Origin of the sequence: Enterobacter cloacae complex sp. P15RS (assembly GCF_014895905.1) — a bacterium.
In the GTDB taxonomy this organism is placed as follows: Bacteria; Pseudomonadota; Gammaproteobacteria; order Enterobacterales; family Enterobacteriaceae; genus Enterobacter; species Enterobacter quasihormaechei.
Genome location: NZ_JADBQL010000027.1, coordinates 1 through 49352, shown reverse-complemented (window position 1 = coordinate 49352; position 49352 = coordinate 1). Strand labels below are relative to the sequence as shown.

The window sequence follows — 49352 nt, the reverse complement described above, 5'->3', positions numbered from 1 at the left end:
TGTGTTACCTATGTTCCCGGCCTGATCTGTCACCTATGTATCCGGTCATACAGCAGCGCCACCGGGCAAAAAACCCCACTACAGCGTATTCATCCGCGCCGGACACCGGTCCAGCAGTTCCACGCTGCCGTCTTCGTTCTGCTGCTCCAGCAATACGTCAAACCCCCACAGGCGATGCACGTGCTTCAGCACTTCCTTACGCCCTTTATCCAGCGGCGCGCGGTTGTGCGGGATATAGCGCAGCGTCAGAGAGCGGTCGCCGCGCAGATCCACGTTCCACACCTGAATGTTCGGTTCAAGGTTGCTCAGGTTGTACTGGGACGACAGACGCGAGCGGATCTCCCGATAGCCTTCCTCGTTATGGATCGCCGAGATCTCCAGGTAGTTGTTGCGGTCATCATCCAGTACCGTGAAGAAGCGGAAATCACGCATGATCTTCGGCGACATGAACTGGCTGATAAAGCTCTCATCCTTAAAATCACGCATCGCGAAGTGCAGCGTTTCCAGCCAGTCGGAGCCCGCAATATCCGGGAACCAGTATTTGTCCTCTTCGGTGGGCGACTGGCAGATACGCTTAATATCCTGGAACATGGCAAAGCCGAGCGCGTACGGGTTAATGCCGCTGTACCAAGGGCTGTTGTACGCCGGCTGGAACACCACGTTGGTGTGGCTGTGCAGGAACTCCATCATAAACCGTTCAGAGACTTTTCCCTCGTCATAGAGGTGGTTCAGAATGGTGTAGTGCCAGAAGGTCGCCCAGCCTTCGTTCATGACCTGGGTCTGCTTCTGCGGATAGAAATACTGGCTCACCTTGCGCACGATGCGCAGGATCTCACGCTGCCACGGCTCCAGCAGCGGGGCGTTTTTCTCCATAAAGTAGAGCAGGTTTTCCTGTGGCTCGGAAGGATAGCGACGCGCTTCGGCGACGGTTTTCTCCTCCTCACGTTTCGGCAGGGTACGCCACAGCATATTCACCTGGCTTTGCAGATACTCCTCGCGGCTCTTCTGCCGGGCTTTCTCCTCCTGCAACGAGATTTTCTGCGGGCGCTTATAGCGGTCAACGCCGTAGTTCATCAGCGCGTGGCAGGAGTCCAGCAGCTTCTCCACTTCGTCCACGCCGTAGCGCTCTTCGCAGTCGGTAATGTAGTTACGGGCGAAGATGAGGTAATCAACGATGGAGCTGGCGTCCGTCCAGCTGCGGAACAGATAGTTATTTTTGAAGAACGAGTTATGACCGTAGCAGGCGTGCGCCATCACCAGCGCCTGCATGGTAATGGTGTTCTCCTCCATCAGATAGGCGATACACGGGTTAGAGTTAATGACGATTTCATACGCCAGCCCCTGCTGCCCGTGCTTATACAGCCGCTCTGTCTCAATGAACTTTTTGCCAAACGACCAGTGGGGATAGTTAATCGGCATCCCGACGCTGGAGTAAGCGTCCATCATCTGTTCAGAGGTGATGACTTCAATCTGATGGGGGTAGGTATCCAGACGATAGAGTTTGGCAACCCGGTCGATCTCCGCCAGGTAGACATCCAGCAACTCGAAGGTCCAGTCGGGTCCATCGCTCAGACGGGTACTGTCCCTGGACATGGAATCTATTGTAGCCATTAGCGCGCCCTCGTTGTCGGTCGCTCTCTCTGACTGGAGAGCCTCCTTTCAAGCATAGATCACCCCATTCAAATACGCGGGGCGCAGAAATTTTTTCTTTGCGATTTCCCGTTTTCGATACGGCAAAAAAAGCGGCGTCCACAGAATTTTATACTGGTTAAAAATAACGCGCAGCAGGAGATCCCAAATAAGCGTTATCCCCTGATACAGCGGGATATGTGAGTTAAGTCACCATAAAAAAGTCATATGTTGAATAATATTTTCAACTAGGTTATCAATCTGTAATTAGATGATTGTTCTTTTGCTCATAATGGAGTGGCTATGCGTGTTGTCATACTGGGAAGTGGTGTCGTTGGCGTAACCAGCGCCTGGTATTTAAGTCAGGCAGGACATGAGGTTACCGTTATCGATCGCGAATCCGGTCCGGCTCTGGAAACCAGTGCGGCGAATGCGGGGCAAATTTCCCCGGGCTATGCTGCCCCGTGGGCGGCCCCCGGCGTGCCGCTGAAGGCGATTAAATGGATGTTCCAGCGACACGCGCCGCTGGCGATCAGCCTGGACGGTTCGCCCTTCCAGCTGAAGTGGATGTGGCAGATGCTGCGCAACTGTGACACCCGCCACTACATGGAAAACAAAGGACGGATGGTGCGCCTGGCGGAATACAGCCGCGACTGCCTGAAGGCGCTGCGCGCCTCGACGGGCATTGAATATGAAGGGCGTCAGGGCGGTACGCTTCAGCTCTTCCGCACCGAGCAACAGTATGAAAACGCTACCCGCGATATCGCCGTGCTGGAAGATGCGGGCGTACCGTATCAGCTGCTGGAAGCCAGCCAGCTGGCGCAGGTGGAGCCGGCGCTTGCCGAGGTAGCGCACAAGCTCACGGGCGGCCTGCGTTTACCGAACGATGAAACCGGCGACTGCCAGCTGTTCACCCAGCGTCTGGCGCGCATGTGCGAGCAGGCGGGAGTGACGTTCCGCTTCAACACCTCTGTCGACAAGCTGCTGTCAGAAGGGGAGAAGATTTACGGCGTGAAGAGTGGGGAAGAGGTGATCAAAGCCGATGCCTACGTGATGGCGTTTGGCTCCTACTCTACCGCGATGCTGAAAGGCATTCTGGATATCCCGGTTTATCCGCTGAAAGGCTACTCCCTGACCATCCCGGTGAAAGAGGACAGCGGCGCGCCGGTCTCTACCATTCTTGATGAAACCTACAAAATCGCCATCACCCGCTTCGATAACCGGATTCGCGTCGGCGGCATGGCGGAGATCGTGGGCTTCAATACCGAGCTGCTCAAACCGCGTCGTGAAACGCTGGAGATGGTCGTCGGGGATCTCTTCCCGCGCGGCGGTTTTATTGAGCAGGCGACGTTCTGGACGGGCCTGCGCCCGATGACCCCAGACGGCACGCCGATTGTTGGCCGTACGCCGTACAAAAATCTGTGGACTAACACCGGACACGGTACGCTTGGCTGGACCATGGCCTGCGGTTCGGGCCAGCTGCTAAGCGACCTGATCTCCGGTCGCACCCCGGCTATACCGTTTGACGATTTGAGCGCCGCACGCTATCAATCAGGGTTTACCCCCTCGCGCCCCCAGCACCTGCACGGCGCGCATAATTAAGGAGTTGTCATGTCCCGTCCAATTCTGGCCCAGCTGGATTTGCAGGCGCTGAAGGATAACCTGCAAATTGTTCGCCGTGCTGCGCCGGGTTCTCGTGTCTGGTCGGTGGTGAAGGCTAACGCCTACGGTCATGGTATCGATCGTATCTGGAGTGCGCTCGGTGCCACCGACGGTTTTGCTTTGCTCAACCTGGAAGAGGCCATCCTGCTGCGCGAGCGCGGCTGGAAAGGGCCGATTCTGCTGCTGGAAGGGTTCTTCCATGCGGAAGATCTGCCGCTGCTGGACAAGTACCGACTGACGACCAGCGTGCACAGTAACTGGCAGATCAAGGCCATTCAGGACGCGAAGCTGCACGCCCCGCTGGATATCTATCTCAAAGTGAACAGCGGCATGAACCGTCTGGGCTTCCAGCCCGAGCGGGTTCACACCGTCTGGCAGCAGCTGCGCGCGCTGAAAAACGTCGGTGAGATGACGCTGATGGCGCACTTCGCCGATGCGGAAAAGCCGGACGGCATTGCCGATGCCATGGTACGCATTGAACAGGCGGCAGAAGGGCTGGACTGCCCGCGTTCGCTGTCGAACTCAGCGGCTACGCTCTGGCATCCTGAGGCGCACTACAGCTGGGTGCGTCCGGGGATCGTTCTGTACGGCGCGTCCCCTTCCGGCCAGTGGCAGGATATCGCCAACAGCGGCCTGAAGCCGGTGATGACCCTGCGCAGTGAAATCATTGGCGTGCAGACGCTGAAAGCGGGCGATACGGTGGGCTATGGCAGCCGCTTCCGGGCGTCGGGCGAACAGCGTATTGGTATTGTGGCGGGTGGTTATGCGGACGGTTATCCGCGCATCGCCCCGAGCGGCACGCCGGTTTGGGTCGATGGCGTACGCACGGGCACGGTAGGTACCGTTTCAATGGATATGCTGGCCATTGATTTAACGCCGTGTCCCCAGGCGGGTATCGGCTCGCCGGTAGAGCTGTGGGGCAACGAGGTCAAAATTGACGACGTGGCCGCTGCGGCGGGCACCGTTGGGTATGAACTGATGTGCGCGCTGGCTCCAAGAGTGCCTGTTGTGACGGTGTAACGTGTTCGTGTGCCGGGTGGCGCTAACGCTTACCTGGCCTACGTTCGCGGGTTTTGTAGGCCGGGTAAGGCGAAGCCGCCACCCGGCAAAAAACAGCTACTCCGCATCCTCCTCCATCGGCCTTACGCCGACTTTGCGCACCGCGTTATCTTCTTTTTCGGCCACCGTCCAGATCATCCCGGCAAACTCCACCTGGTCACCCACAACCGGCGCAGCGCCTAATAGTCGCTGAATAATCTCGCCCAGCGTTTGCTGGTTATCGCGATTCTCAAGGCCATCTTCCAGGCCGTAAATCAGCGCCACGTCCGCAAAGCGGGCGCTGGCTTCCAGAATAAAATCGCCAAAGAAACGCTGATCCAGCGCCACCGGCGGCGACTGGCTGAACAGCTTGCCGAGGGCAGGCAGGTCGCGCTCGCGGCCAATCACGCAGAGGATATCGTTCTCATGCAGCCGCGTGCTGCCGGTCGGGTGGAGCAGGGCGTTGTCCCTGAACAGAGCGGCAATGCGCGTTTCAGCCGGCATGTGCAGATCGCGCAGGGAAGCGCCCACGCACCACTTATCGGCGCTCAGTTGATAGACAAACTGTTCCCACGGATTCTCAGGGTGAAGATCCAGCCCTACGCGGGAGACTGGCCAGCCGACGGGCGGCACCACCACTTTGGCCTTTTTCGCCGCCCAGCCCAGGGACGTCCCCTGGAACAGCAGCGACACCAGCACTACGAAAAAGGCGACGTTGAAGAACAGGCGGGCGTTATCCAGCCCGGCCATCATCGGGAATACCGCCAGAATAATCGGCACCGCGCCGCGCAGCCCCACCCAACTGATAAACACCCGCTCGCGCAGGTTAAACCCGCGGAACGGCAGCAGGCCGGCAAACACCGACAGCGGACGGGCGATGAAAATCATCCAGGCCGATAAAAGCAGCGCCGGTATGACGATGGGCAGCAGGTCGGAAGGCGTCACCAGCAGGCCCAGCACCAGGAACATGGCGATCTGCGCCAGCCAGGCCAGCCCGTCGAAGTTTTGCAAAATCGCATAACGGTTACGAATCGGCCGGTTGCCCAGCAGGAACCCGCAGAGGTAAACCGCCAGAATACCGCTGCCGTCCAGCGCGGTGGTGACGGCAAAAATCAGAATGCCGCCGCTCAGGGCGAGCAGCGGGTAAAGGCCGGAGGGGAGCGTAATACGGTTGATCGTATGCTGTAAGAGATAACCGCCGCCAAGACCAATGATAATGCCGAGGCCAAACTGCTGGAGGATGTGCCAGGCAAACATCCAGCTCAGGCCGGTTTCGTGCTGCTGGATCATCTCAATCAGGGTGATGGTCAGGAACACCGCCATCGGATCGTTACTGCCGGATTCAATCTCAAGCGTTGAGCCAACGCGTTCGTTCAGCCCTTTGCCGCCGAGCAGAGAGAAAACCGCTGCCGCATCGGTCGAGCCGACGATCGCGCCAATCAGCAGGCCTTCCATCATATCGAGGTTAAACAGCCAGGCCGCCATCATGCCGGTCAGCCCCGAGGTGATCAGCACCCCGACGGTCGCCAGAGACAGCGCCGGGCCTAAGGCCACGCGAAACGAACTTGCCTGGGTGCGCATGCCGCCGTCCAGCAGGATGACCGCCAGCGCGAGGTTACTCACCATATAGGCGAAAGGGTAGTTATCGAAGGGGATACCGCCGATCCCGTCGACTCCCGCCAGCATGCCGATAGCCAGGAAAATGACAAGAATAGGTATGCCAAGGCGCGATGAAAATGAACTTAATAAAATGCTGAAGGTTACCAGGATGGAACCGAGAATGAAAAGGCTGATTATCGCTGTGGCACCCAATGTCGTCTTACTCCCACCTCAATGTGAACGCTGTTATTAAAACCCTAACATATTAACAACGGTAACAGCGTTTTATTGAGGGGGAATAACGGCTTTTTTATGCCTTTAAGACCGGATGACCGCTGATTGTTAACCGACTGCCTGAATGATCGTGCGTCAGGCGCGCCCGGGCGCCCAGCGGCAGCGTGACGGTTTGCTGCTCATGGCCGAAGTCCAGCCCGGCAATCACCGGAACGTCCAGCCGGGAACGAATGAAATCAATCATCGTCTCGAGGGAGTAGCCCGCATCGTAATCGTTGGGGGCCGATCCGCTAAAACTACCCAGCACAATGGCCGACTGCCGATCCAGGATCCCGGCGTGATACAGCTGCAACAGCATGCGTTCGACGCGGAACGGGTGTTCGTTGATATCTTCCAGCACCAGTATGCCGTCCTCAATCTGCGGCAGCCACGGTGTGCCAATTAGCGACACCAGCATCGCGAGGTTTCCGCCCCACAGCTGTCCTTCACATTCCCAGTACGGTCCGTTGCCTTGCCACTCAACGGTAAAAGTCGGGTTTTGCAGGGCGCGCCAGAAATGTTCCTCGGTAAAAGCATCCAGCTCCGGCGCGCCAAAGTTACCGGCCAGCATCGGGCCGCTAAAGGTAATGACGTTATGCAGTGCCAGCAGGCCGAGCTGGATCGCCGTGAAATCGCTGTGGCCGCAGATCAGCAGCGGATCCTGCTGCTGGCGTGCTGCCAGCCCGGCCCAGTCGATACTCTCCAGCAGCCGGCTCGCACCATATCCGCCGCGCACGGCCAGCACAATGTTGTTTTCACCTTCCAGCGTCGCCAGGCTGTTGATATCGCTCAGTCTCTGCGCTTCCGTACCGGCAAAACGCTGCATGCGGCGGGGGATAATTGTCTGATTTTCTACCTGATGGCCCCTTTCCAGCAGGCGCTGAACGCCCCGCTGTGCCGCTTCCTGGTTGATGCAGTAGCCCGACGGTGCGATGAGATGAAACTGAGGCATGGCAATTCCTTGCTGAATGAGAAACTAATTGTCTATATCATGCCGCTTAAACGCCGCCTGCTTCAAGGGGCGACGTACCGCGATGACCGGCTATAAGGATAGATGACGTGAAATTGAGATGGTTTGCTTTTTTGATTGTGTTGCTCGCTGGCTGTAGTTCAAAACATGATTATCAAAATCCCCCCTGGAACCCTGACGTGCCGGTGAAGCGGGCCATGCAGTGGATGCCGATCAGCGAACAAGCCGGGAAGGCCTGGGGCGTGAGCCCGCGTCTGATCACGGCAATTATTGCGGTGGAATCCGGCGGCAACCCAACGCTGGTGAGTAAATCGAATGCGGTGGGGCTGATGCAGCTAAAAGCTTCGACGGCGGGAAGGGAGGTCTATCGCTATATGGGCTGGAAGGGACAACCCTCCACCAGCGAGCTGAAAAACCCGGAACGTAATATCTCTATGGGAACCGCCTACCTGAGCATTCTGGAGCACGGCATTCTGAAGGGAATTGAGGACCCGGAAGTGATGCAATACGCGCTGGTGGTGTCGTACGTTAACGGGGCCGGCGCGCTGCTGAGAACCTTCTCCTCCGATCGCAAAGAGGCGATAGAAGAGATTAACGATATGGATAAAGATGAATTCTTCGAACACGTTGTGAAGAACCATCCGTCAGCACAGGCGCCGCGCTATATCTGGAAAGTACAGAAAGCGATGGACGCTATGTAATCCCTTTGTCGGGCGGCTGCACGCTGCCCGACGCCTTTCAGAGCACTTTATTCGCGCGTTCACGCGCTTCACGCTCCAGTGAAAAGATGATGCGCTGGAGTTCGCGTTCGGCGCCTGGCCCGACATTCAGGAAGCGAAAGCTCAGGCGTGGCGTCGTAATGGTCTCGTTTTTGCCGTCCACCACCTTGCGCTCGCTGATGGCAATCAGCTGAGCATCAAACCAGAAGCGTCCCCATCCGCCCATATCCAGCTCGATCTGGCTAAAACGCATACCTTCCACCAGCCCTTCCGGCTTCGGCGTATCCATCAACGCGCCCATGCCGCCCAGCGATAAATCAAACAGGCGAAAGCGGATCTCTTTTTTGTCCGGCATTTTTGCCTTACAGAAGTAGGCCGGGTGAAGCGGGGCGCTGATGCGAAAAAACTCACGGCGCTGTACGAACCAGAGATTTTCAGGCAACGGCGCGATAAACGCTGGCAAACCCTGGTAGGCGATCGCGGTGAGGCGAGGCAGCACAAACTCAACTTTTGCTCCGTGCGTTTCGGCCATTACCGAAAGATTTTCTGCCTGTAGCGCGGCACGGTTTTCATCGCTCTGGCTACCCAGATCCACAATCAGGTGCTCTGCCGTCACGTCCAGGATCTTGCTGATAAACTGACGGGTTGTCCAGTTGATGCGCAGCGGCACCTCACCTTTTTTCAGGTCGCGTAACACCCCTAATACAGCCAGCGGATTTTGTTTCAGGAACTGCTCACTGTAGCTACTCACGCCAGATGGCTCCTCGATAGATGACAGACTGTCTCTGGGTTATCGGCAGGCTCGCATGAAACTTAAGACAAACGATCTGTTTTCTCCGCGCATATTGCTTTGCTAATGGAAATGATAATAATTGGCGTTCCCAATATCATCTAATAACAAGACGACACTATGCATACTTCACGTTTGGCGTTATGCGCGTTGGCAGGCGCCGTTACGCTGGCATTGCAGACACAGGCTTTCGCAGAAGAACCCACCATCGTGGTGACAGGAACAGAGCAGGGCGATGCGCTTCCCGGCTGGACCAACAGCGCCACGAAATCAGCCGTAGCGGAAAGTAAAACGCCGCAGGTGATCAACACTATCGCCGCTAAAGAGATCGAGCAGCGGCATGCCGGTTCGGTAAACGAGATCCTGCGCTATGCGCCGGGTGTTTCCACGGAGGTGCGCGGCAGCACTTCTTATATGAGCGAATATAAAATTCGCGGGTTCAACGTTGAGCAGGAGTTCTACAACGGCCTGCAACTTCCTTATAACGTCACGGGTAACACCAAAGCGCGAATCGATCCGCTGTTGATTGAGAGCGTCGATATCCTGAAAGGGCCATCATCCGTGCTTTATGGCGGCGGCTCCCCGGGCGGGCTGGTCAATATCCAGAGTAAAAAGCCGCAGAAAGCGGCGAAAACGGAGCTGGGCTTTAATACCGGCAACCGCAATCTGAAAGAGGGGTATCTGGACTCCACGGGGCAGATCGCGACCAGCGACTGGCACTATCGCCTGCTGGGCAAAGCGACGGAAAGTGACGAACAGGCGCATACCACGCGCTATGAAAACTATCTGGTTGCCCCCTCCGTGACCTGGCAGCCGGACAGCAAAACGCGCCTGACCATTGACGCGCTGGCGCAAAATACGCCGAGCCTGACGCCGTCTGACCCGATGCCGCTGAGCTATCTGCGTTCGAAATACGCCGATCGTCGTGATTACGCCGGCGATGAGTGGAGCGGCTTTAAGCAACGCCAGTGGATGCTGGGCTACAGCTTTGAGCATGAGTTTTACAGCGGCTGGGGCTTTAACCAGAAAGCGCGCTATTTTGATGTGGACACCCACCAGCGCAGCGTCTATTCCACCGGGACGGGCAGTGAGGTCTACCAGCTTAACCGCTTCGCCTACACCACGGATGAAGATTTGCAGAGCTTCAACATTGATAACCAGGTCACCCGCACCGTTGCGCTGGGAGACTGGAAGCATCATCTGCTGGCGGGCTTTGACTATCAGAAGCTGAACTCTCACTTCCACTATCGTTACGCCTCGTCCACGCCGGGTATTGATATGCGCAATCCGGATCGCGGGCAGATCGAAAGCAATGCGCTGGGGCTTTCTACCGCGCAGAAAAACCGGCTGAGCTATCAGCAGAACGGCTATTACGTGCAGGATCAGGTGGAGTTCGGCGGGCTGAACCTGCTGGCCAGCCTGCGCTATGACGACTACCGTTCGGTCACCACCAACTATCTGCAAAACGGTGACAAAGCCTGGGTATCGCAGGATCGCCTCACCAAACGACTGGGCGCGCTTTATGCCTTCGATAACGGGCTCTCGCCGTTTATCAGCTACTCGGAAGGGTTCGCCCCGGTATCGCCGCAGGGTACGCTGACCGCGAAAGACGTTAAGCCCACCACCAGTAAGCAGGTGGAGGGTGGGGTGAAATACTTGCTGGCGGAATACGCAACCACCTTCACCGCCTCGGTGTTTAACATTCGTCAGAAAAATGTGGTGACCAGCGATCCGGGCTTCCTGAACTACCGCCAGACCGGGGAAGTGGAATCTAAGGGCGCGGAGATCTCAGCCATCAGTCGTCCAACGGATAACCTGACGCTGATTGCCAACTACGCCTACACCCACGCCATTAACACCGAAGATGACAAATATCAGGGCAAACGGCCAACGCAGGTCCCTGAGAACGCCTTTAACCTTTGGGGGGATTACACCTTTGACAGCACGCCGCTGAGAGGGGTAACGCTGGGGGCCGGCGCGCGCTACACCGGGCCGATGGAAATCTCGCCGGCTAACGACGCAGGCAAGCTGGGCGGGACTACGCAGTACGATCTGGCGGCTTCTTACCGCATGGGCGAACTGGCGCCAGCGCTGGAGGGACTCACGCTGAAGGCGAGCGCGCAGAACGTCACGAACAAAGAAACGCTCACCTGCTATGACGTGATCAACTGCTGGATAGGCCGCGACCGGACGTTCCAGGTTGGGGCAAGCTACAGCTTCTGAAAAAAGCCCGGTCACGCTACCGGGCCACTTTATTGCACGGACCTTCCCCTCGCCCCTTTGGGGAGAGGGTTAGGGTGAGGGGCGCTACTGCGCCGCCTGTTTTGCAGGCGCGACATCATCGTTCGCCGCAGGCTGATTCTCCGGTACGCTGTCGCACGGCTTCTCTTTCGGGCAGACCATGTCCAGCATCCTGAGCGTCACGCCGTTACTCCAGCCGAAACCGTCCTGCAACGGATACTCGCCGCCGCCACCGCCGGTACCGGTCGAAGAGACGTCATACTTCTCAACCAGCTTCTTCTCGCGATCGTAGGTATGCTGAACGTTTTTCAGGAAACGCCAGGTTACGTCCATCGCCACTTTTTGCTGACCGTAGTTTTGTAACCCTTCCACCGCTACCCACTGCAACGGCGCCCAGCCGTTCGGCGCATCCCACTGCTGCCCGCTGTTGATGGTGGTGGTAGAGATACCGCCCGGTTTCAACAGGCGCGACGACGCGGCTGCGGCCACCTTATCGGCGCGCTCCTGTGACGCGGCCTTCACGTAAAGCGGGAAGAGGGCCGCAGCCGTAAGCTGATTACGGACTTTCTTCGTTTTCAGATCGTAATCCGCGTACCAGCCCTCTTTATCGTTCCACAGGTGGCTTTCCATCGCTTTCTGGCGCGCGGAGGCCAGCGCGTCGTATTTGCTTGCGCTGGCGCTATCGCCGTCTTCCTGGCTGGCGCGGGCCAGCAGTTTCTCCATCTTAAACATCAGCGCATTCAGATCCACCGGCACGATGCTGGTGGTGCGGATGGTATCCAGCTTCTGCGGATCGTCCATCCAGCGGGAGCTGAAATCCCAGCCCGAGGCGGCGGCAGAGCGTAGATCGCGGTAAATCTCCGTGGCCGGACGGTTAGGGTTGTTTTTGGCGGTCGTCACGTCATCCAGCCAGGATTCAGGTCGCGGCGTGTCCCGATCGTCCCAGTAGCGGTTGAGAAGGGCGCCGTCATCCAGCTTCACCACGCGTTTGTTCGCCTGGCCGGGCTGAAGTCCCTCTGCCCCCTCCATCCAGTAGGCATACTCTTTCTCCATCTGCGGACGGTATTTCTTTAACGCGTCGCTGTCATGCGTGGCGAGCAGTTCCACCATCAGCGAGAAGAACGGCGGCTGAGAGCGGCTCAGGTAGTAACTGCGGTTGCCGTTAGGGATATGGCCCCAGGTATCAAGCTCGTAAGCGAAGTTGTCCACCATGTCGCTGATTTTGTCCCAGTGCCCGCTCTCGGCCAGCCCCAGCATGGTGAAATAGCTGTCCCAGTAATAGACTTCGCGGAAGCGTCCTCCCGGCACGACATAGGGTTTTGGCAGGGGCAGGAGGGAGTCCCATTTGTTCGCTTTGTCTGTGGTGCGGGTCAGTACAGGCCACAGACAGTCGATGTGTTCGCGCAGGCTTTGACCTTCCGGGGGAACGTATTTCTCACCCTCCTTCGGCAGGATAAAGTTCATCTCCACGAAGTGGCGCAGGTCAAAACCGGACTGGGTATGCTGCATCCGGTAATCCGCCAGGATCATCAGCGGGTCGCTTTTGGGTACGGCATCCGCGAAGGTTTTCTGATCCGGGAACAGTTTGGCGCTCTGTACGTCATTAAAGAGAGGGCCAAGGAGAATATCCGGTGAGCGTTGCTGGCTCGTTGGCTGGTCTTCAGCATAACCAAATGTGGTAACACCGAGTAGTGCGCCTGCCAGCGCAAGGGGCAAAAAAGCGGGGCGTCGTGCGCGAGGTCTTATCATCGGTTCGTCTCCTGTCTTCACTGAGCAGCGTGACCGCTGTTGTCAATTACCTGAAAACCTTAGACGAATATCGTTAACTTAGCGTGTTGAACATCCCATTTTTCGCATAACCAGACAATTCGGGTGCGCTTTCACAGCACCGGGATCAGATCGATTCTGAGGCTTTGAGCATTAACGAAATGAAACGGTGACTGACAAGCCGGGTAAGCTTCAGGCCACCCGGCTTAAGCCTTACAACCCTTTCTTATCCATCAGCACCGCCAGATCCACCAGACGGTTCGAGAAGCCCCATTCGTTGTCGTACCACGACAGGATCTTCACCATATTCCCGCCAATCACCAGCGTTGATAGCCCGTCGATAATGGATGAGCGCGGGTCGCCCTGATAATCACTGGAGACCAGCGGTTCATCGCTGTAGCCCAGAATGCCTTTCAGCGGCCCGCTGGCGGCAGCCTGACGGAACGCGTCATTCACCTCTTCGGCGGTCACATTGCGGCTCAGCGTTACCGTCAAATCGACAATCGACACCACCGGAACCGGCACGCGCAGGGAATACCCGGTAAGCTTGCCGTCCAGCTCGGGGATCACTTTCCCGAGCGCTTTTGCCGCGCCGCTGGAGTAGGGCACAATCGATAATGCTGCCGCGCGCGCGCCGCGCAGATCTTTTTCCGGCTGGTCATGCAGCGCCTGGCTGTTGGTGTACGCATGGGTGGTGTTCATCAGCCCGTGCTCAATGCCGAACTGCTGGTGCAGCACCTGCGCCGCCGGTGCCAGCCCGTTAGTGGTGCAGCTCCCGTTACTGACCACGAAATGCTGAGCCGGATCGTACAGCGTGTGGTTCACGCCCATCACCACCGTGAGATCGTCATTTTTAGCCGGCGCGGAAATAATGACGCGTTTTGCGCCGCCGCTCGTGATATGCACCGCCGCTTTTTCACGTTCGGTAAAGAACCCGGTCGCTTCTATTACCACCTCAACGCCGGCGTTTTTCCACGGAATATTTGCCGGGTCGCGTTCACTGAATACGGTGATGCGTTGCCCGTCAACCTGTAGCGCGCCGTCCGCCGCTTCAACAGACACCGGCAGCGTGCCGAGCAGAGAGTCATATTTCAGCAGATGGGCGAGGGTTTTGCTGTCCGTCAGATCGTTTATGGCCACAATCTGGAGATCCGGGTTGCCCAGCGCCGCGCGCAGGACATTACGTCCGATACGGCCGAAACCGTTAATACCGACCTTAACCATGATGCACTCCTTATCTGTGTTGTCTGAAGTGACTGTAGGCCTCAGATCGGATGGCGTAAATGACAAAAAAGGATCAGATTACGCCATTTTGCGGCAGTGGAAGCGCTGGCGGTATTCGCCCGGCGTGAGATGAAGCTGCTTTTCAAACACCCGACGCAGGTTAATGCTGGAACCAAACCCGCTTTTTTCGGCAATGACCTCAAGCGGATGCTGGGTCTGCTCCAGAAGCTGGCGGGCGGCGGCCAGGCGCGCTTCAGTGACATAACGGGCCGGTGGTACACCGACGTCACGCGTGAACACGCGGGTAAAATTGCGCGGGCTCATCGCGACCCGTTCAGCCAGCTTTTCGACGCACAAATCTGCGGTAAGGTTTTGCAGGATCCAGCTTTGCAGCTCGCTTACGGGTCCGGTCGCGCCGGACTGCTCCAGATTATAGCGGCTGAACTGTAACTGGCCGCCGGGCCGACGCAGGTACATCACCATATCCTGCGCCACGTTGCGGGCGAGGGTGAAGCCGTAATCGTCTTCCACCAGCGCCAGCGTCAAGTCAAACCCGGAGCTGACGCCGCCGGACGTCCAGACGGGTCCATCCTGAACATAGAGCGGGCCACCCTCAACGTTAACCGCAGGATAGAGCGTTTTCAGCGTATCCAGCAGCCGCCAGTGGGTCGTTGCCCGGCGCCCATCAAGCAGTCCGGCCTGTGCCAGCAGCAACGCTCCGCCGCAAACAGAGGCAACGCGTCGCGCATGCGGCGCGGCAAGGTGCAGCCAGTCCACCACGGCGGTGCTCTCCTGCTCATTTATGCCGCGCCCGGTAATGATGATAGTGTCCAGCGGCTCGCGCGGATCCAGCTCCGGCAGGCGATAGTCCGCCAGCAGGTTTAAACCGGACTGGCCGTGGATCACCAGATGAGGCTGGGTGGTGGCAATAATGATGCGGTAGCGAGGCTGCGCAAGGCCGTCCGGGTGCAGCCGGTTGGCCTGCATCAGAATGTCGGCGATACCGGCGGCTTCAAACAGCATGCCGCCGTCAGGAACGATAATCAGGATCTTCTTCATGTCCTGAAAAGTACCTTTATCACAAAATAAGTCAAGCGGCGGGATGAATGGCCAGGAGGATGTTGGCAGGAAGTAAAAAAAATATGTAGCAATGGTAAAACTTTTAGCGACAGGTATACCGTCAATACCCCTGATTGTGGGGTTAAATGCTTCCTGTTGAACATTAAAAGAACAAAAAGATGTAGCGGGACTTAATTATCAAGGCACAAAAAATAACCCCGAAGGCTAAATTCTCAAAAGTTATTTCGGCACGCGAAATTAATATACTGGCGTTATTTCCCTCTGCCTTGGTTAATGCGGGCACTCGTTAAGAATAAAACTTATCTTTGAAATGCAACAATGTAAATATCCTAAATATATCCCACAGCGCACAGAAAAAATGAAATTCTACTAATTATGGTAGTGGCGATAATAGGTGGCTTACGTTAATGATAGTGGTTCTCTTTTGGGTATTTAATTATTAATTTTCAACTAGATATACGCATTCTCTGACTAAGAAAAAGCAGATTTAAGCTAAGTGCGCATTTTTAATGAGATTAATCCTATAATGCATTGGGCGGATCGTTAAACGCCATTAAGCAGGCGGGAAATATTGAATTGATGGCAAGCTCATGTAAACTTGTCTACCGTTTGTCAAAATATGTCAGGAACACGCTGGGCCTATTTCTGTAGGGCTCGTGCGGTAGCTATGCCCTAAAATAGTTACATGCTGAAAATATCCTGACTATTTTAACAATAGCACCTAAGTCAAATTTTATCCCCTCTCTTCATCCTCTAAATATCGCTACGGAAAAGCATATGAAACTGCGCGTATTGTTATCACTTCTGTTTGTTATGGCGGTGGCGGGCTGTAAGGCGCCGCAGAAACCAGCGATCACCGATGATACGATCGTGACGAGCCAGGTTAATGGCGTCACGCTGACACACCGTCACGCTGTTACCCCGCCGGCGGAGTTCACTCAGGTGAATGAACCGTATCGTGCCATGTACCCGGCATCCCTGATGAGCCGCCCTGACTACGGCGGAAAGGTGATCCGCACGCTTGAGACCGGCAAAACTTACGTTGTGCTGGGGCAGGTTGAACATTTCTGGATGGCGCTGGCCGATGAAGGGAGTGAACAGCTGATTGGTTATGTGCCGATGCGTGCCGTGATCAAGGCTGACCAGTACGAAGCCACCGTGCGTAAACAGGCGCAGCGCCAAAAAGTGCGCAAGAAAACCACCTGCGTCGATGTCGATGGCAACAGCAAAGCCTGCAAAGACAGCGCGAACGGTACCTGGATCCTGAACTAAACGGGTTTCACGAGCATATTTTTATGAATAATAAAAATTTTCATCGGATGTGGTTCCCATTTTTTGCGTTGATTTTCGCGCTGATCGGTGGTTGTACGTCGTCTTCACACAGCGACCCCTCCCGCTACAATCTACAGTTTCAGGCTCATCCTCAAATCAATGATTCTGCGCCGCTTAAGGTCAGAGTGATGCTGCTGAAATCCGATGCGGATTTCATGTCCAGCGACTTCTACTCCTTACAGAACAACGCGTCAGCCACGCTTGGCGCGAATCTGCTGAACAGCGATGTGTTCTTCCTGATGCCGGGCCAGCTTTCGAAAACCCTGAGCGGTCAAAGCTCGCCGGACGCGCGCTATATCGGCGTGATGGCGGAATACCAGGCGCTGGACGGCAAAAAATGGCGTGTCTCACTCCCTTTGCCTGTTCCCGGCGAAAACGCGATTTACCAGTTCTGGAAATGGTCCGCAGATGAACTCCAGGCCAGCGTCTTCCTTGACGTAAACGGTATCCGGGTCATCAGCCAGTAACGCCCTTCATAACAGGAAAGAGATCATCATGACGAAAGCAGAAAAGGTCGTCTGGACAGAGGGCATGTTCCTGCGTCCCCACCATTTTCAGCGGACAGAACGTTACCTCCTCAACCACGTTCGTGAATGGGGAGCATTGCAGCGATCGTACCTCTGGGGCTTTCTCGACCTTGAGCTGGACGAAGCGATGCTTCGCCAGGGCTGCATTGCCCTGAGCTACTGTAGCGGTTTGCTGCCTGACGGCACGTTTTTCCAGATTCGCAGCGATCGCAACGGTCCGGCCCCGCTAAAAATCCCCGATAACCTCACCAATGAAAAAGTGGTGCTTGCGCTGCCGGTTCGTCGCGGTGGCCGTGAAGAGGTGATTTTCAGCGAAGAGCACGCTTCTCTGGCGCGTTTTATTACCTTTGAGCAAGAGGTGGAAGACGATAACGCCATGTCGGTCGGGGAGGCCACGGTACAGTTTGGCCGCCTGCGTCTGACCCTGATGCTGGAGAAAGATCTGACGGCAGAGTGGACCGCCATCGGCGTGGCGTTCGTCACTGAAAAGCGCAACGACAACCACGTGCGGCTGGATAACAGTTACATCCCGCCCATGCTGAACGCCAATAACAGCCCGCAACTGTACGGCATGATCAACGATCTTCACGGCTTGCTGGTACAGCGTAGCCAGCAGATTGGTGGCCGTCTGCGCCAGCCGGGGCGTTTCAATACGTCCGAGATGGTCGAGTTCACACTTCTCTCGCTGATCAACCGCCACCTGGGCGACGTCTCGCATTTAAAAACGCTGCCGCTGCTTCACCCGGAAGCGCTCTGGCGCAGCTGGCTGCCGTTTGCCACGGAACTCGCCACCTGGACGCCGCAGCGTACCGCAGAGAGCATTCTGCCGGTATACGACCATGACGATCTCGCCGCTTGCTTCAGCAAACTGATGCTGATGCTGCGTCAGGGGCTGTCGCTGGTCATGGAAGACCACGCCATTCAGCTGCCGCTGCACGAACGCTCTCACGGACTGAACATCGCCACCGTGCCGGAGACCAGCATGGTCCGCGAGTTTGGCTTCGTGCTGGCGGTAAAAGCCAACGTCCCGGGCGAACACCTGCAAACCCATTTTCCTGCCCAGATGAAGGTTGCGCCAGTCTCAAAAATTCGCGATCTGGTTCAGCTTCAGCTGCCGGGCATCATGCTGCGGGCCATGCCCGTCGCACCGCCGCAGATCCCGTGGCATGCGGGCTACAGCTATTTCGAGCTCGAGAGGGGCAGCGAGCTGTGGCACGAGATGGACAAGTCCGGGGCATTCGCGCTGCATCTCGCAGGGGAATTCCCGGGTCTCGATATGGAGTTCTGGGCCATCCGTAGCCCGACAGAAAAATAAAGCGAGCGCTTAATATGCAGGAACGACAGGATACCGGCAGCGATGCCGTGTTTACCGGAGCCAGTGGGAATAATCAGCTGGTGGCGGCCGCCAATCCGCTGCTCAATGCGATTCCGCAAATCCGTCATTCGGTTTCCCACGACGATCAGGTCGGGCTGCGCCAGCGCCTGATCGACGAAATTCGCCGATTCGAAGTGCGGTGCCAGCAGGCGGGCTTACCGTATGAAGTGATTGTCGGCGCGCGCTACTGCCTCTGCACGGCGCTGGACGAAGCCGCCGCCCTGACCCCCTGGGGAAGCAGCGGCGTCTGGTCAAGCAACGGCCTGCTGGTGACGTTTCATAACGAAACCTGGGGCGGCGAGAAGTTTTTCCAGCTGCTGGCGCGTCTGTCTCAGAATCCGCGTGAACACATTCTGCTGCTGGAGATGATCAACTACTGTCTGCTGCTCGGCTTTGAAGGGCGCTACCGCGTGCTGGACAATGGCCGCACCCAGCTGGAAACCATCAAACAGCGTCTGTGGCAAATGATCCGCGGCGTGCGCGGCAGCTACCCGCCGCCACTCTCCCCGCATCCGGAAGATCGCCCCGTGCTGCGCAAGCTCTGGCGGCCAATGATTCCTCTCTGGGCGTGCGTGGCGCTGGTGGGCTTTATCGCCTGCCTGTTCTATATCGTCCTCAACTGGCGCCTGGGCGATAACACCAGCCCGGTGCTGGCGAAGATTTACCAGTCCCAGCTGCCGGAAACCACTATCCAGCAGCCTGTGCGTCAGATGCCGGCGGTGCTGAACCTGCGCGGTTTCCTGAAGCCTGAAATTGAGGCCGGTCTGGTGGCCGTGAAGGATGAGGCGGATCGCAGCGTGGTGATCCTGAAAGGGGACGGACTGTTTGCCTCGGCCTCAACCGTGGTGCGCGATCGCTATGAGCCGGTTATTGACCGCATCGCCCAGGCGATGAATAACGTCAGCGGCAAAATTCTGGTGGTGGGGTACAGCGACAACGTGCCGATCCGCAGCGCCCGCTTCGCCTCCAACTATGAACTCTCGCTTGAGCGCGCCCGCTCGGTGCAAAAACAGCTACAGGGCAGCCTGTCCCAGCCTGAGCGCGTCAAAGCCGAAGGGCGGGGCGAAATCAACCCGGTAGCGCCTAACACGACGCCTGAGAATCGCGCCCGTAACCGCCGCGTGGAAATTACGCTGCTGGTGTCGCCTGGCAATACCCAGGCCGAGCTGAACGGATTGCCGCAAGGAAACTAAGGATGCTGACTACTCTACTTTCTATACTGACCAATCGCATTCTGTGGAGCTTCCTGGGCGTAACGGCGCTCGCGGCGGTGATCTGGATGATTGGCCCGCTGTTGTCCATCGTGGATACCCGGCCTCTTGAATCCGAGCAGAACCGCGTCATCAGCATTGCGGTGGTCTACCTGATTTGGGCCCAGAGCCACATTCTGCCCCGGTTGTATAACGCCTGGCTGAACCGCAAGCTGATGGACAAGCTCAACGAAAACACCACCAGCCCGGAAGCGGCCGATCCGCAGAAACGTCTGAACAGCGAGGAGCAGATCCTTGCCGGACGTTTCGACGAAGCCGCCCAGATGCTGAAAAAAGCCCACTTCAGCAAAGCGGGGCACGGCGCGCAGTGGACGCAGCGCTTCAGCACCCAGTACCTCTATCAACTGCCGTGGTACGTCATTATTGGCGCACCGGGTTCCGGTAAAACCACCGCGCTGGCCAACTCCGGGCTGCAATTCCCGCTGGCGGACCGCTTCGGTAAAACCGCGCTGCGCGGTATTGGCGGCACGCGCAACTGCGACTGGTGGTTCACCAATGAGGCGGTGCTGCTGGATACTGCGGGGCGTTACACCACTCAGGAGAGCGAGCAGGTTCAGGACGCCGGCGAGTGGCTGGAATTTATCAACCTGCTGCGTAAATACCGCCGCCGCCAGCCCATCAACGGCGTGATTATCACCATCAGCATTTCCGACCTGCTTTCGCAGTCCGCGGAGGCCTCCCGCCAGCAGGCGGTGAACCTGCGCCAGCGTCTCTCCGAGCTGCACGAACAGCTGGGCATTCGCTTCCCGGTGTACGTGATGGTCACCAAGGCGGACCTGCTTAAAGGCTTCCGCGCCTGGTTTGCGGATTACGACAAAGCCCAGCGCGATCAGATCTGGGGCTTTACCCTGCCGTGGGAGCAGACCAAACACGCCGATTACGACCTGATGGGCAACTTCCAGCAGGAGTTTTCTCTGCTGCAACAGCGTCTGGATGCCGGCCTGCCGGAAACCATGCTGAAAGAGCACGATGCAAAAGCCCGTGCGGAAGCTTATCTCTTCCCGCAGGAGTTCGCCGCGCTGCGCCCGCTGCTGGCGGACTATCTGAGCACGGTCTTTGCCCGCTCAAATTTCGAAACCGAATTTTCACCGCGCGGTATCTACTTCGCCAGCGGCACCCAGGAAGGCATGCCGTTTGACCGCGTGATGGGCGAGCTGAACCGCGCGCTCTCGCTGCCGGAAGGGGGCGAAAGCGACCGCTGGGACTCGGTGAGTAAAGAAGCGCCGATCCCGGGGGCGAAAGGTCAGAGTTTCTTCATTAAGAACCTGCTGCAAAACGTCATTTTCCAGGAGGCGGGCATCGCCGGCGAAAACCGCTGGTGGGAACTGCGCAACCGCGCCGTGATGTGGTCTGGCTATGCGGCGCTGCTGGCCCTGCTGGTGATCCTGGGCGGGCTGTGGCTGACCAGCTACGCCAAAAATAAAGCCTATCTGGAAGAGGTGGATGCAAAAGTGCCGGGGCTCGAGCAGCAGAGCAAGGCGCTGCAAAACCAGCCTCAGCGCGATCTGTTTGCGCTTCTGCCGCTGCTTAACAGTCTGGTGGATCTGCCGAAAAGCGAGGCCTTTGACGTTAACGATCCGCCGGTTTCACGCCGCATGGGGCTTTATCGCGGAGATGACGTCAGCGATGCCTCGCAATCGCTGTATCAGAAAGCGCTGGATCAGATGCTGCTGCCCGCCGTGGCGATGCACATAACCACCTGGCTGCGCAACGACAACGGCAGCGACGTGGAGTACAGCTATGAGGCGCTGAAGGCCTATCAGATGCTTTACCAGCCGAAGCATTACGACGGCAAATTCCTGCACTCGTGGGTGATGCTCAACCTGCAACGCAACCTGCCGCAGAACGTGACGCAGGCGGAGCTTCAGGAGCTGGAGTGGCACCTGACGCAGCTGCTGGAACCGAAAATTCAGGCGTCACCGTATGCCCAGGATGAGGATCTGGTGGCCCGCGAGAGGGCGCTTATCAACCAGCAGCCGCTCTCCACCCGCGTGTACGGACGCCTGAAGCGTCTGCTGGAGCATGATGAAAACCTGAAGCCGGTTTCGCTTTCAGATCTCGGTGGCCCGCAGAGCGAGCTGGTGTTTTCCCGTAAAAGCGGCAAGCCGGTGAGTGAGGGCGTGCCGGGGCTTTATACGCCGGACGGCTACTGGAAAAGTTTCAACGACCAGATCGACAGCGTGACCACCGCCCTGCACGAAGATGATGCCTGGGTTCTGGGGGCGACCACCGCTCAGGAAGATAAACAGCAGATCGACAACGCCGTGCGTCAGCTCTACATGCGCGACTTCATCGTCAACTGGGATCGCTTTCTCGCGGACATACAGCTCAATAACAGCGCCGATCTTTCCCAGCGCATCAACACCGCACGCCTGCTTTCAGGCACCAACTCGCCGCTGCGCCGCCTGGTGCTCAACCTGAGCAAGGTGCTGACGCTGTCGCGCACTGCGCCTGCGTCGGAGGATGCGCAGAAAGCGGAAGAGCAAAGCAACCGCGCCACCCGTACGCTGGAAGCGTTGTTCAGCAACGGTGACAACGCTCCAACGCAGGGCGCGGTCGTAACGCAGGCGCCCGAGCAACTGGTGACCGACCACTATGCGCCGATGATTGAGCTGGCGCAGCCGCTGGAGAAGGGCGGCAAAACCATCGTCTTTGATGATTTTCTCAAGCAGGTTGACGAGCTTTATCGCTACCTGACTGCCGTTCAGGATGCAGCAAACAGCGGTATGCCCGCGCCGGGCGGCGATGCCATCAGCCGCCTGCAAGCCAGCGCGGGCCGTCTGCCGGGCGGGCTGCAAACCATGTTCAGCAATATGGCCGTGGGCGCCAGCAGCGATACCCAGCGTCGCGATCTGGAAAACGTGCGTAAGCGTATCAACGTGGAAGTGGGCGGGTTCTGCCGTCAGGCGATAGCCGGGCGTTATCCGCTGGTGCGTAGCGCCAGCACCGAAGTGACGCCGGACGATCTTGCCCGCATGTTCGCGCCGGGCACCGGGCTGATGGACACCTTCTTTCGCGACAACCTGACCAACAAGGTGGACACCACCCAGGCGAACTGGCGTTTTATGCCGGGTATCGACGGCAAAACGCTGCCGGGCAGCGAAGGGCTGCTGCGTCCGTTCCAGCAGGCGCAGTCCATCCGCGACGCCTTCTTTGCCAACGGCGCGACCACGCCATCCTTTAAGGTCACGGTGCGCACCGTGCGGATGGATAACACTATTCTGAACCTCACGCTGGACGTGGACGGTCAGTTGCTGCGCTACAGCCACGGTCCGCAGGCGGTGCAAATCATGAACTGGCCGGGGCCGGGCGGGACGAACCAGGTGCGTATGCAGCTCGGTCTGGCAAACGGCAGCACCGCAACGCTGGTGACCAACGGTTCATGGGCGCTCAACCGCTTTTTCGACAAGGCGCGCACCAGCCCTGGCGCGGGTAGCCTGAGCCGTCAGGCCACCTTCAACGTCGACGGACATCAGGTCACGCTGGAGTTTGCGCCGAACAGCATCCGCAACCCGTTCCAGCTTCCCCGTTTCTCATGCCCATAACCGCAAGGACAGCCGTATGACGAATACCCCTGCGATGAACCGCTACAGCTGGTATGGCAAATTACCCAGCGCCGGAGATTTTTTGCAGCGTCGCTTTCCGGATACCCTGCAACGCCAGTGGTCGCACTGGTTCCAGGTCGGCCTGCTGGCCTGGCAGCAGGAAGAGCAGCGCAGCGGCGAGCGCCCGTTTTCTAAAGCCCCGGTGTGGAATTTTGTCGTCCCGCCGATGCTCGGCAGCCAGATGATTCAGATGGGCTGCCTGCTGCCGGGCCGTGACAGCGTGGGCCGCCACTATCCGGTCTGTATTCAGCTAAGCTTTACCCCGGCTGAGTGGTCGTCCCGGCTGCTCGGGCAGGCCGAAAGCTGGTACCAGCAGCTGGGGCGTCTGGGGCTGCACGCGGTGCGTAACAGCTATTCTGCTTCCCAGCTGGACGACATGCTGATGACCATCCCGGCGCCGCAGCCGGTAGAGCCGCAAAAGCGTTCCGACATTCTCGACGTGATTGGCTATGACGACGATGGTCAGAACACCCTGGGCTGGCCGCAGGCGGCGGAGTGTTTCGATCCGCTGCGCCAGACCAGCTATTGGTGGACGAACCGCTGCGACGGCTACCCGCTCTACACCCACGTGCACAGCGGAAACTTTACCGGGCAGCTCTTTACGCTGCTGTTCGATCCGGCAGGCGGCGCCCGACCGGGCCGTCACGGGCTTTACCCGCCTATGTTTGAATAAGCAGGGACCTTATGAATATCGATGAATTTCTCGCGCCGATAAGCCCCGACAACCCCTGCGGTGAAAACCTGGAGTACGACGCCGATTTCCAGGCGATGAACCAGGCAAGCCAGGGCAAAGCCGAGCAGCAGTTTGGCGACACCATCATCCCGGCAGAGCCCGCAGACTGGAACACCGTTGAAAAGCTCGCCACCGGCCTGCTGACCCGCACCAAAGATCTTCGCGTGCTGCTGGCGCTCACCCATGCCTGGACGCGTCGCCGCGGACTGGCAGGCTACGCCGACGGGCTGCTGCTGGTGCAGGAAGCGTTGTCCCGCTACTGGGAACAGCTCTATCCGCTGCTGGAAGAGTATGGCGAAACCGATCCGTTCTACCGCATCAACGCCCTTGCCGGACTGAGTGATAAATCCGACCTGACCGTCGCGGTGCGCAACGCCTCGCTGCTGCGCTCAAACGGCGATGAAATTTCGCTGCGTGACGCGCAGGCGTTGCTCGACGGCAGCAAAACCGAATGCCCGGACTACCCCGGCGGTCGCCCGAGGCTGATTGACGAGCTGGCGCGCGGCGACCAGCCCGGCACCGCGGCGGTTATCGTGATCAACGAGCGCCTGCTGGCTATCCGCGAACTGCTTACCGGCTATCTCGGCGAAAGCGGCGTGCCGGAGATGGAACAGCTGCTGAAAACCGTCGGGCTGGTTTCCAGCGCCTGTCAGGTGACCGATATCAGCAAGCTGCTGCCAAACCGTGACGCGCAGGCTGAACCGCACGCCGAGCCACAGCAGGTGGCCGCCCAGCCCGTCCAGCAGGTGACGGACTGGCGCAGCGTGCAGGTGACCAGCCGCGCCGACGCGCAGCTGATGCTGGAAAAAGCGAAGCAGTATTTTGCGCAGTACGAACCAAGCCATCCCGCACCGCTGATGATTGAACGGGTGCAGCGGCTGTCTGAACTCAACTTTATGGACATTATTCGCGACCTGGCGCCGGACGGCGTTAACCAACTGGAAAACATCTTTGGACGCCGCGAATGACGCGTCCTGGCATTATGACGACAGGCATGGAGTCTGCCGTTTCACCTTCACCGCGCATCTTTGATGGAGAACATCATGGCAATGAGTAACAGTGGACAGAAATTCATCGCACGCAACCGTGCTCCCCGCGTGCAGATCGAGTACGACGTAGAGATCTACGGTGCAGAACGCAAAATTCAGCTGCCGTTTGTGATGGGCGTTATGGCCGATCTGGTTGGCAAGCCGGTGGAAAACCTGCCAGCCGTCGACGAGCGTAAATTCCTGGAAATCGACATCGATAACTTCGACGAACGTATGAAGGCGCTGAAGCCGCGCGTGGCGTTCCAGGTAGATAACACCCTGACCGGCGAAGGTAAGCTCAACGTCGATCTGACCTTCGACAGCATGGATGACTTCCTGCCGGACGCGGTGGCCCGCAAAGTTGAGCCGCTGAACAAGCTGCTGGAGGCGCGCACCCAGCTCTCTAACCTGCTGACCTACATGGACGGCAAAAACGGCGCGGAAGAGCTGATTGCAAAAATCCTTCAGGATCCGACGCTGCTCAAATCCCTGAGCCAGATGCCAAAAAATGACGAAAGTGCGAAAGGTAGCGAGGAATAATCGATGAGCAACCAGACTCAACAACACGATCAGCAGGCGGGTCAGGCGTTCAGCCAGGACGAGTTCAGCGCGCTGCTGAACAAAGAGTTTCGTCCGAAAACCGACCAGGCGCGCTCCGCCGTGGAAAGTGCGGTAAAAACCCTGGCGCAGCAGGCGCTGGAAAATACCGTCACCTTCTCTAACGACACCTACCGCACCATTCAGAACCTGATTGCCGGTATCGACGAGCAGCTCTCGCAGCAGGTGAACCAGATCATTCACCACGATGAGTTCCAGAAGCTGGAAAGCGCCTGGCGAGGCCTGAGCTACCTGGTCAACAACACCGAAACCGACGAGATGCTGAAGATCCGCTTTATGAGCATCTCCAAGCAGGAGCTGGGCCGCACCCTGAAGCGCTACAAGGGCGTGGGCTGGGACCAGAGCCCGATTTTCAAAAAAATCTACGAGCAGGAGTACGGCCAGTTTGGCGGCGAGCCGTTTGGCTGCATCGTCGGGGACTACTACTTCGACCACAGCCCGCAGGACGTTGAGCTGCTGGGCGAGATGGCGCGCATCGGCTCTGCCGCCCACTGTCCGTTCATCACCGGCACTGCGCCGGGCGTGATGCAGATGGAATCCTGGCAGGAGCTGGCTAACCCGCGCGATCTGACCAAGATCTTCCAGAACACCGAGTACGCCGCCTGGCGTTCCCTGCGTGAATCCGAAGATGCCCGCTATCTGGGGCTGGTGATGCCGCGCTTCCTGTCGCGTCTGCCGTACGGCATTCGCACCAACCCGGTGGACAGCTTTGATTTTGAAGAGCAGACCGACGGCGCGAACCACAACAGCTACTCGTGGGCGAACGCGGCCTATGCGATGGCCGCCAACATCAACCGCTCCTTCAAAGAGTACGGCTGGTGTACCTCGATTCGCGGCGTGGAGTCCGGCGGGGCGGTGGAAAACCTGCCGTGCCATACCTTCCCGAGCGATGACGGCGGCGTGGACATGAAGTGTCCGACCGAGATCGCCATCAGCGACCGTCGCGAAGCCGAGCTGGCGAAAAACGGCTTTATGCCGCTGGTGCACCGTAAAAACTCCGACTTTGCCGCCTTTATCGGGGCGCAGTCCCTGCAAAAACCGGCCGAGTACCACGATCCGGACGCCACCGCGAACGCGCGTCTGGCCTCCCGTCTGCCGTACCTGTTTGCCTGCTGCCGCTTTGCCCACTACCTGAAGTGCATCGTGCGCGACAAAATCGGCTCCTTCCGCGAGCGCGAAGAGATGGAGCGCTGGCTGAACGACTGGGTAATGAACTACGTCGACGGCGACCCGGCGAACTCCTCACAGGAGACCAAGTCCCGTAAACCGCTGGCGGCTGCGGAAGTGCAGGTGCAGGAAATCGAAGATAATCCGGGCTACTACGCCGCGAAGTTCTTCCTGCGCCCGCACTACCAGCTGGAAGGTCTGACCGTTTCCCTGCGTCTGGTATCTAAACTTCCGTCGCTGAAGACGAAAGACGCGTAAAAGCGTCAGCCTGCTGACAACGTGCGTTTTGTGAGTTTCGCCCGGCGGCGCTACGCTTGCACGGGCCTACAATGAAACGTGCAATTTATTGATATCGTTGCGCAATGTAGGCCGGGTAAGCAAAGCGCCACCCGGCAAGAAAGACGGCTAAATTGTTAATGCTGTCCTTAACGGGTTCCACAATAACGCACGGTAATAAAGACTTCACATTCATTCCGTTATTTCGGGGGAATGTAAGACTGTCAAATGACACGGGTCGTTTGATATGAGGCAGAGGTAAAATATGGACGGTTTTATTCAGCCCCATGCTTTCCTGTTTGCCATATAAGGGCTTTTTCGAAAGCAATATTGTTCATCCACGAAGAGTAGATATTATGGCTATTGATATGTTTCTGAAGGTCGAGGGTGTTACGGGCGAATCTAAAGATTCTAACCACACCGGCTGGACTGACATTACCTCCTTCTCCTGGGGCGCGTCCCAGCCAGGTAATATGAGTGTGGGTGGTGGCGGTGGTGCCGGTAAGGTTAACTTTAACGATCTGCACGTTAACGCTCTGATCGACAAATCCACTACAGCAATCCTTAAACACTGCGCAAGCGGTAAGCACCTGACCAAAGTTGAACTGTCCGTCTGCAAAGCGGGTGGTCAGCAGGTTGAATACACCCGCATCACCCTGGAAGACGTTCTCGTGACTTCCGTTCAGTACACCGGTGCAGACAACGGCGATACCGTTGGCGTGACCTATGCATTCCAGGCTGCGAAAGTGAAACAGCAGTACTGGGAGCAGACCACTGCCGGTGGTAAAGGTGCTGAAAGCAGCGCTGGCTGGAACATCAAAGAAAACAAAGAAGCATAACAGGAGTGGGCCCGAAAGGGCTCACTTTATCCTGTGCTTTTTAAAAGGGAAAATACTTATGCGTCCTGCTTTTGGTGCCGCCTGGAACAGATTCAGAGAAGTTAATGTCAACGTCGAGACGGTGGGTAAATTATTGGGTGGAAAAGTCCAGCACAATATCGAAGTCGGAATTTTTCAAAATGCATGCCCCATTCGTATGAGCTACGTTTTAAATTATTGTGGCGTTCCAATTCCCGCCAACAGCAGATATGCGACGGTTACGGGGAGTGATAAAAAACGTTACATGTATCGCGTAAAGGATATGATTGCTTTTCTGCCAAATGTACTGGGTAATGCAGATCTGACGGTGACGTCTCCAACACCAGGCCAATTTGCAGGTAAGCAAGGCATTATCATCTTTACCGGTCATGGCTGGAGCGATGCCACTGGACATGTCACGCTCTGGAATGGGAATATTTGCTCCGATGATTGCCATTTTCTGGGTTCTCCCGGTAATGGTTCGTTTATTCCTGGCAGCGCTACGCTCTGGAGCCTGAAATGAAACATTTACTCGCTTTCGTGCTGGCGTTGAATACCTCATATACCTTCGCACAAACTCTGCCGGACGTTAATACCTTTTCTCAGCAACAGATTTTTGAAAACTGGGTGCAAAATCGCTGTATCGGAAAGATTGCGCATAGTACGACGCTGAAAAATGATGCAAAGGCAAGCGCCGCAGCATGGCTGGAAGCCAGTAACCTGCCTGCCGAGAGTTTCGAAAAGGCCGACGAGGTTATTAACACCTTACTGAAACAGAAGCTAGGTGGTACAGCACCGGTAAACTATGAGGTTTTAAAGTGCAGCCTAATTTCCCATAGCGATGCGATTCGCCAACTCAGTGTGCAAAAATAAACCTTCTGCAAAAGCTAAAAATTAAAAAGAATACAAGGAATTTCCATGGCAAGTCCGTCAAACGTTGCTCCAGGTTACTGTGTTGTTCAGCAACCCGGCACTCTGGATTTTCAGGCAAGACAGCTATTTGGCAATGTGCGCAATGAAAAATCCGAGTATTTTATGCAATTGAATAAAGACACTGCGTGGCTCAAGCCCGGACAAATATTAATTGTCGCTGATCCACGTAGCGATAATCAAACACAGCAGATTAATAGTTTAGCCATTGCGAAAAAGAAGGTAACCAACGCGCTTGCGACTTTGGACGTGGCCACTGCTGAATTTTTGAAAAATAATTATGATAATATAAAAGCCATAACAGGCTGGGGCGATACAATCGTCGGTGGTGTGAGTGGTGCTGGTGAGTCATATTTTAAGCAAATAGAAAATATTTTAATTAAAATTGAAGCTACCTATCAAAATCAGTACAGAACACAAGGTGCGCTTTTCGGCCAACAGTTTTATGCTGAGCGCAATGCGCTTTTCGCACAATTGAAACCCTTGTTAAATAAAATAACTAAAAAACAGCTTAAGTTTAAAGATTATGCGGATCTTAAGAGAGCATTAGGGCTTTCCACGAAATCAATTGTCCATGAATGGAGTACTGTTGGGATTGGCGCAATCCCAGGTTACTCAACATATATTGACAGAACTGCCAAAATCACCTCTTACCTGAAAGCAGGCGGATGGGTTGCTTTAGGTTTTTCTTTTGTGAACACGTCTAACGAAGTTTATAATGCCTGCACCACTGGAAGAGAAAATGAGTGCAGCAGGGTTGCAGTGACTGAATATAGCAAATTTGGAGGCGGTGTCGCTGGTGCTGCATTAGGCTCATCCCTGGCGGCTCCCATTTGTCTTGCATTAGGTGTACCCACAGCGGGGACAGGAACACTCATCTGTGGTTTAGTGGTTGGTGCAGTCGGAGCTGCGGGTGGAACACAAATCGGTGGGTTTGCAGGAGAACAGCTCAATAACTTAATTTTTAGCGGAGAATAAAGTGATTTTTAATAATATTTACTCTGCTGTTATTATATGTCTTTTTGCTGCTTTTATAATTCTGGTCATTTCATTTTATATAGACTATCGAAAAAAATATCGCCAGGTTAACGAAATATATTCGATATTCACAAATCAACAGTTGCTCAAAAAAGAAGATTATCAAACCTGGCAAAATCTTGGATTCTGGGGGTTTGGTTTTCTCACCACAATTTTATCACGGATCTTACAGGGTAAGCGTGTGAGGCTCACTGAGTGTCGTTGGCTTGAGCCACAGTCGTGCAATGAAATTTTGTCTGCCTTTGAGTTATCATGGGTTAAGTCGTACAGAAGAAAAATCATTATTGCCACTATTATATTTTTACTGCTGTTAATACTTTCCATCGTTAATAATGTGTAATCCTATTCTGAAATTTAAATGATGTCTTTCTGAATTAACCCCCAAACCCCGCCGTTCTCATCCCCGAGAGCGGCAGCGTTTGAGCGCTAATCATACCAGCAGGAATACGCCATGCGATTCACGATTATTTCTACGAAACCCGGTCATCAGCCGCCGCAAAGCAGCTGTGATTTTTATGCCCCGGGCGGCACCATTGGGCGCGGTACGGATAACAATCTGGTGCTGCCGGACAACGATCGCACTATCTCGCGTTTGCAGGCTATCGTTCACGTCGACGCCAGCGGCGAATGTCGTGTCACGAACCGTGGCAGCGTCACCCGCGTGGTATTGAATGATATTCCGCTGGAGCGTGGGCGTCAGGTTGAGCTTCAGGATGGGGATATTCTCGGTATTGATGATTATCGCATCGAAGTCAGCGAACTTATTCACGATACCCAGCCCGTAAGCCGCATGGCGGCCAGCATGCAGCAGGCGCGTCCAGCGGCAACACCCGCACCGGCAGCGGCGCCGCAACCGAAACCGGCCAGCGCCGCGCCTCGCGGAAAAGCGGAACCTACGGCCGTGCCGTCGGAAATCTGGGACAGCCTGATGCAGGAGTTCTCCATCTCCGACAGCATCTCCAGCAACCGGGCGAAACCACAGCCCGCCGCGTCCCACGACCCGTTCTCCCAGCCCGCGGCTCCGGAGCGGAATGCCGAAGATCCGCTGGCGATGTTCAACGACACCGATCCGGCACTTGAACGTAAAAACGTGGATCCGGACTCGCTGTTCAGCGATGACGCGTTGTTCAAGCAGGAGAGCATCTTTGACGATGTCACCCCTTCAACGCTGGTGCAGCCGGATGAAAGCAAACCTGCCCAGCCAAAGGAAGAGGCCGCGGATGAACTCGATCCGTTAGCCCTGTTTGGCGGGACGGCCAGCGCGCCTGCCGCGCGTCACGACGACCCGCTCGGCCTGATGGGCGGCGCGCCGTTGACCCATCCGGATGAAATCGCGGCTGATAAGCCGGAGCCAAAGCCTGAACCTCAGCCCGCACCGGAAGAGGATGCGCTTGCCGGTTCGCCGCTGTTCGATCCGGAACCGACTGAACCGCAGGACGCGCCGCGCGCGGAAGAAGAAGAGCCCGCGCGTCCCGATTACGCCGGCTTCACCATGCCAACGCCGCAGGCCGTGGCGCGCAGTCACGCCCAGGCGCCTAAGGGCCGCCTGCGCATCGACCCGGTTAAAAACGCCGCATCCCCCGCTGCTGCCGCACAGACCGGCGAGCGGGGCGAGGTGCTTCAGGGCGAACTGCTGGAGGCGCTGCTGGAAGGCATGGGCCTGAGCGAAATGCAGCCAGTGCCGCAGTTTGACCGCGAAAACATGCGTCAGCTGGGCCAGATCCTGGGCATGTTCTCGCAGGGGACCGTGGCGCTGCTTTCGTCGCGCTCCATCCTCAAGCGCGGGGTGAAGGCCGATATGACCATGGTACTCGACGATGCCAACAACCCGTTCAAGCTGCTGCCGACCGGTAAAACGGTCCTGATACAGATGTTCGGCACGCCGATGCCGGGCTTTATGCCGCCGACCAAATCGGTGCGTGATGCACTGATCGATCTTCAGGCGCACCAGCTGGGGATGATCTCCGGTATCCGCGCCATTATCGCCGCTATGCTGCAATCCTTTAACCCGGAACAGCTGGAAGAGCAGGCGAAGCAGAACGGGATGACGTCGCGCCTGGCGCTGCCGGGCAGCCGTAAAGCCGCGCTGTGGGATTATTTCGTTCGCAGCTATGGCGAGACGGCGGGCGAGATCGAGGACGACTTCCATACTCTGTTTGGCGAAGCCTTCCTCCATGCCTATGACATGGAGGTCAATCAGTACAAAGACTCACAAAGCGGATCCGAAGAAAAATGAATATCGCAACGGCTTCTCTCTCCCGCCAGGGGACGCGCGCCAGCAACCAGGATCAGACGGGAGAAACCATCGGGGAACGTTCAGCCTGCTTTGTCGTCTGCGACGGCATCGCGGGCCTGCCGGGCGGCGAGGTGGCCGCTGAGCTGGCCCGCAACAGCATTATTTCCCGCTTTGATGGCGACAAGCACCTGAATGCGCAGCATATTCGTGACTACGTCCAAACGGCGAACCGCACCATCCTCAGCGAACAGCAGGCGGTGCAGGACTATCGCCGGATGGGCACCACGCTGGTCAGCCTGTTTATCGACAGGGATTACCGTCTGGCCTACTGGGCGCACGCCGGTGACAGCCGCCTGTACCTGTTTCGTCGCGGCTGGCTGTGGCACGTCACCACCGATCACAGCCTCGTCCAGCAGATGAAGGATGCCGGACATCAGACCGATGACCTCAACAGTAACCTGCTGTATCTGGCGCTGGGTATTGAGAATGGCGGACCGGAAGCGAGCTACAGCGATGTGGTGCAGGTAGAAGACGGCGATGCTTTTTTACTCTGCACCGACGGTTTCTGGCACGGGGTCAGCGAAGAACAGATGAAGCAGTCGCTGCACATGGTCAATACGCCACAGGAGTGGCTGACCTTAATGAACCAAATCATTCAAAAGAATGGCGAACAGGAGGGCAATGCTCAGGATAACTACACCGCCGTGGCGGTGTGGATGGGCAACCCTCAGGACACCACTTTGCTGCATACGCTCTCTGACGCAGCACAATTTCTTCCCTGCGGAACTGATTAGACACACAAGGATTGATATGAAACTTTGGCTATCGGGTTTGGCTCTTCTGACGGTGGCGACCACCGCACAGGCTGAAAACTTCCGCATCGTGCAGTCTCCTGCGCAGAAGCTGGATATCTGGATCGACAACATTAAAGACAATACGCCGCAAAGCTGGTGTAAGTCGGACGTGGCGCTGCGCATCGTGGCGAACGGTAAGAAAGAGGTTTCGGTGCTGGAAAACTTTGTGCCGCGCCTTGGCTCGCTGCTTGAGCACCAGTGCAGCAAGCTGAATACCCTCAACTGGACGCTGAACGATCCGCAGGGGACGACGCTTGCCCGTGGCACGGCGGCTAAAGCGCAGGACTGGGCGCTGGTGGTGAAGCAGCAGGAAACGGCGGTGGCAGCAACCACCACCCCGGGCGCGCTGCTGCCGCCTGACCAGAATCCGGAGACGCACACCGTAGCGGCAGACCGTACCCCATGGCAGGAGTTTACCCTTCAGGACGGCTGCCACCTGCGCACCTTCTGGGAGGGCGGTTCCTCCGCGCCGGCGCTGTTTATTCCTGACTCCGACACCACCCGCTGCGGTAACGGCAGCTGGCTCAGCGGCCACACCGTGGTGACGCAAAACCGTAACGGGACGCAGAAAGCGATTCCGGTCACCTACATTCACGGCTTCCCGGTGATGGGGCTGAACAACGCGGTCGATCCTGAAAACGCGCTGATCACCTCCGTCAACAAAGAGCGCATGGTCTTCAGCACCCAGAACAGCGACCAGAGCTGGATGATCCTGCCGTACGACAGCACGCTGAACGGCTGGAAGAGCAACGGTACGGTGGCGGTGGAAATCACGCGCGAGATCGCCAGCGACGACGCCCGACTTCAGGCGCGTATCGCCGAGGTCAAGAAGATCTGGAGCGCATGGGTTGCACCGGGCGCTGAGCTGAACGTTGTTCTGATCGACACGCTGCGCCCGCAGCTGCGCGATCCGGCAATAGGCGCCTGGCGCGCGGCGAATTAAGGAGTGGCTATGAATACGCTTTATCAACGCCTGGCGGGTGAGTCGATTAACGACGCGCTGCTTCGCCTGGAAGCCGATATTAAAGCCCGCCCGGCGGATGCCGACCTTCGCGCCGCGTTTGTGCAGTTTCTGATCCTCAGCGGCAACTGGGCGCGCGCCCTGACCCAGCTGAAAAGCTGGCTGGCGCTGAAGCCGCAGGCAAAACCGACCGTGACGCTGCTGGAGCAGGCCATTCAGGGCGAACAGCAGCGGGCCCGCGTGTTTGCAGGAGAGGCGCGTCCGGCGATGCCCGAGGCGCAGTGGCCGTGGCTGACGACGTTAGCCCAGGCGCTGACGGAAAGCGGCGAGCACGCGCAAACGCTGCGTCTGGCGGCACTCGAACAGGCCCCGGCAAGCCGTGGACAGGTCACGCTGGAGAATGAAGAAAACCAGCCCTTCGAATGGCTGATGGACGGCGATGCCCGTCTGGGTCCAGTGTGTGAAACCCTGGTCAATGGCCGCTATTTCTGGGTGCCGTTCTGCGCTATCGACACGATCCGTTTTCAGGCTCCGGCCAGCGTGACCGATCTGGTATGGCGTCATGCGCTGGTCCGCCTCACGGACGGTACCGAGCAGGTCTGTCAGATCCCGGCGCGTTATCCGTTTGCTGACGGCGCTTCCGATAGCGTTAAGCTAGGGCGCACTACCGAGTGGCTCCCGCTCGACGATGATGGCGTCCTGTATGAAGGCATGGGGCAGAAAGCCTGGCTGAGCGAGCAAAGCGAAAGCCCGCTGCTCACCCTGAGCCTGGTGACGTTTGCTGCGGATGGTGCGGATGAGTAATCCCGCTGGCGAAGGCGATCTGCTGCGCAGCGGCTGGCAGGCCCGCAGCAGGCAGGAGAAAGTGGGGGCACGCGACAAGATGCAGCCCTCGCTGCTGGATCGCCTGACGGATAACGATCCGGAAAAAAAACGCGAGTCCGCCAACAGCAATCTGATCACCCACGCCGCGCTGCGTCGCAACGTTCTGCGGGATTTACAGTGGTTGTTTAATACCATCAACCACGATGCCTCCAGCGACTTAAGCGGGCTGACGCAGGTGAGCCGTTCCGTCGTCAACTTTGGCGTTGCGCCGCTGGCGGGGAAAAGAATGTCCGATATCGAATGGCACGACATTCAGCGTAAGCTCACCGAAGCGATTATTAATTTTGAACCGCGGATCCTCCCGCAGGGGCTTCAGGTTCGCTGCGTGTCCGATACCTCGTCGTTAGATCTGCACAACGTGCTGTCTATCGAAATCAAAGGCCGCCTGTGGTGCGTGCCGTATCCGCTGGAGTTTCTCTTTCGCACCGACGTCGACCTTGAAAACGGCCATTTTGAACTGAAGGATGCGGGGTAATTATGGAAAGCAAACTGCTCGAATATTACAACCGTGAACTGGCCTATCTGCGCGAGATGGGCGCGGAGTTCGCCGAACGCTATCCGAAGGTGGCGGGGCGGCTTGGCATGCGCGGCATCGAAGTGGCGGACCCGTACATCGAGCGGCTGATGGAAGGTTTTGCCTTTCTGACCTCCCGCGTGCAGATGAAGATGGACGCCGAGTTCCCGCGCTTTTCACAGCGCATGCTGGAGATGATTGCGCCGAATTATCTGGCGCCCACGCCGTCGATGGCGATCGCTGAAATTCAGCCCGACAGCAGCCGCGGCGACCTGAGCAAAGGCTTCATTGTGCCGCGCGGCACCATGATGGACAGCCTGGCGCTGAAAAAAACCGGCGTCACGTGCAGCTATACCACAGCGCACGAGGTGAACCTGCTGCCGCTAAAAATCGACAGAATCGAGCTCGGCGGCGTGCCCGCCGATCTGCCGCTGGCCCAGCTCGGCCTGAGCCAGCGGGGGATCAGCAGCACCTTGCGGATCCGCATTGCCTGCGATGGCCCGCAGCACCTTGGACACCTGGATTTTGACCGCCTGGAGTTCTTCTTAAGCGGCCCGGACATCGAGGCGCTGAAGCTGCTGGAGCTGGTCATGGAGCACCACGCGGGCATTGTCTGCCAGACGGTCAGCAAGCAGCCCCAGCGCCAGCTATTGTCGTCTGACGCCCTGCGTCAGGAGGGCTTTGATGCGGACCAGGCGCTGCTCCCGGACGATCTGCGCAACTTTGACGGCTATCGCCTGTTGCAGGAGTACTTTGCGTTCCCGGCACGCTTTCGCTTCATCAGCCTGAGCGGGCTGGGCAAGCTGATCCAGCGCTGCGAAGACGAAAAGGCGTTTGATATCTTTATTCTGCTCGACAAGAGCGACGATCAGCTGGAACGCGTAGTGGACGCCAGCCACCTGGCGCTGCACTGCACGCCGGTGATCAACCTGTTCCCGAAAGTGGCGGCACGGCAAAAGCTGAACGAAGGCCAGCATGAATACCATCTGGTGGTGGATAACATCCGACCGCTGGATTATGAAATTTATGCCGTGAAAAAAATCTACGCCAGCGCCGACGGGCAGCGGGACGACCAGACGTTTCGACCGTTCTGGAGTACCTGGAGCGGCGACGCGGGTAACTACGGCGCCTATTTTTCCCTGCGCCGCGAGCAGCGCGTTCTCTCGGAACACGCGCTGCGCTACGGCACCCGCACGGGTTATATCGGCTCGGAGGTCTTTGTCTCGCTGGTAGATGCGCAGCACGCGCCGTGGCAGGAGAACCTGCGCTACATTTCCGCCGAGGTGCTGTGCACCAGCCGCGACCTGCCGCTGATGCTCCAGCAGGAGCTCGGGCAGTTTATTATGGCCGACTCCATGCCGGTGAAGGCGTTAACCCTGCGCAAAGGCCCGACGCCGCCGCGTCCGGCGCTAGCGGAAGGGTTCAGTACCTGGCGACTCATCAGCCAGCTGCAAATGAATTACCTCAGCCTGATGGACAGTGAAAACGAAGAGGGCGCCGCCGCGCTGCGTCAGCTGTTAGGGCTGTATGCCAACCTGGCGGAGACGCCGGTTGCCCGTCAGGTGGATGGCGTTCGCCACTGCGTGCTGGAGCCGGTTCACCGCCGCGTGCCGGAGCCGGGCCCGGTGGTGTTCGCCCGCGGGATCGGCATCACCCTGACAGTCGATGAACGCGCCTTTTCCGGCGCCAGCCCGTGGCTATTCGGCAGCGTGCTGGAGCGCCTTTTTGCCCGCCTGGTCTCCATCAACAGCTTTACGGAATTCACGCTTAAGAGCCAGCAGCGCGGCGAAATCGGCTACTGGGCGCCGCGCATGGGTAAAAGGGCGCTGGTATGAGCGAGGTTGCCCCTGCAACACTGCGTGTGCATCGCCTGACGCCGCTGCCCGATGCTTTCTGGTGCGGGGTGCGCGAGACGCCGTGGCGCTACGATCTGTTCCAGCTGTTAAGACGCATTGATGCCCAGGGCGGTGAACGTTATCCGCTGGGACGCGCGCCGCTGCCGAAATTTGAGCCGCTGCGTATTGGTCAGCAGCCTTCGATGGGCTTTGCGCCGTCAACGGTTGCCGAGGTCCGGCAGCGAGAAGAGAACGGGCTGCATGAGGTTTCTATTCTGAGCTTCGGCCTGTTTGGTCCTAATGGCCCGCTGCCGGTACACATGACCGAGTATGCCCGCGAGCGTATTCATCATCATCAGGATCACAGCCTCAGCGCGTTTGCCGACCTCTTTCACCACCGCCTGACGCTGCTGTTCTACCGCGCCTGGGCGGACGCGCAGCCTGCCGTTTCACTGGATCGCGACGACAACAGGCGCTTCGAAGGGTATCTGGCGTCGCTGATTGGCATGGGCCAGCCCGGTCAGATGTCGAAAGGCAGCCTGAGCGCGCATGCCCGCTTTACCCACGCCGGGCACCTGACCCGCCACGGGCGAGATCCGGAAGGGCTGGAGAAGATCCTGCGCAACTATTTCAACGTTCCGGTCAGGCTGGTGGCCAACGTCCCGCAGTGGATGCCGCTCTCAACGCGGGAGCAGGCACAGCTGGGTGAGGGGCGGCGCCTGCCGCGCATGGGGGAATCCGCCTTCCTCGGCATTGCGGTACGCGACGTGCAGCATAAGTTTCGGCTGGAGATTGGCCCCTTAAGCGCAGACGAGTACAACCGTTTTCTGCCGGGCGAAGGGTGGGTCACCGAGCTGCGCGACTGGGTGCGACAGTATGCCGGGGTGGAATTTGAATGGGAAACACGGGTGATCCTGCGCGCCGATGCGGTGCAGGGCGCCACGCTCGGCAGTGCCGGGCGATTAGGGTACAACACCTGGCTGGGCCTTCAGCCTCAGCCTGTTCCGCGTGGCGATCTGGTGTATCGCGCAGAGCGATAATCCTTCCGTATACCGAATCATTGTTAATGGAAACTAACATGTCAGAAATTAGCCGTGCCGTGCTTTTCGGCAAACTGGATACGCTGTTATTTACCTCTCTGGAGAGCGCGACTGCCTTCTGCAAACTGCGCGGCAACCCGTACGTTGAGCTGGTGCACTGGCTGCATCAGCTGATGCAGCAGCAGGATGGCGATCTGCAACGGGTCATCCGTCACTTCGCCCTTGATGAACAGCAGCTGACGCGCGATATCGTGGCGGCGCTGGATGCCCTGCCGCGCGGCGCCAGTTCCGTCTCTGACCTGTCCGAGCATATCGACAGCGCCGTCGAGCGCGCCTGGGTCTACGGCTCGCTGAAGTTTGGCGTGAGCCGCATCCGCGGCGGCCATTTGCTGATCGGCATACTGAAAACGTGGAATCTGGCTAACGTGCTGAAAGGCATTTCGGCGCAGTTCACCCGACTTAACGTCGAGGTGCTGATCGAGCAGTTCGACGCCATTTGTGCCGACAGCAAAGAGAGCCAGCAGGCTGCCGCCGCGGCGGATGCGCCTGCCGGTGCCGTACCGGCCGCGCAGGGCACGCTGGCGCAGTATGGTCAGGATCTGACGGCGCGCGCCCGGGAAGGCAAGATTGACCCGGTGGTGGGGCGCGATGAAGAGATCCGCCAGATGGTCGATATCCTGATGCGTCGTCGCCAGAACAACCCCTTGCTGACCGGGGAAGCCGGCGTCGGGAAAACTGCGGTCGTGGAAGGGCTGGCGCTGCGTATCGCCGACGGCGACGTGCCGGAGCCGCTGCAAAACGTTCAGCTGTGGCTGCTGGATATCGGCATGCTTCAGGCCGGGGCGGGCATGAAGGGGGAATTTGAAGCGCGCCTCCAGGCGCTGATTAACGAGGTGCAGTCCAGCGCCACGCCGATTATTCTGTTTATCGATGAGATCCACACCCTGATTGGCGCAGGCGGACAGCAGGGCACCGGCGATGCCGCTAACCTGCTCAAGCCAGCCCTGGCGCGCGGCCAGCTGCGCACCATCGGCGCGACCACCTGGGCGGAATACAAAAAATACATTGAGAAAGATCCGGCGCTGACCCGCCGCTTCCAGACCGTACAGGTTCACGAGCCGGATGAAGCGAAAGCCGTACTGATGCTCCGCAGCACCGTGTCGCCGCTGGAAACCCATCATCAGGTTTTACTTCTCGACGAAGCGGTCAGCGCGGCGGTGAAGCTGTCGCATCGCTATATTCCTGCGCGTCAGCTGCCGGATAAAGCGGTAGCGCTGCTGGATACCGCCTGCGCGCGCGTGGCCGTCAGCCAGAGCGCGCCGCCTGCCCAGCTGGAAGACTGCCTGCGTCATCTGGCGGCCCTGGACGTGGAGCTGGAAATTGCCGAACGCGAAGCCCGCGTGGGGGCAGGCGATCCGGCGCGCGTGGCAACCTTGACCGCCGAGCGAGACGCGTTCGAAACCCAACGCGAAGCGCTGTCCCGGCGCTGGGAAGAAGAGCGCAGCCTGGTGCAGGAGATTATCCGCCTGCGTGCCGCGCTGTTTGCGGCGGGTGATGAGGATACGGCTGAACTGCGCGGCCAGCTGGCGGAGCAGCAGCAGGCGCTAACGACCTTACAGGGCGACGAACCGCTGCTGTTTGCCGCGGTGGATGAAAACGTGGTGGCGGCGGTGGTCTCGGACTGGACCGGGATCCCGCTGGGCCGGATGGTGAAAAATGAGATCGACGCGGTGCTTAACCTGGCCGACACGCTGAACCAGCGGGTCATTGGTCAGCGCCACGGTCTGGATCTGATCGCCCGTCGGGTGAAAACCGCGCGCGCGAAGCTTGACGATCCGAACAAACCGATCGGCGTATTTATGCTCTGCGGGCCGTCCGGCGTGGGTAAAACCGAAACCGCGCTGGCGCTGGCGGAGTCGCTTTATGGCGGCGAGCAGAACGTCATTACCATCAACATGAGCGAATTCCAGGAAGCGCACACCGTATCGACGTTAAAAGGTGCGCCTCCGGGCTATGTGGGCTATGGTGAAGGCGGCGTCTTAACCGAGGCCGTGCGCCGCCGTCCCTACAGCGTGGTGCTGCTGGACGAAATTGAAAAAGCGCACCCTGACGTGCACGAAATCTTCTTCCAGGTCTTCGACAAGGGCTGGATGGAGGACGGCGAAGGGCGTCACATCGATTTCCGTAACACCATTATTATTCTGACGTCTAACGTGGGTACCGACCTGATCAGCGCCATGTGCGCCGACCCGGAGCTGATGCCGGAGCCCGATGCGCTGAGCGGCGCCCTGCGCCAGCCGCTGCTGGAAGTCTTCCCGCCGGCGCTGCTGGGGCGTCTGTTGGTGGTGCCGTATTACCCGCTGAGCGACGAGATGCTGGGGCAGATTGTCCGTCTCCAGCTCAAGCGCATTCAGCGACGTCTGGAAGAGAATCACAACATTATTTCTGAATTTGACGACAGCGTGGTCGAACAGATTGTTCAGCGCTGTACCGAGGTAGAGTCGGGCGGACGTATGGTCGATGCGATTCTGACCAATACGTTGCTGCCTCAGATGAGCCAGATTTTACTTACCGCCAGCCGCAGCGACGAGCAGTATCGACGTCTGCACGTCACCTGCGAGCAGGGCGAGTTCCACTGTCAGTTTGCCGCGTAATAATCATCAAGAGAACTGTAAAAGATGACGGATAATGATAACAATCGGACTGTCCCAAACGCGCTCCCGGTCGGGTACCGTTTCAATGAGTTTGAAATAAAAGAGGTGATTGGCGGCGGCGGATTCGGCATCGTCTATCGCGCCTGGGATCACCAGCTCGAACGCACTATCGCTATCAAAGAGTTTATGCCTTCCTCCCTCGCCGTACGCGGCGAGGATATGACGCTGGTGCTGCGCAGCGAGCGCTTTGGCAAAGCGTTTTCTGCGGGCCTCAACAGCTTCATCCAGGAAGCCCGCCTGCTGGCGCGCTTTAACCACCCGAACCTGCTGCACGTGCTGCGTTTCTGGGTGCAAAACGACACGGCCTACATGGGGACGCTGTTTTACAGCGGCACCACGCTGTCGCGTCTGCGCGAAGAAAAACCGGAGCTGATTAACGAGGCGTGGATCCGCCGCATGCTGCCGATGCTGTTTGGCGCCATCAAAACGATCCACGACGAAGGCTATCTGCACCGCGATATCTCGCTGGATAACATTCAGATTCAGGATAACGGCCTGCCGGTGCTGCTCGATTTCGGTTCGGCGCGCCGCACCATCGGCAACCTCTCGGACGAGACGGAAACCATGCTGCGTCCAGGGTTTGCGCCTATCGAGCAGTACACCGACGACAATGAAAGCGAGCAGGGGCCATGGACGGATATTTACGCGCTCGGCGCCGTGCTGCGTACCCTCATCGTGGGCTCACCGCCGCCGGTCAGCGTGGTGCGTTCAATTCAGGACACCTGCAAACCGCTGGTGGAGCTGATGCCGCAGGGGTATTCCATCCCGCTGTTACAGGCCATCGACAAGGCGCTGGCGCTGCATATGGAAGACCGTCCGCAATCCATTGAGGAGTTCGCGGCGCTGATCGAGATGCCCGTCGCCGGTATCGACGAAGTGCTGACCGCGAAAAAGACCGGCACGATGCTGGTGCCGGTGGAAGAGGAAGCGTCTGCTTCCGCGCTGGACTGGCGACGTTACAAGCTGCCGGGTCTGGTTGCTGCGGGCGTGCTGGTTGGGGTTGTAGCCGGCGCGATGCTGTTCGGCGGCGGCAGTCAGGATACGCCAGCGCAGACGGCGCAAACGCCTGCCGTGAGTCCTCCGGCTAACACCACCGCCGCACCGGAAACCAAACCGGCAACCGCAGAGGTGAGCGAACCGGTTGCGCCACCGGCTACGGCACAGCAGAGTGCGCCGCCGGTCGACGCCACCCCGGTCGCGCTGGTCTATATCCGCATGCTGGATGGCGAGACGCTGAAGGTTAACGGCGAGCCGAAAGCGCTGCGTCCGGGCAATAACGGCTACGCATCGCTGAAAATGCCGGCGGGTGAAACCCGTATTGAACTGGAAGGCAATGGAAGAACGCGTACCCAGACGCTGGATATTGCGAAGCCAGGCACCTGGCTGGTGAATCCGTAAGCCTGCGGGTAACAGGACGGAGCGAATGTATAACATCAAGTTTGTCTATCTTTTCCACGAGAACGTCTCGCCGGCGCTGTTTGCGAAAATAATCCGCCCGTCCGTTGCCGGGCAGTGGATTATGTCGGTTCCCGACCACTCGCTGCGCTCGCTCTTCACGCGCTACGATTTGCTGCGCACGATCACCGGCGCGAATCCTTATCAGTCCGGGCGTGATACCCGCACGCTGATCGCGCAGGATCTGGAGATGGGCAGGGTGGTCGCCATTGATGAAAGTTTTCGTGACTGGTCATCAGTAACGGAAATTTTTTATATCAACGCCAAAGGGCAACTTCAGGCTGCGTCCCTGGTCGGGCTGGGCTGGTATCCGGTGAGTACGATTGTCGACCGTTATGAAACCATGGTGAGAACGTATGGTTCTCGCCCTGCGCCAACGGTACTGCCGAAGCAGGTGGTGAAATCGAAAGCGGCGCAGGTGCCGGACGAGCCGACCCCGGGCAAAGACGGCAAAACCTATGCCGCACAGCTTCAGCAGATGACCAAAGCAGAACGCTGGCAGGCGCGTAAAGATCTGATCGCGAAGGGGAGCAGCAGCCTGTATCCGGACGCGCAGATCGCGGCTAAGCGGCTGGCGGCGAATAATATCGCGGTGGAAAAAGCGAAGCTGGCGGAGAATATTTACAAGACCGTCAACCCGCTGGAAGCCACGCCAGGCGTGCCGGAGGGGTGGACGGATATCAGTAATGACGATGCGCTGTTAGGAAAGTTCGGGCTGAACAAATCGATGCTCTTTGACGATGACACATCCCCCAATTTTCTGGCGCGCGTCTATCAACCGAAGCCGGAAGTCTTCGGCACTGACATGAACCCCACGCTGGTATTCAGGGGATCGCGCGAGCCTGGTTTCGCCTCGCTGTCTGAGAATGTCTCCTCTTTACTGACCAAAGGGGAGCTGGCGCCAGTGGTAAACGGGGCTGACTGGTCGAATAACTTCTCGCAGGGCATGGGTATGGCTTCAGATTATTATAAAAAGGCCGTGAGTATTGGTAAGGAGCTGGCAAGGTCAGGCCAGAATATTGATATTGCCGGACATTCCCTTGGCGGTGGCCTCGCCTCTGCAACCTCCATGGGCAGCGGGAAAGCGGGATGGACGTTCAATGCCGCAGGTCTGAATGCCGGAACCGTAGAAAAATACGGCGGCAAGCTATTAGGCAGTACGGATAATATCCAGGCGTATCGGGTAGAAGGTGAACTGCTCACCAGGATCCAGGAAGTTAATCCCTGGGAAGATCTTAAAACAATGAAAGGGCATGTCCCTTCGTGGATCCTCAAAGAGGAAATCTCTGCGCTGAGCCCCAACGCTGCCGGAATTCCTCACGATCTCCCTGGTGGAACCGGAAGCGCGCTGGACCGCCATGGCATTAACCAGGCGATAGATTGCATAGAGCAACAGAAGGATGAGGATATTTCGATAATCGGGAGTCGATTGTGAAAAAACGTTTGATGGCTTTTATCGCGTTATGTTTTTTATTCATGATTCAGGGGTGCAAGCAGGATATGGAACTTAATCCACAGGACTACTTCAGCGGCCAGCAGCTTGAACTGGCGAAAGCGATTGAGGAAGGCGACGTCGATGCGGTGAAGACGCTTGCGCCAGACAGCGACCTTAATCAACCGGGAAAGCAGGATATGACCCTGCTTTTCTGGGCCCTTGGCAATGCAATTAATGATAAAAAAACGTCGAACCATTTAGAGGTCATTACGTTGCTTGTTCAGGCCGGCGCAGATCCGCTCCAGCCTCGACCGCAGGGAAAAAGCAGTCCTGCTGAATTTGCCCTGAAGGGAGACAGCGCGGACTGGATCGACGCGATGCTGGACGGTGGCCTCTCACCCAACGTGAAAGATAAGGTTTTCCACGAACCGATCGTCTTCCAGTCGCTTAAAGCGAAAAATACAGAGACGCTGGAAGCCATGCTCGATCGCGGTGCTGACGTCAACTCAACCAACTCACTGGGTAAAACGCTGGTGTTCGATGCGCTGGATAACCAGTCATACGATCATGTCTTGTTGCTGCTCGATCGTGGAGCGGATCCGTCAATTAAGGCCAAAAATGGCTGGTCGATGAGCAATGCGCTCGCGGACGCGCTGAATGGACTGGACCGAGGCAGTAGTGAGCAGTACGAGAAATTAAACGAAATAAAAGAGAAGCTCATCCAGAAGGGGGGCGAATGGCCACCTCAGCCCGTTAAGTAATTGCTTAACGGCCATGAAAGTCAGAGATAAGGTTTTCATTTTCTGGGGATGCATGGATGCGCTGGCCATTGTGCTCTATTGTGCCCAGTCCGTGCGTCATGACAGGATCCCTTTTATTTCCGATATACACGCCTTCAGTACGGTTGTGAACACGCTTTCTGCTGGCGGGTATAGCGCTCTGGTTATTCTTTTTTTTATTCTCGATTTCTTGCTGTTGCTCTCTTTTATTGCCTCAGCATGGTGCTTCTTCGCCCGGAATTTATACGCGAGCAGACTGGCACTCTGCCAGGAAATACTGCGTCTGGTTACATTTCGCTACTCAGTTTCCCTTTTTCCCCTGGTGTTAAGTTTCACGGGCGTGATGAATGTCTGGCTAAATGGCTTTTTGTTCTTTTTGTCAGAGTTTCTGAAAATCTATTCCCTGTGGATTTATAAATATGAAGGGGAAAGGCCCCCGGTTAAAGAGTAAGACGGCCAATAACCAGAACATTCACGTTTAAAAAAACCTTGCGTTAAAAATATTCTCAGCATAAACCATTACGGAATAAAGATTATGCTCAACCGAATTACCGTCCAGCTCCCGGTCGAGGGGCTGCTTTTCTGGAAACTCTCTGGCCGCGAGGCGATGTCCGAGTCGTACGCGCTGACGCTGACTCTGCTCGGCACGGATGCGCGCATCGACCGCAGCAGGCTGCTCGGTCAGCCGGTCACGGTGACCATCCCCACGCAGAATCTTCTCACCCCCCGTTACATCAACGGCAAGGTGACGCGCGTGGCGGTCAGCGCCGTTGAGCTGACGGGCACCCGCTACGCGGTGTACCAGCTGACGGTGGAGCCGGACCTGTGGCCGATGAAGCGCGACCGTAACCTGCGAATCTTCCAGGGCCAGACGGTGCCGCAGATTGTGAAGACCCTGCTGGGCGAGCACCAGGTTAACCTCGAAGACAAACTCACCGGCAGCTACCGGGTGTGGGATTACTGCGTGCAGTATCAGGAATCGAGCCTGGACTTCATCAGCCGTCTGATGGAGCTGGAGGGGATTGCGTACTACTTCAGCCACGAGGTGGACAAGCACACCCTGGTGCTGACCGACGCCGCGACGCAGCATCAGCCGTTCAGCGGCTACGAGGTCATCCCGTACCACCAGACGCCGTCCGGCGGCAGTACGGACGAAGAGGGCATCAGCCAGTGGGCACTGGAGGACAGCGTCACGCCGGGGATTTATAGCCTCGACGACTACGACTTCCGCAAGCCGAACGCGTGGCTGTTCCAGGCGCAGCAGAACCCGGCGTCACCGAAGCCAGGCAGCATCGACGTGTACGACTGGCCTGGGCGCTTTGTTGAAAAAGGGCATGCCGAGTTCTATGCCAGAATTCGTCAGGAACGCTGGCAGGTTGAGCATCAGCAGATTCAGGCGACGGCCACGGCGGCAGGCATCGCGCCGGGCCACGTCTTTACCCTGACCAACGCGCCGTTCTTCAGCGATAACGGGGAGTATCTGGTCACGGCGGCGGGCTACCACTTTGAAGAGAACCGCTACGCCAGCGGCGAGGGGGAAACCATTCACCGCACCGATTTCAGCGTCATTCCGGCGTTGGTGTCGTACCGTCCGGCGCAGAGCACGGCGTGGCCGCGCACCTACGGCCCGCAGACGGCGAAAGTGGTGGGGCCGCAGGGGGAGAGCATCTGGACGGACAAATATGGCCGCGTGAAGGTGAAGTTCCACTGGGACCGTCTGGCGAAGGGCGATGACACCAGCTCCTGCTGGGTGCGTGTGTCGAGCGCATGGGCAGGCCAGGGCTACGGCGGGGTGCAAATTCCGCGCGTCGGCGACGAGGTGGTGGTGGACTTTATCAACGGCGACCCGGACCGTCCGATTATCACCGGGCGCGTGTACAACGACGCGAGCATGCCGCCGTGGGCGCTGCCCGCAGCGGCGACGCAGATGGGTTTTATGAGCCGGACGAAGGACGGCTCCGTGGACAACGCCAACGCCCTGCGCTTTGAGGACAAGGCGGGCGCGGAGCAGGTGTGGATCCAGGCCGAGCGCAATCTTGATATTAACGTCAAAAACGACGAGTCTCATTCTACTGAAAAAAATCGTACCCAGTTTGTTGGTGAAGATGAAACCTTACGGGTAGCGAAAAACCAGAAGTCAGGTACTAAAGGCGATGTAATATGCCTGACGGGTAAGAGCCGAAGCGATAAAGTGGTAAATAATTTTATCCTTTCAGCGGGCAATGCACTGAGATTTGAATGTGGGGAAAGCGCCATCGAATTATCAAAAGACGGTAGCGTTCATATCATTGGTAATAACTTTAACTTTACTGCAAAACAGAATGCGCAAATTAATACGCTTTCCGGCGAACTGCACTTGAACCCTGATGATGGGCGAAACGTCATCGAGCCGCCTGGCGCATCCCTTCAGGGTGAAATCCAGCAGGAAGTGGATGGTTTTTTTGTTATTAATGGCAATAAGTAAGAGTAACCCGAATGGCTGATTATATTCTTCAGGAAGCAACCCTCGCTTTACCCGATGTATTTAAAGACAGAACCATGAATTTATTTACCCTGAGCGATAACGGAGCCAGCGAGTTTACTTTTGTTGTTTCTCGTGCGAGTGCTAAAAACGAAGAAAAAGTCCATGATGCGGCAACTCGCCTGGTGCGTGAACTGGAAATTACGGTGCCCGACTTTCGTCTTGAATCCTCTCAGATGATTTCAGTTGATGGTCACGCGGCGGTAGAGCTTTTTTATCAGTTTAAAAACGATAACTCGGTCATTTTTCAAAAGCAGACTGTGATTTTGCTCGATGACCATCCCGGCGGGCAAAAGATGGTGTGCTATATCGGTACATGTCCGGGCGAATTTAGCGATTATTATCATAATCAATACCAGGAAATTATCCGCAGTATTAGGTTCCACAAACCTGCTCAGACTGAAACCAAAGTAATGCTCGCTGCCGATAGCCACGGGCCCTTTTTTGCGCTTGATAGTGAAAGTAAGGTACTTAGTGTCTTTGAAAACATTCAGGAGCTTTATGGCCATCTTTCGCTTCAGCGGGCGAAAGAGGGGCAATATTTGCTTTTTGAAAAGCAGGGTCAACCACTCAGTATTGCACCCGTCCCGGACAGCCAACCCCTTCGTTACGCATTATGGAAGACTTCTGCTGAGGAAACACATCATTTAATTTCACAGCTTTCCGTCTGCCGTCAGATCTCTGGTTCTGGCCAACTTAATACACTCGATCGGATACGAGAATATCTGATGGCACAGCGAGCCGAATAGTCATGTCCGAATTTCTGGCTGCTCGCGTAGATGATGAGATCGCTCATACAGCCTCTAAAGGCTGGATGATCGCGGGACTCGTTGGCGGGGCAATTCTGGGCGCCGCTGCCGTTGTCGTCACCGGAGGAACAGCCCTGGTGGCGGTTTCTGCCGTGGCGGCTGGGGCATGTGCTGCGGGTGGGTTGGGTGAACTCCTCGGCAGTATGTCATGGGCACCACGTCACACTACAGGTACACTTAAAGAAGGTTCACCCAATGTCTTTATCAACAGCCGAAAGGCTATCCGCGCTCATCTCTCAGCCGGGGAGTGTGACGAGCACAGCGGCAGCCTGCAACGGGTTGCCGAAGGTTCAATAAAGGTTTACATCAACAACTTTCCCGCTTCCCGCACAGGAGATAAGCTGACATGCAGCGCTGAGATTAGTCAGGGATCGCGAAATGTTATTATCGGTGGAAGCAAGGTTCAGACCGATGAAATAAGTCCTGAAATCCCTGAATGGGTAAACTGGACGATGCTCGCCGTTGGTGCTGGTGCCATGGCGGTGCTGGCCAGTCCGGCAATCGCACTTCTGAGTACCCTCGGTGCGATGGGCGGTGGGACTATTGGTAGCTATGCGGGGGGAATGCTGTGTGGCGAAGGTAGCGACGGTCAGAAATGGGGGATGCTGATCGGCTCCGTTATCGGCGGCGGGGCTGGCATTAAAGGCGGGGCACGGTTTGATGCGTGGCGGGCTGGTAAGCCTATTCTCGAACCGGTTAAGCCAAGTGTTTCGGCCCGAAGGGCTGAACTTAATGAAAAATTTGGACGTACGGGCGATCTCAATAGAGATATTAATATCCGTGCAAACCAAAAAATTGTTGATGATTTTATGCGCTCGCAGGGTGTTGAAGAAAGTAAAATACCAGCTTATCGCAGCGGTATAGATCTTGAGCAGAGAGTGACAGTTGAAACAATAAATAAAGGTAAAATAGCTTATCAGAATCAATCACCGGGGAATTGGCAAGGTAACTGGTATTCACTTGACGAATCGACCCCTGCCACAAAGCTTGGAATTAATCCAGAAGGACAGGTCAGGGATACGGGATTAATTGTTCCTAAAGAAGTAAAAGCTTATCAGGCGCAACAAAAAGTAGAAATGCTACGAAGTAGTGCTACACCAGCCTTGGACACGTGGTCTGTACCAGACAAACCTTTCCAGACAGAAGGCGGTGGGATACAATGGTTTACCACTAAGCGTGATATTTGGACTCCATATAATGAATGACATGACAGCTTTGAATTATGTTGAAAAAGCATTATCTTTAGCAAAAAAGAGATATGCTGAGGTCAAAAATCAGGATCCCCACTCCCGGCTTTTACAAATGTACGACTCTATTGTACAACAATTATTATTTCTACGGGATTTAATTGAAGGCAAGGAAAAGGATAAAGCGAAATTATGGAAAATGACGTTCGGTATGTATGCAGTGAAGGAGTTCGATAACTCTGATGAGTTGTTTTTTGAAAGGTTGTCGGATGCCTGGTTTATTGTGGATCAAATCCGCCGAGGGTTAAAGGTTAGACTGCCGCATGAGGTTGATGCCAATTACAGAATAAAGCAACATAATCTTAAAATGAAATATCC

General features: G+C 57.1%; 41 protein-coding genes. 34 read left to right on the top strand and 7 right to left on the bottom strand.

Annotation, left to right across the window (positions count from 1 at the left end; translation table 11 throughout):
* Window positions 1–78 precede the first annotated feature (78 nt).
* A complete protein-coding gene (locus tag IM267_RS17095; protein WP_063449601.1) occupies window positions 79–1611 on the bottom strand; it encodes a SpoVR family protein in 1533 nt (510 codons plus the stop codon).
* 321 nt (window positions 1612–1932) lie between these two features.
* Here IM267_RS17095 and IM267_RS17090 point away from each other — a divergent pair, with 321 nt between their 5' ends.
* Window positions 1933–3231, top strand: a complete 1299-nt coding sequence (locus IM267_RS17090; protein ID WP_193033878.1) for a D-amino acid dehydrogenase — start codon at window positions 1933–1935, stop codon at window positions 3229–3231.
* Window positions 3232–3240: 9 nt separating this feature from the next.
* Window positions 3241–4311 (top strand): catabolic alanine racemase DadX, encoded by a 1071-nt coding sequence (dadX, locus tag IM267_RS17085; RefSeq protein WP_063449599.1) that lies wholly within the window; start codon window positions 3241–3243, stop codon window positions 4309–4311.
* Window positions 4312–4407: 96 nt separating this feature from the next.
* On the opposite strand, the gene IM267_RS17080 is transcribed toward dadX, so the two are convergent.
* Both IM267_RS17080 and ldcA read right to left on the bottom strand, forming a co-directional pair.
* Window positions 4408–6141: a potassium/proton antiporter gene (locus IM267_RS17080; protein ID WP_193033877.1), complete on the bottom strand. Its 1734-nt coding sequence runs from the start codon at window positions 6139–6141 to the stop codon at window positions 4408–4410.
* A gap of 97 nt (window positions 6142–6238) precedes the next feature.
* Complete coding sequence (ldcA, locus tag IM267_RS17075; protein WP_193033876.1) at window positions 6239–7153, bottom strand: muramoyltetrapeptide carboxypeptidase; 915 nt, start codon at window positions 7151–7153, stop codon at window positions 6239–6241.
* 107 nt (window positions 7154–7260) lie between these two features.
* Between ldcA and emtA the strand changes: the two genes are divergently transcribed.
* On the top strand, window positions 7261–7872 hold the full coding sequence (emtA, locus tag IM267_RS17070) for a membrane-bound lytic murein transglycosylase EmtA (RefSeq protein WP_063449596.1): 612 nt from the start codon (window positions 7261–7263) through the stop codon (window positions 7870–7872).
* 37 nt (window positions 7873–7909) lie between these two features.
* On the opposite strand, the gene IM267_RS17065 is transcribed toward emtA, so the two are convergent.
* The gene (locus IM267_RS17065) at window positions 7910–8641 is read right to left on the bottom strand and encodes a flagellar brake protein (RefSeq protein ID WP_063868503.1); all 732 of its coding nucleotides are present in this window, start codon (window positions 8639–8641) and stop codon (window positions 7910–7912) included.
* A 159-nt stretch (window positions 8642–8800) separates the two neighbouring features.
* Between IM267_RS17065 and IM267_RS17060 the strand changes: the two genes are divergently transcribed.
* Window positions 8801–10903, top strand: coding sequence for a TonB-dependent siderophore receptor (locus tag IM267_RS17060; protein WP_193033875.1), 2103 nt, complete (start codon window positions 8801–8803; stop codon window positions 10901–10903).
* A gap of 84 nt (window positions 10904–10987) precedes the next feature.
* On the opposite strand, the gene IM267_RS17055 is transcribed toward IM267_RS17060, so the two are convergent.
* The 3 genes from IM267_RS17055 to IM267_RS17045 form a co-directional block, all read right to left on the bottom strand.
* Complete coding sequence (locus tag IM267_RS17055) at window positions 10988–12670, bottom strand: alpha,alpha-trehalase (RefSeq protein ID WP_193033874.1); 1683 nt, start codon at window positions 12668–12670, stop codon at window positions 10988–10990.
* Between the two features lie 231 nt (window positions 12671–12901).
* On the bottom strand, window positions 12902–13912 hold the full coding sequence (gene gap, locus IM267_RS17050) for a type I glyceraldehyde-3-phosphate dehydrogenase (protein ID WP_193033873.1): 1011 nt from the start codon (window positions 13910–13912) through the stop codon (window positions 12902–12904).
* Window positions 13913–13990: 78 nt separating this feature from the next.
* Complete coding sequence (locus IM267_RS17045) at window positions 13991–14971, bottom strand: GlxA family transcriptional regulator (protein ID WP_193033872.1); 981 nt, start codon at window positions 14969–14971, stop codon at window positions 13991–13993.
* A gap of 798 nt (window positions 14972–15769) precedes the next feature.
* Here IM267_RS17045 and IM267_RS17040 point away from each other — a divergent pair.
* The 30 genes from IM267_RS17040 to IM267_RS16895 form a co-directional block, all read left to right on the top strand.
* Window positions 15770–16264, top strand: coding sequence for a hypothetical protein (locus IM267_RS17040; protein ID WP_063449590.1), 495 nt, complete (start codon window positions 15770–15772; stop codon window positions 16262–16264).
* Between the two features lie 23 nt (window positions 16265–16287).
* A complete protein-coding gene (tssJ, locus tag IM267_RS17035; RefSeq protein ID WP_063868509.1) occupies window positions 16288–16791 on the top strand; it encodes a type VI secretion system lipoprotein TssJ in 504 nt (167 codons plus the stop codon).
* A 28-nt stretch (window positions 16792–16819) separates the two neighbouring features.
* Window positions 16820–18166, top strand: a complete 1347-nt coding sequence (gene tssK, locus IM267_RS17030; protein ID WP_193033871.1) for a type VI secretion system baseplate subunit TssK — start codon at window positions 16820–16822, stop codon at window positions 18164–18166.
* A 14-nt stretch (window positions 18167–18180) separates the two neighbouring features.
* Window positions 18181–19419 (top strand): DotU family type VI secretion system protein, encoded by a 1239-nt coding sequence (locus tag IM267_RS17025; RefSeq protein WP_193033870.1) that lies wholly within the window; start codon window positions 18181–18183, stop codon window positions 19417–19419.
* 2 nt (window positions 19420–19421) lie between these two features.
* Complete coding sequence (gene tssM / locus IM267_RS17020; RefSeq protein WP_193033869.1) at window positions 19422–23042, top strand: type VI secretion system membrane subunit TssM; 3621 nt, start codon at window positions 19422–19424, stop codon at window positions 23040–23042.
* Between the two features lie 16 nt (window positions 23043–23058).
* The gene (gene tagF, locus IM267_RS17015) at window positions 23059–23775 is read left to right on the top strand and encodes a type VI secretion system-associated protein TagF (RefSeq protein WP_063868513.1); all 717 of its coding nucleotides are present in this window, start codon (window positions 23059–23061) and stop codon (window positions 23773–23775) included.
* Between the two features lie 11 nt (window positions 23776–23786).
* Window positions 23787–24803 carry a type VI secretion system protein TssA gene (tssA, locus tag IM267_RS17010; protein WP_063449584.1) on the top strand — a complete coding sequence of 339 codons (1017 nt, stop codon included), beginning with the start codon at window positions 23787–23789 and terminating at the stop codon, window positions 24801–24803.
* A gap of 75 nt (window positions 24804–24878) precedes the next feature.
* Window positions 24879–25403 (top strand): type VI secretion system contractile sheath small subunit, encoded by a 525-nt coding sequence (tssB, locus tag IM267_RS17005; protein ID WP_022648413.1) that lies wholly within the window; start codon window positions 24879–24881, stop codon window positions 25401–25403.
* A gap of 3 nt (window positions 25404–25406) precedes the next feature.
* Window positions 25407–26906 carry a type VI secretion system contractile sheath large subunit gene (tssC, locus tag IM267_RS17000; RefSeq protein ID WP_063868514.1) on the top strand — a complete coding sequence of 500 codons (1500 nt, stop codon included), beginning with the start codon at window positions 25407–25409 and terminating at the stop codon, window positions 26904–26906.
* A 374-nt stretch (window positions 26907–27280) separates the two neighbouring features.
* Window positions 27281–27763 (top strand): type VI secretion system tube protein Hcp, encoded by a 483-nt coding sequence (locus IM267_RS16995; protein WP_014884229.1) that lies wholly within the window; start codon window positions 27281–27283, stop codon window positions 27761–27763.
* Between the two features lie 58 nt (window positions 27764–27821).
* Window positions 27822–28304, top strand: coding sequence for a type VI secretion system amidase effector protein Tae4 (locus IM267_RS16990; RefSeq protein WP_193033880.1), 483 nt, complete (start codon window positions 27822–27824; stop codon window positions 28302–28304).
* Window positions 28301–28654 carry a T6SS amidase immunity protein Tai4 family protein gene (locus IM267_RS16985; RefSeq protein WP_193033868.1) on the top strand — a complete coding sequence of 118 codons (354 nt, stop codon included), beginning with the start codon at window positions 28301–28303 and terminating at the stop codon, window positions 28652–28654. The genes IM267_RS16990 and IM267_RS16985 overlap by 4 nt, the downstream gene beginning before the upstream one ends.
* Window positions 28655–28699: 45 nt before the next feature.
* Entirely contained in the window at window positions 28700–29689 is a 990-nt protein-coding gene (locus IM267_RS16980; RefSeq protein ID WP_193033867.1) for a hypothetical protein, read from the top strand.
* 1 nt (window position 29690) lies between these two features.
* Window positions 29691–30089 carry a hypothetical protein gene (locus tag IM267_RS16975; protein ID WP_193033866.1) on the top strand — a complete coding sequence of 133 codons (399 nt, stop codon included), beginning with the start codon at window positions 29691–29693 and terminating at the stop codon, window positions 30087–30089.
* A gap of 111 nt (window positions 30090–30200) precedes the next feature.
* Window positions 30201–31985 carry a type VI secretion system-associated FHA domain protein TagH gene (tagH, locus tag IM267_RS16970; protein WP_063868519.1) on the top strand — a complete coding sequence of 595 codons (1785 nt, stop codon included), beginning with the start codon at window positions 30201–30203 and terminating at the stop codon, window positions 31983–31985.
* Window positions 31982–32779, top strand: coding sequence for a PP2C family serine/threonine-protein phosphatase (locus tag IM267_RS16965; protein ID WP_063449579.1), 798 nt, complete (start codon window positions 31982–31984; stop codon window positions 32777–32779). Before tagH ends, IM267_RS16965 begins: the two co-directional genes overlap by 4 nt.
* A 16-nt stretch (window positions 32780–32795) precedes the next feature.
* Window positions 32796–33782, top strand: a complete 987-nt coding sequence (locus tag IM267_RS16960; RefSeq protein ID WP_063868520.1) for a hypothetical protein — start codon at window positions 32796–32798, stop codon at window positions 33780–33782.
* Between the two features lie 9 nt (window positions 33783–33791).
* Window positions 33792–34604 (top strand): type VI secretion system accessory protein TagJ, encoded by an 813-nt coding sequence (locus IM267_RS16955; protein ID WP_193033865.1) that lies wholly within the window; start codon window positions 33792–33794, stop codon window positions 34602–34604.
* Window positions 34597–35160: a type VI secretion system baseplate subunit TssE gene (tssE, locus tag IM267_RS16950; protein WP_015570336.1), complete on the top strand. Its 564-nt coding sequence runs from the start codon at window positions 34597–34599 to the stop codon at window positions 35158–35160. Before IM267_RS16955 ends, tssE begins: the two co-directional genes overlap by 8 nt.
* 2 nt (window positions 35161–35162) lie before the next feature.
* Window positions 35163–37034 carry a type VI secretion system baseplate subunit TssF gene (gene tssF, locus IM267_RS16945; protein ID WP_193033864.1) on the top strand — a complete coding sequence of 624 codons (1872 nt, stop codon included), beginning with the start codon at window positions 35163–35165 and terminating at the stop codon, window positions 37032–37034.
* On the top strand, window positions 37031–38074 hold the full coding sequence (gene tssG / locus IM267_RS16940) for a type VI secretion system baseplate subunit TssG (RefSeq protein WP_193033863.1): 1044 nt from the start codon (window positions 37031–37033) through the stop codon (window positions 38072–38074). Before tssF ends, tssG begins: the two co-directional genes overlap by 4 nt.
* Window positions 38075–38112: 38 nt before the next feature.
* The gene (gene tssH, locus IM267_RS16935; RefSeq protein WP_193033862.1) at window positions 38113–40728 is read left to right on the top strand and encodes a type VI secretion system ATPase TssH; all 2616 of its coding nucleotides are present in this window, start codon (window positions 38113–38115) and stop codon (window positions 40726–40728) included.
* Window positions 40729–40752: 24 nt separating this feature from the next.
* A complete protein-coding gene (locus IM267_RS16930) occupies window positions 40753–42186 on the top strand; it encodes a serine/threonine-protein kinase (RefSeq protein WP_193033861.1) in 1434 nt (477 codons plus the stop codon).
* A 25-nt stretch (window positions 42187–42211) separates the two neighbouring features.
* Window positions 42212–43678 (top strand): phospholipase, encoded by a 1467-nt coding sequence (locus tag IM267_RS16925; protein ID WP_112793039.1) that lies wholly within the window; start codon window positions 42212–42214, stop codon window positions 43676–43678.
* The gene (locus tag IM267_RS16920) at window positions 43675–44439 is read left to right on the top strand and encodes an ankyrin repeat domain-containing protein (protein WP_370551744.1); all 765 of its coding nucleotides are present in this window, start codon (window positions 43675–43677) and stop codon (window positions 44437–44439) included. Before IM267_RS16925 ends, IM267_RS16920 begins: the two co-directional genes overlap by 4 nt.
* A gap of 52 nt (window positions 44440–44491) precedes the next feature.
* Window positions 44492–44908: a hypothetical protein gene (locus IM267_RS16915; protein WP_226848157.1), complete on the top strand. Its 417-nt coding sequence runs from the start codon at window positions 44492–44494 to the stop codon at window positions 44906–44908.
* Window positions 44909–44992: 84 nt separating this feature from the next.
* On the top strand, window positions 44993–46921 hold the full coding sequence (locus tag IM267_RS16910) for a type VI secretion system Vgr family protein (RefSeq protein ID WP_193033859.1): 1929 nt from the start codon (window positions 44993–44995) through the stop codon (window positions 46919–46921).
* An 11-nt stretch (window positions 46922–46932) separates the two neighbouring features.
* Entirely contained in the window at window positions 46933–47727 is a 795-nt protein-coding gene (locus IM267_RS16905; protein ID WP_193033858.1) for a DcrB-related protein, read from the top strand.
* A gap of 2 nt (window positions 47728–47729) precedes the next feature.
* Entirely contained in the window at window positions 47730–48992 is a 1263-nt protein-coding gene (locus tag IM267_RS16900) for a polymorphic toxin type 46 domain-containing protein (protein ID WP_193033857.1), read from the top strand.
* The coding region (locus IM267_RS16895; RefSeq protein ID WP_193033856.1) for an immunity protein Tsi6 family protein at window positions 48985–49352 on the top strand (368 nt) is incomplete at its 3' end. The genes IM267_RS16900 and IM267_RS16895, both read left to right, overlap by 8 nt.

Excerpts from the sequence above, each read along its gene's own strand:
- IM267_RS17095 (WP_063449601.1), bottom strand. The coding sequence starts at position 1,611 with ATGGCTACAATAGATTCCATGTCCAGGGACAGTACCCGTCTGAGCGAT.
- IM267_RS17090 (WP_193033878.1), top strand. The coding sequence starts at position 1,933 with ATGCGTGTTGTCATACTGGGAAGTGGTGTCGTTGGCGTAACCAGCGCC.
- dadX (WP_063449599.1), top strand. The coding sequence starts at position 3,241 with ATGTCCCGTCCAATTCTGGCCCAGCTGGATTTGCAGGCGCTGAAGGAT.
- ldcA (WP_193033876.1), bottom strand. The coding sequence starts at position 7,153 with ATGCCTCAGTTTCATCTCATCGCACCGTCGGGCTACTGCATCAACCAG.
- IM267_RS17060 (WP_193033875.1), top strand. The coding sequence starts at position 8,801 with ATGCATACTTCACGTTTGGCGTTATGCGCGTTGGCAGGCGCCGTTACG.
- IM267_RS17055 (WP_193033874.1), bottom strand. The coding sequence starts at position 12,670 with ATGATAAGACCTCGCGCACGACGCCCCGCTTTTTTGCCCCTTGCGCTG.
- gap (WP_193033873.1), bottom strand. The coding sequence starts at position 13,912 with ATGGTTAAGGTCGGTATTAACGGTTTCGGCCGTATCGGACGTAATGTC.
- IM267_RS17045 (WP_193033872.1), bottom strand. The coding sequence starts at position 14,971 with ATGAAGAAGATCCTGATTATCGTTCCTGACGGCGGCATGCTGTTTGAA.
- IM267_RS17040 (WP_063449590.1), top strand. The coding sequence starts at position 15,770 with ATGAAACTGCGCGTATTGTTATCACTTCTGTTTGTTATGGCGGTGGCG.
- tssJ (WP_063868509.1), top strand. The coding sequence starts at position 16,288 with ATGAATAATAAAAATTTTCATCGGATGTGGTTCCCATTTTTTGCGTTG.
- tssK (WP_193033871.1), top strand. The coding sequence starts at position 16,820 with ATGACGAAAGCAGAAAAGGTCGTCTGGACAGAGGGCATGTTCCTGCGT.
- IM267_RS17025 (WP_193033870.1), top strand. The coding sequence starts at position 18,181 with ATGCAGGAACGACAGGATACCGGCAGCGATGCCGTGTTTACCGGAGCC.
- tssM (WP_193033869.1), top strand. The coding sequence starts at position 19,422 with ATGCTGACTACTCTACTTTCTATACTGACCAATCGCATTCTGTGGAGC.
- tagF (WP_063868513.1), top strand. The coding sequence starts at position 23,059 with ATGACGAATACCCCTGCGATGAACCGCTACAGCTGGTATGGCAAATTA.
- tssA (WP_063449584.1), top strand. The coding sequence starts at position 23,787 with ATGAATATCGATGAATTTCTCGCGCCGATAAGCCCCGACAACCCCTGC.
- tssB (WP_022648413.1), top strand. The coding sequence starts at position 24,879 with ATGGCAATGAGTAACAGTGGACAGAAATTCATCGCACGCAACCGTGCT.
- tssC (WP_063868514.1), top strand. The coding sequence starts at position 25,407 with ATGAGCAACCAGACTCAACAACACGATCAGCAGGCGGGTCAGGCGTTC.
- IM267_RS16995 (WP_014884229.1), top strand. The coding sequence starts at position 27,281 with ATGGCTATTGATATGTTTCTGAAGGTCGAGGGTGTTACGGGCGAATCT.
- IM267_RS16990 (WP_193033880.1), top strand. The coding sequence starts at position 27,822 with ATGCGTCCTGCTTTTGGTGCCGCCTGGAACAGATTCAGAGAAGTTAAT.
- IM267_RS16985 (WP_193033868.1), top strand. The coding sequence starts at position 28,301 with ATGAAACATTTACTCGCTTTCGTGCTGGCGTTGAATACCTCATATACC.
- IM267_RS16980 (WP_193033867.1), top strand. The coding sequence starts at position 28,700 with ATGGCAAGTCCGTCAAACGTTGCTCCAGGTTACTGTGTTGTTCAGCAA.
- tagH (WP_063868519.1), top strand. The coding sequence starts at position 30,201 with ATGCGATTCACGATTATTTCTACGAAACCCGGTCATCAGCCGCCGCAA.
- IM267_RS16965 (WP_063449579.1), top strand. The coding sequence starts at position 31,982 with ATGAATATCGCAACGGCTTCTCTCTCCCGCCAGGGGACGCGCGCCAGC.
- IM267_RS16960 (WP_063868520.1), top strand. The coding sequence starts at position 32,796 with ATGAAACTTTGGCTATCGGGTTTGGCTCTTCTGACGGTGGCGACCACC.
- IM267_RS16955 (WP_193033865.1), top strand. The coding sequence starts at position 33,792 with ATGAATACGCTTTATCAACGCCTGGCGGGTGAGTCGATTAACGACGCG.
- tssE (WP_015570336.1), top strand. The coding sequence starts at position 34,597 with ATGAGTAATCCCGCTGGCGAAGGCGATCTGCTGCGCAGCGGCTGGCAG.
- tssF (WP_193033864.1), top strand. The coding sequence starts at position 35,163 with ATGGAAAGCAAACTGCTCGAATATTACAACCGTGAACTGGCCTATCTG.
- tssG (WP_193033863.1), top strand. The coding sequence starts at position 37,031 with ATGAGCGAGGTTGCCCCTGCAACACTGCGTGTGCATCGCCTGACGCCG.
- tssH (WP_193033862.1), top strand. The coding sequence starts at position 38,113 with ATGTCAGAAATTAGCCGTGCCGTGCTTTTCGGCAAACTGGATACGCTG.
- IM267_RS16930 (WP_193033861.1), top strand. The coding sequence starts at position 40,753 with ATGACGGATAATGATAACAATCGGACTGTCCCAAACGCGCTCCCGGTC.
- IM267_RS16925 (WP_112793039.1), top strand. The coding sequence starts at position 42,212 with ATGTATAACATCAAGTTTGTCTATCTTTTCCACGAGAACGTCTCGCCG.
- IM267_RS16915 (WP_226848157.1), top strand. The coding sequence starts at position 44,492 with ATGGATGCGCTGGCCATTGTGCTCTATTGTGCCCAGTCCGTGCGTCAT.
- IM267_RS16910 (WP_193033859.1), top strand. The coding sequence starts at position 44,993 with ATGCTCAACCGAATTACCGTCCAGCTCCCGGTCGAGGGGCTGCTTTTC.
- IM267_RS16905 (WP_193033858.1), top strand. The coding sequence starts at position 46,933 with ATGGCTGATTATATTCTTCAGGAAGCAACCCTCGCTTTACCCGATGTA.
- IM267_RS16900 (WP_193033857.1), top strand. The coding sequence starts at position 47,730 with ATGTCCGAATTTCTGGCTGCTCGCGTAGATGATGAGATCGCTCATACA.